General features: G+C 61.7%; 49 protein-coding genes (1 of these 49 running past the window's edge). 23 read left to right on the forward strand and 26 right to left on the reverse strand.

Annotated features, from left to right (window positions below):
* Positions 1–17 precede the first annotated feature (17 nt).
* Positions 18–1,253 (forward strand): IS701 family transposase, encoded by a 1,236-nt coding sequence (locus tag AS156_RS09585; RefSeq protein WP_066503483.1) that lies wholly within the window; start codon positions 18–20, stop codon positions 1,251–1,253.
* Between the two features lie 154 nt (positions 1,254–1,407).
* On the opposite strand, the gene AS156_RS09590 is transcribed toward AS156_RS09585, so the two are convergent.
* From AS156_RS09590 to AS156_RS09600, 3 genes are all read right to left on the reverse strand, one after another.
* Positions 1,408–1,737: a hypothetical protein gene (locus AS156_RS09590; RefSeq protein WP_066503192.1), complete on the reverse strand. Its 330-nt coding sequence runs from the start codon at positions 1,735–1,737 to the stop codon at positions 1,408–1,410.
* A 177-nt stretch (positions 1,738–1,914) separates the two neighbouring features.
* Positions 1,915–2,553 carry a hypothetical protein gene (locus tag AS156_RS09595; RefSeq protein ID WP_066503193.1) on the reverse strand — a complete coding sequence of 213 codons (639 nt, stop codon included), beginning with the start codon at positions 2,551–2,553 and terminating at the stop codon, positions 1,915–1,917.
* 96 nt (positions 2,554–2,649) lie between these two features.
* Complete coding sequence (locus AS156_RS09600; protein ID WP_136626109.1) at positions 2,650–3,504, reverse strand: hypothetical protein; 855 nt, start codon at positions 3,502–3,504, stop codon at positions 2,650–2,652.
* 142 nt (positions 3,505–3,646) lie between these two features.
* Here AS156_RS09600 and AS156_RS41885 point away from each other — a divergent pair, with 142 nt between their 5' ends.
* Positions 3,647–3,961, forward strand: a complete 315-nt coding sequence (locus AS156_RS41885) for a hypothetical protein (RefSeq protein ID WP_136626110.1) — start codon at positions 3,647–3,649, stop codon at positions 3,959–3,961.
* 193 nt (positions 3,962–4,154) lie between these two features.
* On the opposite strand, the gene AS156_RS09605 is transcribed toward AS156_RS41885, so the two are convergent.
* On the reverse strand, positions 4,155–4,514 hold the full coding sequence (locus AS156_RS09605; RefSeq protein ID WP_136626111.1) for a hypothetical protein: 360 nt from the start codon (positions 4,512–4,514) through the stop codon (positions 4,155–4,157).
* A 928-nt stretch (positions 4,515–5,442) separates the two neighbouring features.
* On the opposite strand from AS156_RS09605, the gene AS156_RS09610 reads away from it, so the two are divergent.
* Complete coding sequence (locus tag AS156_RS09610) at positions 5,443–6,501, forward strand: polysaccharide biosynthesis/export family protein (protein WP_245312672.1); 1,059 nt, start codon at positions 5,443–5,445, stop codon at positions 6,499–6,501.
* A 478-nt stretch (positions 6,502–6,979) separates the two neighbouring features.
* Here the strand turns inward: AS156_RS09610 and AS156_RS09615 are convergent, their stop codons facing one another.
* The 9 genes from AS156_RS09615 to AS156_RS09650 all read right to left on the reverse strand — a co-directional run bounded on the left by AS156_RS09615 (position 6,980) and on the right by AS156_RS09650 (position 16,633).
* Positions 6,980–9,391: a polysaccharide biosynthesis tyrosine autokinase gene (locus tag AS156_RS09615; RefSeq protein ID WP_066503199.1), complete on the reverse strand. Its 2,412-nt coding sequence runs from the start codon at positions 9,389–9,391 to the stop codon at positions 6,980–6,982.
* 188 nt (positions 9,392–9,579) lie between these two features.
* Complete coding sequence (locus tag AS156_RS41890) at positions 9,580–9,771, reverse strand: hypothetical protein (protein ID WP_136626112.1); 192 nt, start codon at positions 9,769–9,771, stop codon at positions 9,580–9,582.
* Between the two features lie 173 nt (positions 9,772–9,944).
* Positions 9,945–10,928: an NAD-dependent epimerase/dehydratase family protein gene (locus tag AS156_RS09620; protein ID WP_066503201.1), complete on the reverse strand. Its 984-nt coding sequence runs from the start codon at positions 10,926–10,928 to the stop codon at positions 9,945–9,947.
* Positions 10,929–11,066: 138 nt separating this feature from the next.
* Positions 11,067–11,528: a hypothetical protein gene (locus AS156_RS09625; RefSeq protein ID WP_066503203.1), complete on the reverse strand. Its 462-nt coding sequence runs from the start codon at positions 11,526–11,528 to the stop codon at positions 11,067–11,069.
* Positions 11,525–11,986, reverse strand: coding sequence for a VOC family protein (locus AS156_RS09630; protein WP_066503204.1), 462 nt, complete (start codon positions 11,984–11,986; stop codon positions 11,525–11,527). The genes AS156_RS09625 and AS156_RS09630 overlap by 4 nt, the downstream gene beginning before the upstream one ends.
* A 6-nt stretch (positions 11,987–11,992) precedes the next feature.
* The gene (locus AS156_RS09635) at positions 11,993–12,232 is read right to left on the reverse strand and encodes an acyl carrier protein (protein ID WP_066503205.1); all 240 of its coding nucleotides are present in this window, start codon (positions 12,230–12,232) and stop codon (positions 11,993–11,995) included.
* Between the two features lie 57 nt (positions 12,233–12,289).
* Positions 12,290–13,444, reverse strand: a complete 1,155-nt coding sequence (locus tag AS156_RS09640; protein ID WP_066503206.1) for a hypothetical protein — start codon at positions 13,442–13,444, stop codon at positions 12,290–12,292.
* A gap of 2 nt (positions 13,445–13,446) precedes the next feature.
* Complete coding sequence (locus AS156_RS09645) at positions 13,447–14,883, reverse strand: MBOAT family O-acyltransferase (RefSeq protein WP_066503210.1); 1,437 nt, start codon at positions 14,881–14,883, stop codon at positions 13,447–13,449.
* A 58-nt stretch (positions 14,884–14,941) separates the two neighbouring features.
* Positions 14,942–16,633, reverse strand: coding sequence for an HAD-IIIC family phosphatase (locus AS156_RS09650; RefSeq protein WP_245312673.1), 1,692 nt, complete (start codon positions 16,631–16,633; stop codon positions 14,942–14,944).
* A gap of 486 nt (positions 16,634–17,119) precedes the next feature.
* On the opposite strand from AS156_RS09650, the gene AS156_RS09655 reads away from it, so the two are divergent.
* The gene (locus AS156_RS09655) at positions 17,120–18,193 is read left to right on the forward strand and encodes a glycosyltransferase family 2 protein (RefSeq protein ID WP_066503213.1); all 1,074 of its coding nucleotides are present in this window, start codon (positions 17,120–17,122) and stop codon (positions 18,191–18,193) included.
* 35 nt (positions 18,194–18,228) lie between these two features.
* Here AS156_RS09655 and AS156_RS09660 read toward each other — a convergent pair whose 3' ends face one another.
* The 4 genes from AS156_RS09660 to AS156_RS09675 form a co-directional block, all read right to left on the reverse strand.
* Positions 18,229–19,236 carry an acyltransferase family protein gene (locus AS156_RS09660; RefSeq protein WP_066503214.1) on the reverse strand — a complete coding sequence of 336 codons (1,008 nt, stop codon included), beginning with the start codon at positions 19,234–19,236 and terminating at the stop codon, positions 18,229–18,231.
* Between the two features lie 300 nt (positions 19,237–19,536).
* On the reverse strand, positions 19,537–20,778 hold the full coding sequence (locus AS156_RS09665; RefSeq protein ID WP_066503215.1) for a hypothetical protein: 1,242 nt from the start codon (positions 20,776–20,778) through the stop codon (positions 19,537–19,539).
* Between the two features lie 94 nt (positions 20,779–20,872).
* Complete coding sequence (locus tag AS156_RS09670) at positions 20,873–22,063, reverse strand: glycosyltransferase (RefSeq protein ID WP_066503217.1); 1,191 nt, start codon at positions 22,061–22,063, stop codon at positions 20,873–20,875.
* Positions 22,064–22,130: 67 nt separating this feature from the next.
* Positions 22,131–22,928, reverse strand: coding sequence for a glycosyltransferase family 25 protein (locus AS156_RS09675; RefSeq protein WP_066503219.1), 798 nt, complete (start codon positions 22,926–22,928; stop codon positions 22,131–22,133).
* 296 nt (positions 22,929–23,224) lie between these two features.
* Here AS156_RS09675 and AS156_RS09680 point away from each other — a divergent pair, with 296 nt between their 5' ends.
* Positions 23,225–24,595 carry a glycoside hydrolase family 16 protein gene (locus AS156_RS09680; protein ID WP_082747404.1) on the forward strand — a complete coding sequence of 457 codons (1,371 nt, stop codon included), beginning with the start codon at positions 23,225–23,227 and terminating at the stop codon, positions 24,593–24,595.
* Positions 24,596–24,666: 71 nt separating this feature from the next.
* Here the strand turns inward: AS156_RS09680 and AS156_RS09685 are convergent, their stop codons facing one another.
* Positions 24,667–25,473: a galactosyl transferase gene (locus AS156_RS09685; RefSeq protein ID WP_066503223.1), complete on the reverse strand. Its 807-nt coding sequence runs from the start codon at positions 25,471–25,473 to the stop codon at positions 24,667–24,669.
* Positions 25,474–25,750: 277 nt separating this feature from the next.
* Between AS156_RS09685 and AS156_RS09690 the strand changes: the two genes are divergently transcribed.
* The 5 genes from AS156_RS09690 (at position 25,751) to AS156_RS09710 (ending at position 31,893) form a co-directional block, all read left to right on the forward strand.
* Positions 25,751–26,884, forward strand: a complete 1,134-nt coding sequence (locus AS156_RS09690) for an acyltransferase family protein (protein ID WP_066503224.1) — start codon at positions 25,751–25,753, stop codon at positions 26,882–26,884.
* Between the two features lie 327 nt (positions 26,885–27,211).
* Positions 27,212–28,117 (forward strand): beta-1,6-N-acetylglucosaminyltransferase, encoded by a 906-nt coding sequence (locus AS156_RS09695; RefSeq protein WP_066503228.1) that lies wholly within the window; start codon positions 27,212–27,214, stop codon positions 28,115–28,117.
* Positions 28,118–28,549: 432 nt separating this feature from the next.
* A complete protein-coding gene (locus AS156_RS09700) occupies positions 28,550–30,055 on the forward strand; it encodes a lipopolysaccharide biosynthesis protein (RefSeq protein ID WP_066503230.1) in 1,506 nt (501 codons plus the stop codon).
* 102 nt (positions 30,056–30,157) lie between these two features.
* Positions 30,158–31,015 (forward strand): glycosyltransferase family 2 protein, encoded by an 858-nt coding sequence (locus tag AS156_RS09705; protein ID WP_082747406.1) that lies wholly within the window; start codon positions 30,158–30,160, stop codon positions 31,013–31,015.
* Complete coding sequence (locus tag AS156_RS09710; RefSeq protein ID WP_066503233.1) at positions 31,012–31,893, forward strand: polysaccharide pyruvyl transferase family protein; 882 nt, start codon at positions 31,012–31,014, stop codon at positions 31,891–31,893. Before AS156_RS09705 ends, AS156_RS09710 begins: the two co-directional genes overlap by 4 nt.
* A gap of 35 nt (positions 31,894–31,928) precedes the next feature.
* Here the strand turns inward: AS156_RS09710 and AS156_RS09715 are convergent, their stop codons facing one another.
* The 4 genes from AS156_RS09715 to AS156_RS09730 form a co-directional block, all read right to left on the reverse strand.
* The gene (locus AS156_RS09715) at positions 31,929–33,260 is read right to left on the reverse strand and encodes a glycoside hydrolase family 16 protein (RefSeq protein ID WP_066503234.1); all 1,332 of its coding nucleotides are present in this window, start codon (positions 33,258–33,260) and stop codon (positions 31,929–31,931) included.
* A gap of 8 nt (positions 33,261–33,268) precedes the next feature.
* Entirely contained in the window at positions 33,269–34,246 is a 978-nt protein-coding gene (locus AS156_RS09720; RefSeq protein WP_066503235.1) for a glycosyltransferase family 2 protein, read from the reverse strand.
* Between the two features lie 218 nt (positions 34,247–34,464).
* On the reverse strand, positions 34,465–35,457 hold the full coding sequence (locus tag AS156_RS09725; RefSeq protein ID WP_245312674.1) for an NAD-dependent epimerase/dehydratase family protein: 993 nt from the start codon (positions 35,455–35,457) through the stop codon (positions 34,465–34,467).
* Positions 35,457–36,659, reverse strand: a complete 1,203-nt coding sequence (locus AS156_RS09730; protein ID WP_201456018.1) for a glycosyltransferase family 4 protein — start codon at positions 36,657–36,659, stop codon at positions 35,457–35,459. Before AS156_RS09730 ends, AS156_RS09725 begins: the two co-directional genes overlap by 1 nt.
* A 580-nt stretch (positions 36,660–37,239) precedes the next feature.
* Here AS156_RS09730 and AS156_RS09735 point away from each other — a divergent pair.
* The 6 genes from AS156_RS09735 to AS156_RS09760 all read left to right on the forward strand — a co-directional run bounded on the left by AS156_RS09735 (position 37,240) and on the right by AS156_RS09760 (position 46,123).
* Positions 37,240–37,563: a hypothetical protein gene (locus AS156_RS09735; protein ID WP_066503238.1), complete on the forward strand. Its 324-nt coding sequence runs from the start codon at positions 37,240–37,242 to the stop codon at positions 37,561–37,563.
* 650 nt (positions 37,564–38,213) lie between these two features.
* On the forward strand, positions 38,214–39,177 hold a 964-nt coding region (gene galE / locus AS156_RS09740), incomplete at its 3' end, for a UDP-glucose 4-epimerase GalE (RefSeq protein ID WP_245312675.1).
* Between the two features lie 31 nt (positions 39,178–39,208).
* Complete coding sequence (locus tag AS156_RS09745; RefSeq protein ID WP_201456019.1) at positions 39,209–40,369, forward strand: glycosyltransferase family 2 protein; 1,161 nt, start codon at positions 39,209–39,211, stop codon at positions 40,367–40,369.
* Positions 40,363–43,302: a trifunctional glycosyltransferase/class I SAM-dependent methyltransferase/polysaccharide deacetylase gene (locus AS156_RS09750; protein WP_082747408.1), complete on the forward strand. Its 2,940-nt coding sequence runs from the start codon at positions 40,363–40,365 to the stop codon at positions 43,300–43,302. Before AS156_RS09745 ends, AS156_RS09750 begins: the two co-directional genes overlap by 7 nt.
* Positions 43,299–44,306, forward strand: coding sequence for a glycosyltransferase family 2 protein (locus tag AS156_RS09755; RefSeq protein ID WP_066503243.1), 1,008 nt, complete (start codon positions 43,299–43,301; stop codon positions 44,304–44,306). Before AS156_RS09750 ends, AS156_RS09755 begins: the two co-directional genes overlap by 4 nt.
* 5 nt (positions 44,307–44,311) lie before the next feature.
* Complete coding sequence (locus AS156_RS09760; protein ID WP_245312676.1) at positions 44,312–46,123, forward strand: ABC transporter ATP-binding protein; 1,812 nt, start codon at positions 44,312–44,314, stop codon at positions 46,121–46,123.
* A gap of 44 nt (positions 46,124–46,167) precedes the next feature.
* Here the strand turns inward: AS156_RS09760 and AS156_RS09765 are convergent, their stop codons facing one another.
* Positions 46,168–47,322, reverse strand: a complete 1,155-nt coding sequence (locus tag AS156_RS09765; RefSeq protein WP_245312677.1) for a hypothetical protein — start codon at positions 47,320–47,322, stop codon at positions 46,168–46,170.
* A gap of 136 nt (positions 47,323–47,458) precedes the next feature.
* Here AS156_RS09765 and AS156_RS40450 point away from each other — a divergent pair, with 136 nt between their 5' ends.
* Positions 47,459–47,740, forward strand: coding sequence for a hypothetical protein (locus AS156_RS40450; protein ID WP_245312678.1), 282 nt, complete (start codon positions 47,459–47,461; stop codon positions 47,738–47,740).
* 109 nt (positions 47,741–47,849) lie between these two features.
* Here AS156_RS40450 and galE (AS156_RS09770) read toward each other — a convergent pair whose 3' ends face one another.
* On the reverse strand, positions 47,850–48,854 hold the full coding sequence (gene galE, locus AS156_RS09770; RefSeq protein ID WP_066503245.1) for a UDP-glucose 4-epimerase GalE: 1,005 nt from the start codon (positions 48,852–48,854) through the stop codon (positions 47,850–47,852).
* Between the two features lie 441 nt (positions 48,855–49,295).
* On the opposite strand from galE (AS156_RS09770), the gene AS156_RS09775 reads away from it, so the two are divergent.
* Entirely contained in the window at positions 49,296–50,708 is a 1,413-nt protein-coding gene (locus tag AS156_RS09775; protein ID WP_066503246.1) for a mannose-1-phosphate guanylyltransferase/mannose-6-phosphate isomerase, read from the forward strand.
* Between the two features lie 106 nt (positions 50,709–50,814).
* Here the strand turns inward: AS156_RS09775 and AS156_RS09780 are convergent, their stop codons facing one another.
* Positions 50,815–51,270, reverse strand: a complete 456-nt coding sequence (locus tag AS156_RS09780) for a VanZ family protein (protein ID WP_245312679.1) — start codon at positions 51,268–51,270, stop codon at positions 50,815–50,817.
* 12 nt (positions 51,271–51,282) lie between these two features.
* The gene (locus AS156_RS09785) at positions 51,283–51,660 is read right to left on the reverse strand and encodes a VanZ family protein (RefSeq protein WP_066503248.1); all 378 of its coding nucleotides are present in this window, start codon (positions 51,658–51,660) and stop codon (positions 51,283–51,285) included.
* A 258-nt stretch (positions 51,661–51,918) separates the two neighbouring features.
* On the opposite strand from AS156_RS09785, the gene AS156_RS09790 reads away from it, so the two are divergent.
* The 5 genes from AS156_RS09790 to ccmI all read left to right on the forward strand — a co-directional run.
* A complete protein-coding gene (locus AS156_RS09790) occupies positions 51,919–52,590 on the forward strand; it encodes a response regulator transcription factor (RefSeq protein ID WP_066503250.1) in 672 nt (223 codons plus the stop codon).
* Between the two features lie 88 nt (positions 52,591–52,678).
* Entirely contained in the window at positions 52,679–54,055 is a 1,377-nt protein-coding gene (locus AS156_RS09795) for a sensor histidine kinase (protein WP_066503255.1), read from the forward strand.
* A gap of 136 nt (positions 54,056–54,191) precedes the next feature.
* Positions 54,192–55,589, forward strand: a complete 1,398-nt coding sequence (locus AS156_RS09800) for a serine/threonine-protein kinase (protein WP_066503257.1) — start codon at positions 54,192–54,194, stop codon at positions 55,587–55,589.
* Between the two features lie 145 nt (positions 55,590–55,734).
* Positions 55,735–56,778 carry an alpha/beta fold hydrolase gene (locus AS156_RS09805; protein WP_066503258.1) on the forward strand — a complete coding sequence of 348 codons (1,044 nt, stop codon included), beginning with the start codon at positions 55,735–55,737 and terminating at the stop codon, positions 56,776–56,778.
* 230 nt (positions 56,779–57,008) lie between these two features.
* On the forward strand, positions 57,009–57,671 hold the 5' portion of the coding sequence (ccmI, locus tag AS156_RS09810; protein WP_066503260.1) for a c-type cytochrome biogenesis protein CcmI. 444 nt of this gene lie beyond the right edge of the window; 663 of the gene's 1,107 nt are visible here — the first part of the coding sequence; the start codon lies at positions 57,009–57,011; its stop codon lies beyond the right edge, outside the window.

The raw sequence follows: 57,671 nt of genomic DNA on the forward strand, positions 1-57,671 counted from the left end.
TGAATCCATGGGCAACCATGATTCGAAGATTGTGGGCGCAGGCAGCGTCAGTTGAAGAGACGCTTGCGTTGTGGGCTGCGTCGCTTCGGGAGGTTAAGAAGCGGATACGTCCGCTGTTCGGGCAAGAACGTGTTGCGAGGAACGCGGGCCTGTTTCTGGAAGGTCTGCTCGGTGATGAGCAACGCAAGACCGGTTGGATGCGCGCGGAGGCCGCTGGCGATCCTGGTCCTTGGCGGCAACAGGCGATCTTGGGTCGCAGCGATTGGGATGCCGATGCCTTGCGCGATATTGTCCGCGACTATGTGATGGAGCATTTGGCAGACGACGATGCGGTCCTCGTCATCGACGAGACCGGCTTTCTCAAACAGGGGAAGGCGTCGTGCGGCGTGGCGCGGCAATACACCGGTTCGGCAGGCAAGATTACGAACTGCCAGATCGGCGTGTTCGCTACCTACGTTTCGCGTCATGGCCATGCGTTCATCGATCGCGCATTATATCTTCCGAAGGAATGGACCGACGATCCAGATCGCCTGGAAGCCACATACGTGCCTGCCGACGTCGGTTTTGCGACCAAGCCAAAGCTTGCGACGAGAATGATCGCACGGGCGATAGCGGCGTCTGTCCCATTCAACTGGGTTGCCGGCGATACCGTTTACGGTGTTGGCGACCTCGAACAGCAATTGCGTCGGGCCGGCAAGGGCTACGTGCTTGGGGTCAACAGCGCTCATGTATTCCGATCCTGGGGCAAGCGACCGCCGGTCGCCGGGACGGCTGCGGAACTCGCCCGGACGCGACGCCCATCCGACTGGAAGCGCCTGTCGGCCGGTGCCGGAACCAAAGGACCGCGGCTGCACGATTGGTGTTATCTCGAACTAGCCGATCTCGATGCCGAAGAATTCAACAGCGTCGATCAAGGTCTTTGGACACGCGGTCTGCTGATCCGGCGTCGTATCGCTGATGATGACCTCGCCTTCTTCTCGACCTGGTGCCCGGCAGGAACATCAATTGAAACGCTGGTCGCGGTCGAAGGCCATCGATGGGCGATCGAAGACAGCTTTGAAACTGCGAAAAACGAATTCGGGCTCGATCACAACGAGAGCAGATCCTGGCATGGCTGGCATCGTCACGTGTCCTTGGTGATGCTCGCATTCGCCATGATGGCCGCAATCCGGCATCGCGCCAATCCGACGCCGCCCAAAAAAACGAAACGGCGCCACGCGGCAAAAGCCAAAACAAAACCGCCCCCAAACTGATCCGCTGGTCACTCCAGGAAATCCGCCGCATTGCCATCAGACTTCATCGCACGCGGATCGAACCCGCGCTCATCATCGCTTGGTCCTTCTGGCGCAGAGCCCACCAGGCGGCAGCTCAACGGGCGCACCTCAAAGCAAAAAGACAACTGTAATGCTAGTACTGAAACACCAGATCTGGATTGCGCGGACTGATGTAGCGAACGTAGGTCCGGTTACGCCCATAGTAATAGCGCGGCTCGTCCCTGGTGCGCGGATCGAACGAGTAGGAGTAGGACCGCTCGAGCGAGCGGTGCCGAACAACAATCGCATCGGCGCAGCCGCATCGCGGCCCGCAATAGGGGTTCGGTCCGCGGTCGATTTGCAGGACGGATGCCGCGGAGCGAGCGTGCCGTGGATGGACGGCATAGTCGGCGGCGCTGGCTGGCGCGGCCGAAATGATCACCGTCGAGGCGAGTACAACAAGACCGACATAGGATCGTGACATCGCTTCTGTTCCCCTGATCGCGACTAGACATTATGTGCTCGCGCCGGGACGAGCAACCGGAAGGATATTGCCGACCGAAAATTGGATGAAGTGTGGCCAAGATGGGTCAGCAGGCTCGTCTGCGCCCTGGTGTTGCCGGCCTGCTTGCCGAATTCACGATGGTCTGGTGCCGATTGTTTAGCCACGCAGGCTCGGGACGAATGTCGGATCAATCGACTGAACGGCGTCTTGCAGGGCAGCCTTGCCCCGGTCTGATGCCCGTCGAAAGGCCGAGACGATCGCGGGCTTTAGCTCCGGCCGGCGCGTCATGATCAGCCGAACGTCGCTCCGCGCAAGGTCCTTGATATCGGGATCGGCAAGCAAATCGAAACGGCCTGCGACGTCGAGCCGCACCGGCACCAATCGCATGTCGTTCGGAGCGATGAAGTAGGTCATCTTCAGTGCCTCGAATACGACCGGGTCGTGCGGATCGCGTTGAGCTTGGAGCAGTGCCAGCGCAAGCCAGAGTTCGGGATTGTAAGGCGAGATCGACAGAGTTTGCCTCACCCTCCTGATGGCATCGGCGTACTCAGCGGATTGTACCGTCATCTGCTTTTTCCGGCTCGCCTCGAGCACCTGCAATGCGGTGATCAGGGCGTGGTTGCTTTCCAGCTCCGATGCGAAAGGCAGCAGTATCTCAGAAAAGGACGGCACGTCGCCGACCCAGGGCGAGCTGATCTTGGCGGCATCGGATGGAAACGGCACGCGCTCGAGCGCCTTCGTCCCCGCTACGGCGGAGACGAAGGCATAGGATCCGACGGTCACTGCCAGTGCCATCAGAGGGATGCGAATTCTGCTCAATGAAGCCATGTCGATGGAGAGGTCAGGCGTGGATCAACGTGAGGCCATCTTATGGTGCGCGCACGTGATCGCCTAGCGTTTGAGACCGCTCGTCCGCCCGGCAGATTGTGCAAGTCCCAGTCCGATCATGACCGCCACGATGGTCCGGGCCTCAGGGCTCGAGAGGCTTGCATCAAGGAAGCTCTCGCAGAAAACGACCAGAACGGTGGCGGCTGCGGTCGCCGCGAAGAAGGAGTCGCGCCCGCGCCGAACAGCGCCGCGAAACATGAAGATAAAAAGCTGGGTCGCGATGCCTGCCAGGATGATAAGCGCCAGGCGTCCGGACTCGATCGCGACCAGGACAGCGGTGGAAGGGGGGACTGCGGGCACGGCGGAGTCGATGTCCTGATAGGCCCGCGCCGCCACGGCAAACGTTCCGATCCCGTTTCCCAACCACGATGTGTCGGCGAGGAGACGCCCCGCCAATGCCACGGTTTCGGGAGCAAACCTGGCCAATCCAAGCAGGCTCGAACCACCGGGCTGAAAGCGCGGCACGGCGAGCGCGCCGACGATCGCGACAAGGACCGCAAACAAGACCGCTGAGGGCCACGAGCGGAATCCAAGGCGGCGGACCGCGGCGATAAAGGCGATCGCAATCAATCCAAGGCTCACCGCCGCCAGCAGCGTACCTCGCCCGAGCGCTGCGATCGCGCCGATCGCCACGATAATTCCGAACAAGCCGGAAATGACCCCGAACCAAAGCCGGATCGAAGCCAGATTGCGGATGTCCCGTCGATGCAGGTGCCGCTCGAGTGCCCGGGAAATCAATGCGGCGTTGGCGACGGTGCCGAGTGCTGCCGCTGCGGGAAACGGGCTCGTCGGGGCATCGGCAGCAGGAGTCATGGCGGCGAACCAATCCAGCCGGCCGAGCAGGACCTCGAGCGACATGAAGGTCGTCACTGCACACAACACGAACAGGATTGTTTCGGCTCTGTGACGGTCCCTGCTGATGATGACAGTCGACACCACCAACGACACATAGACGAGATAAACGAACAGGCTTCGCAGCGTAGCGCCGGGATCGAGGCTGATGCGACCCGGGAGTGACGGCTCGTTCAGCGCGATCGAGGTCGCCGACCAGATCGGGTTTGCCAACGACGAGAATGGCAATGGCAGGATTTGCACCAGCATCCAGACGACCGGAATCAGGATCGCGACTGAAAATCGCTTGAGCAGCTGCGTGGTCGATGCGAGTTCGGCGTCCGCTCCCCTGACCGCCATGGCCAGCATGACAGCGGCGACAAGCGCGATCGCCAGCTGTGCGAAAGCGCCGTTTGCGATGACCAGTGGCGGAATCGCGGCCAGCAATATGGTGAGGAGGGAAGAGGCAACCGACAAAATGTGAGACTTCGAAGTTGGGCTGGGATCGGGGCGAGAATGATTTCACTTGCGATGAGGGGCGGCCGGTCCGGACTATCGCATATGCGAATGCGCGACGCCAACACGCGCGGCCAATCATTGCTTATTGAGAGTGCAACTCGCGCTCACGATACGCGAAGCATCCTCACAAAGGGAACCGCGAAGTTCCCGCCACGAAACTATCGAGCATGGCAGTTTTGCGACAGATAGCTGAGGGCCGTCGGCAATCCGCTGATCGGTACCGCACCAAGGATCGCGTTGGGCTTGGTTGCAATTTCAACCGAGAGCTCGCTGGCGCTCTGCCAGTCGCTGGCCGCGAGCTTCGAGGCATCCGCGGGCAGCAGCAATGCCGCGCCGCCCTGGATCACGGATGCTTCGAACTCCGCGCGCCTTCCTCCCGTCGTCAAGACTACGGTCGGGCGCGCTGAGCGCGCCATGGGCTCGAGCAGGATGAGCGCAACATTGATCCCGTCACGTCCGCATTGCAGGCTCAAGCCAGCAAGGCGCGGATCCGAATTTGCGCTGTCGACGACGTGCATTGCTGAAATCGCGTCGGCACGTCCGTCCGGATCTCTGCTGCGCACCAACCGCCATCCGCCCTCGATCGGTGTCGATTGGCTGCCGGCCTCGACTTGCCTGCGAGCCTCTTCATCACATCGTTTGCGCTGCTCGGGACTGACGCCGGAGCCGCAATCCTTCATGCCGGGGAGCGAAGTGTCGGCCCGGCTGGAACTATTGAGAGCAACCAGCAGAACAGCGCACAGCAATAGTAGACGTGTCATCATCAATGATCTGGGAACCTTTATTGGAGTGGGGCGGGACGTTCTGGCCAACAACGCCGCAGCAGTACCAAAAGACGATCGGTCGCATCGCTCAATTTTGTTGCATGCGACGGGCAATGTCGCGGCGTCAGAGCAGTCTCTCTGCCGATCGAAGATGTGCTCTTGATCTGCCGGGATTTTTCTCAAACTTTCGAAGTGAGGTTAACCGTGGCAGTAAAGTGTCAGGTGATGCATTCCACGACTGCACGAGATTGGAACATCTGAGGACGTCGTTCGTAATGGAACCGCGCGCGTGGAACCGCCGGAAGATACGCGGAACTGCCGTAAGGGATAGCGGATTCGTGCACAACTTACCTGGAACTCGCGCATCGACCCGACGAATATTGGGCAGCATTGCTGTATTTGACAATATTCCTGACAAGTCAGAATCGCGGGTACCTGTAACCGCGCTGCAACAACATCTCCTTATTCTCACCATGTCCTGCGGCTTCGTTGACGCATCTTGGGGAATTAGACGAAGTTTAGCCTGGAGTAAGGGGGACGCGTTGTGAGGCGTAGCGTTTTCGTGTGGGGAGTTTTGCTCAGCATCCTGCTGTTGTCCGCAGGGTGTTCGATCATGCCATCGTCCGGTCCGGAAGATCACGTCATCAAGAGCGAGATAACAAGGTCTGGGCCGGATTACGTATTGATCAAGCTCACGCCGACCGTGGTCGACATCCTGAAAGAGTATGGCCCTGGCGCTATCGCGGGGTCATTTCCTGATCATCGGCCGCCGGCGGGCATCAGATTCGGCATCGGCGATACGGTGGCCGTGTCGATCTTCGAAGCCGCCGCGGGCGGCTTGTTTATCCCGGCGGAGGCCGGCGTGAGGCCTGGTAACTTCGTGGCCTTGCCAAACCAGAACGTTGACTTGAACGGGAACATTACGGTTCCCTATGCGGGACAGGTGAAGGCCAATGGCCGCACCCCGGTCGAGATCCAGCGCGACATCGTGAAGGCAATCGGAAACCGCGCCATCGAGCCCCAGGTGGTGGTGTCCCTGATCACGCAAAACACGTCGCTGATCAGCGTGCTGGGCGAAGTAAAAAATCCGGCCCGTTTGACGGCCAATGCGGCCGGCGAGCGGATTCTTGACTTGATCGCGCGCGCCGGCGGCCTGACGGGGCCGGGCTGGGAGACCTGGGTGACGCTGGAGCGCGGCGGCAAGCGCGCCACGGTTCCGTTCGGAGCCTTGATGTACGGTTCGGCGAACAACGTCTGGATCCATCCCGGCGACACGATCTATGTCTACCGCGAGCCGCAGGTCTTCCTCGCCTTTGGCGCGTTCACGATCGGAGGAAACTTCGGCGGGCAGGCCCAGTTCCCATTCGATATGTGGAAGATCACTATGGCGCAGGCGATGGCCAAGGCTGGCGGTCTGATTGACGCGCAGGCTGAGCCCGCGGGCGTCTATGTCTATCGGCGCGAGCCGCGCGAGCTGGCGGAACGGTTGGGCGCTGATTGCTCCAAGTTCTCCGGCCCGCTAGTCCCCGTGATCTACAATGCTGACTTCCGCGATCCGTCGGGCTTCTTCCTTGCCAGCAAGTTTGAGATGCGGGACAAGGACGTGCTGTTCGCCGCGAACGCCGCCACCGTGGACACGAACAAGTTCCTGCTGTTCGTCCAGAACGTGGTCGGCACCGCCAACAGCACGATTGTCGCGGCGAACAACGCGCAGATCCTGCGGATCAACTCGCGGCAGTGACGCTTGAGCAAGAGGTTGGGCCGGTATCGTCGGCCCAACCTCTGAGTTCAGCCTGATCGACGCCGGGGATCTACGCCATCAGGTCCTCGGCGTCGTCGTGTTGATTTAGCTAAAGTCGCTTCGCGAATGGGCGTGGCCGCCCTGCGTACCGGCCGGGGGCGCCTTCGGATTCAAATGGATGGGCGGCCATGGCGCGGGACGCAGCCGAGCGACCCGCGCCATTTTCATTGCCTGGCCGGATCATCGCGTCCGTTGTTTTCGACGGATCGGGTGTCAGTCGATGCATCGTATCTCTTGCATCCCCGTATCTCTTGCATCCCCGAACCGAGGTCTGACGCAGCACGTGAGCGAGGTCGCCTGTGTGCAGGCGTGCCAGGACGCAAGAGTGGGGCAGTTCACGGCGCCAGACGACCGCCGGGCAACCTCCGACGACGCTGTCACTGGCCGACCGGACGATCGCGTCCTCTTCGATCATGATCTAATCGACGTATCCGTATCGCTTGTAGTACCGATTGCGATAGTAGCCGGCGCTGTAGATGTCGTAGCGACTCATCACCGCCATGTTCACCTTGTTGAGGACTGCGCCAAGCATCCGTTCGCGGACGACCGGGGCTTCGCTCAGCACGCGCTCGAGAATATCGACCTTGGCCTTGGCCCATTCGACCACCAGGATGTACGAATCCGCCAGCGCGCCGGTGGCACGAACGTCGATCACTGGTGCGAGCGGGCTAAGGTCGAGGATGATGCGATCGTAGTGCTCCCGCAGGTGCTGGAACAGCCGCTCCATTTGCGGCGAGGCAAGCACATCGCTCGAATTGGAGAAGCGTGAGGTCACGACGCAAGGCATGAAATGCAGATTGGTCTGGGGATCGATCCACACCGCATCCGTCCAATCGACCCGGCCCACGACAACATCGATCAAGCCGGCCTGAGCGGAGGGCGCCAGCCGCGCGGTGAGGCTCGGATTGCGGATATCACCGTCGATCAGGAGCGTGCGCGAACCGCTTTGCGCAACGGTCTGGGCAAGCGCCTCGCTGACTGTGGATTTGCCTTCATTGGGAAGTCCGGAGGTGATGCCTACCACCTTGTTGGCCGATCCGTAGCTGCTGAGATCGCATGCAAGCTTGATCGAACGGAAGCCCTCGGCAAAGCGCGAGAAGGGCGAGTTGATCACGTACCTGCCGACGCTCTGGTCGGCGGTCAGGAGACGATCGCCATGCGGTTGCGGGTGCTTTGACCTGACCTCGGATTTGTCCATCGGCAAGCCCGAGGCTGCCGCGGGAACCGGCTTTGGTGCCGCCGGCTGCGGTTTCTTCCGCTTGTTGAACAACTGTCCTGCCTTGGTGAGCAGAGCGTGCCCGGCCAGACGGACGTTCTGCTCGCTGCCGATCGCCGGGATCGAAGCAAGACAGCTGGTGTGGAGGAACTGCTCGACCTGAGACACTGTTCTGAACACTCGGTCCATCATGTCGAGCAGGATGGCAACGCCGCCCGCGAGGATCGCGCCGCCGATCAGGGTTGCCAGCAGAATGAGGGTCGTCTTGGGCGACGTCTTGTTGGGGGCATTGGACGCCTGCGTGATCACACGTGCTTCGGTGATCGGGAACGACTGCTGCTGAACCGAGACCATGTAGAGCTGCAGGAAGTTGTCCGACAGTGCGCGGGCGCTCTGGGCATTGCTCTCCAGATCGCGCAAGGCGATCTGTGCCTGGTTGGTGCCGTTGGACAGCGCGATTGTATCGTTCAGGCTCTTCTGACTGGATTCCTCGCGCGCCTTCGCAATCGCGAGGTCGCTCTTGTAGACCTCGGCGGTGCGCCGCAGCTCGTCGGTGATCGAATGCCTGATCTCGCGCATCTGGTTGCGCAGGTTGACGACCGCAAGGTGGGTCGGTCCGTACCGATTGGACCAGTCGGCCTCTCGCGCCGCGTAATCGAGATAGGTCTGCCGCAGCTTGGTGATCACCGGATTATTCATGGTGTCGGTCACGGTCGCCAGATCATTCAGGATGACCTTGGAGTCGCCGTCGTCCGAATTCAGAATGGCCGTGATCCGCTCAAGCTTGGCCTGCGCTTCGGCGCGCTGCGAGCGAGCCTGCGTCAGCGAACTATTGATCTCCGCGAGCTGCTGCTCGGTCAGCAGGCGCCCGCCGGCATCGACGATGTTGTTCTTTGCCTTGAAGTCGGCGACCGCGCGCTCGGCGGTCGATGCTTCCGTGCGCAGTTCCTTCAGTCGATCCTGTAGCCAAACCGCCGCGCGCCGCGACGCCTGATATTTCGATTCCAGCGAATCGTTGATGTAGCCGTCAGCCACTGCATTGGCGATGCGCGCGGCTTCGTCGGGCGAGCGCGACTGATAAGAGATCTCGATGACATAGCTCAGGCCGACGCGCTTGATGGAGAGGTTGCCGGTCAGCTTGCCGATCGCCATGCGCATCAATGCGGCTTCGGACGGAGGCTGTTCCGGAAACATCCAGGAAAACAGATTCGAGACGCTGCCGAGCAGCCCAGGCTCGTCGCTGGTGAATTCAGGCGAATCGAGCAGGTGCAGCTGCTTGATGACGTTGGTTGCAATGGTCTCCGACTTGAGCACTTCGACCTGGCTGTCGACCATGGCCGAGTCGATCGAGGTGTCGGCGCCCGTCGGCTGCTGCGTCTGCAGGCCCTGCATCTTGCGGCTGTCGATCAGAAGCACGGCGGTGCCGGTGAAGCGCTTCGGGGCGGTCATCAAATAGACGCCGGCCAGACCGATGCACAGACACATCACGAAGATCATCACGGGGTACTGGCGGCCAATCAGCGCGATCGCAGAAGAAACCGTCTGCTCCAGCGAAGCCGACTCTTGCGTGGGAGATTCGATCTCGCGAGGGGGTGTGATTCGAGTTTGGAGCATCCGGCTCGTCTACCTGGCTTGAGTTCCTAGATTGTGCCGTGTCGATGTGGGCCAACGCAGCCCACGCTGAACGCATCAGCCCCCCGAACGTGCCAAACAAATGTGTCAGCAAGAGTGCGGTGCATCATACAATTCCGAAACTCGTCTCAGCTCTCGGGACGCCATCGCTGGTGGACCGTGGTTCCGCGTCAGAGCGCAGCAATTCCCGTGCCGGTTGCCGGTAGATCGCCGCCGCACATGTGCGGCAACAAATCGACAAGAAGATGGAAAACGGTGAACGAGCAATAAAAAGATAATGCAACCAGAATGACGTCCATCGAATGGCTGGAGCCGTGAGGGGCGGGATCCCCGCGAGAGATCCGGGTTCCATTGGCCGACATGAGGCACTTCGCATGGCCCGGCAGGGCAGGACCTACCGCTCGCCGAGGCGGGGGTCGGCGACGCGACGTTCTGCCGCTCACGCTACCAGACTCCCTGCGAGCCTGTCGTCGGACGAGGCCATCCCTCGGAACGCCCGTCTCGTGAGAGACCAGTTGGACGGTGAGTGCGGCGATCAATCGAAATCGGCGACGCCGGAGTCGTGCTTCCATTCGCGCAGCGAGCTCGTGACGTCGTAGTCGAACTTGAATCCGCTGGCCACCAACCGCTTCGGCAGGATGTTCGTCGAGAACCACAATTTCCGGATGCGTTCGCGGTTGATCCCGGTCTTGATGCCAGCCTTGTGCAGCACCTCGAACGGAAGGACCGCGAGATTCATGAACCAGATCGGAATGGTCAGGGTTGGCTTCTTGTAGCCGGCGGCCTGGGAGAACGCCGCGCAGACGTCGCTGATCGTGTAGCGGTGCTCGTAGCAGAAGTTGTAGACCGACACGCCATCGTTGCGTTCGGCCATGAACAGCATCGACGACACCAGGTCCTTCACGTAACCGCACGACTTGATGGTGTCGGTTCGGCCAGGATAGACGAAAGCCCGTCGCTCCAGCAGCCGCGACAGCCGCGTGAAGTTTCCTCCCTCATAGAGACCATAGATGACGGCAGGGCGAACGATCGTAAGTCGTCTTGCCGCGTCCTCCGACTGCCAAAGGCGATGGATGGCTTCGGCCGACAGCTTTGAGCGCCCATAGGCGCTGACCGGCGCGGGCTGCGAGTCTTCGTCGAGCGGCGCTTCGCTCGGACCGTAAATGGATATCGAGCTCGTGAAGGTGATATTCCGGCTGCCGGTTTCCTTGGCAAACCGGCACACGTTCACCGCGCCCAGCACATTGGTGTAGTAGTATTCGCCGTCCGGGTGGCCTGGCGTTGTGTGGATGGCCGCCAGATTGAAGATGTCGGCAGGTGCGCCGCTCGCAAGCTTGAGGTCGATCGGCTCCCGGACATCGTGATGGACATATTCGACGCCGACAACCAGGGTCCTCGGCTTGCCGATGTCGACGGCAACGACCCGCTCGTATTGTCCCGACGCGACCAGCCGGTTCATCAGATGCGTTCCGATGAAGCCGGCACCTCCGAACACGATTGCCTGAGTGGAATTCGACATGCGTTCAAGGCCCTGTTCGAGTGGGGATGCTGAATACGGCGTGATGGATCTCCGTCAGGACGTCATGATCGGGTGCACGCATTGGCAAGCCAGCGGCATGCGACCCGACAAGGACTGCGGTTGGCGTTGGGTGTATCATCAATAGAGCTCGCGGTACTCGTAGCCGAATGCGGTCGAACCGCCCGAGATACCGAGGATCCGTTGCAGCTTCTGGTAGCCGGTCAGTGCAACCTTGATGCAATCCGAACTGCCGGTATAGCAGACCTGAACGGTGATGGATTGGCCGCAGCTGTTGTTCACGGTCACGATCTGATCGATGATCTTCGGATTGATGACTTGCGGATGCGTCGATGGATGCACCGATATGCAGGCCGTCCCGTCCGGCGCCTTATGGGGCGGCGCATATGTGCCTTTCATCGGCGGGAACGGATTCGCGGGCGCCGGCGACACGCCGGTTCCCCCGTACATTGGCGCCGTCGATCGTCCGAAGCCGACTATCTGGGCCTGTGCTGACGGTGCGACAAGCAGGGCAGCCGTCGCCACGCCGCACGCAGTGCGGATGACGCGACCGACGCTGCGTGACAGGTAGTCGCTGTTCATGCGCTCGCCCCGGGTTCGGTCCCGGTTTCGAGAAGCTCAATGAGGCCGAAACCGGAAATGTGGTGGAACGAGACCTTCTGGCCGCCAAACAAGATGGCCGGTGCGGGCGCGCTGACCGGCACGATCTCGATCCCCGACGCCGCCAGCACGTCGAGCGTCTGTTCGGCATTGGAGCACGCGTAGCACAAATGGTAGATCATGGTGCCGGTCCGCTTGATCATCTTGTCGATGGGTGAGGGGCCGTCGCCGGGCCAGATCACTTCGACGTCAGGCATCACCGGGTGATGCCGCATGGCGAGATTGACCCGCTGTATTGGGTCATAGACGGTGTTTCCCGCGATGTAACCGAGTGACGCCAGGTAACGAAAGGCCTCTTCCGGGGAGGCGACCGCAAGCCCGAAGTGATGGAAGGCCAGTGCGGCCGTTGCTGATGCGATGCCGTTCGCTCGCTGGTCCACGCGCCGTTACGCTTTCTTCTCGATCAGGTCGGCGAACTCGCCGACATTCTTCAGGTTGCCGATCTCGGATGCGGAGAATTTCACGCCGAAGGCCTTCGAGACGGCCAGCACGAGGCGGATATGCGACAGGCTGTCCCAACCATCGACGTCGTCAGCGGTCGTCTGCGGCGTCAGCGCCAGGTCGTCCTCGTCAAACACGTCCTGAAAAACCGTGGTGAGCTTGCTGTAGACTTCGGCCTTCTGCATTGCGTCTTCCTTTGTCGATCGAGTTGCGGTGGTGCCGGCGTGCGGATGGCGTGCCGGTCAGTTGTCGGGCGTGGCGGTCACCTGCGGAGCGGCCGTCACCTGCTCCGATGAGCGTAGGGTGGTGACCCGCGGTGCGTTGCCGGGATTCTGCTGGCAGACGAACGAATCCAGTGTCGTCGCCAGTCTGGCCGACCAGACATTGGCCAGATGCTGCTTCGCATGCACCTCGTCCGAATAGTCGAGGTCATTGTCGAGGTCGTCCATGCTCAGCGAGACGAAGTTCGGCCGGTCGCCGAATTCCCGAAGCAGGCCCTTCAGGGCCAACCGGTAGCTCGGTTCGTACGGACTTGCATCACGATGCCAGGCGGGGATCGGCAGGTCGACGAGCACGACCTTCTCTCCGGAATCCAGCAGCGTCCGAATGGTTTGTTTCAGGACTTCGACCTGGGCAGGCGAAATGTCGTTCGTGCGCCCCATGGTCTCCTTCCAGTATTCCAACGCCTTTTGCTTGTCCGCGTCGGACATCACGACGCTTTCGCGTTCCTGGTCGGTGCGCTGGGCGCTGGTGCGGCCGGTCATGACGAGATTGACGCCGGCCCTGGCCTCGCGCGCGGCCTTCTCGAGCAGCAGGAACGGCCGGATCGCCATGACACCCGCGTCCAGCCATTGCGGTGGCAACACCGCAACCGGACCATTCGGCGTGCGACGATAGAACCCGTACCGGTAGCGTTCGATATCGATATCGGTCTCGCCGCGATGGCGATCGCCATCGGCAAACTTCACATCCGAATCGATGAACATGCCGAACCAGATGCCCATGACGAAGGTGTTCTGCCGCCGCTCCTGATCAGTCTGCACCTCGTGCACGAGATCGATCACCTGCTGGACCTCGGAGATGTTGGCGCCCCCCATCGCGAGGTTGCTGACCTTGGCGCAACCGAGCTTCGACTGCACCTGCTTCTGCCGGAACCCGACTCCGGTATTCGATGCTCCCACCAGAATGATCTTCTGGTCCGGGTTGGCCAGCACGCTGCGGCCGAGGAAGACGTATTTGGGAACTGTCATGTAGAGCGTTTGTTCCGCGGCCTGGAAGTCTCGCGGACCGGCGCTCGACGGATCCGGAAAGACGAGGAACGACGCGCCGGCGAGCAGCACGTAAAGAAAGGCGAACGACAACAAGGTCAACGCCGACTGTCTCAGGATATATTTCAATTTCAGAACGCCTTGTAGACGAAGTCCGGAGCCTTATGCAGCAGGGTCGCGACGGCGACGATTGCCATCATCTTGCCTGCCAGGTTCAGATTTCTGGTGATCTCGCCGCCCTGGATAGCCGCCAGGGTGGGGATGCGAAGACGAGTCTGGACGAAATCCAGGATGAGTGCCGCGATCCCGAACACCACCGCCACCACTGCGAAGGCACCGACAACGCCGGCGAAGCCGAGCCGCGCCACCAGAGCGGTGAATTGAGGCAGTTCAGGGACCCAGAGGCAGGTCAGTGCGAGCACGAAATAGGCGACTGTGAGGCCACGCGCGGAATAGATGTAGGCGGTGGACTCGGTCAGCGCGCGGTAGCGCTTCTTGCCGAAGCGTTCGGTGCAAGCCACCTGCCAGAGCTTGTTGATGCTTGCTCCAGCACCCATCAGCAGGCCGTAGATGACGAAGACCGCGGTGGTGCCGTGCCAGACGCCCATCACGCCGAACGTGATGAAGAACGCGAGCACTCCCAGATAAGACGTGAGCGCCGGCGAGGGCAGCCAGGTCATCAGGAACATCAGGAGCGGGTTGAACAGGTAGAACTTGAACCACTGCGACAGCGTCATGTGCCAGCGCTGCCAGAACTCAAGAAAGCTGCGCGCCGAGAACGGCTTGTCGAAGTTCTCCGGCAACGTCTGCCCAAGCAGGGTTCCGATGCCGATCACGATGTCCATGTATCCCGAGAAATTGAAATACAGATAGACCGTATAAAGCGATGCGACCGTCGCATAGACGGCGCATAGCTTTAGGAACGAAAGGCCGGCCGGCTGCAGCAGCTGCGGACTGAGGAACGTAAAGGCATAGTTGGCGGTCGCGGCGATGATGACGAATTTCACGTAGCCGGTCGCGATTCTGGAGAACGCGGCGTAGACCGCCGCGGCGTCAAGCTGGACTGCGGCCTTTCCGTCCATCGCACTGAAATCCTGATAGCGCTGGATCGGCCCGGAGACGAAGCACAGGAAGTTGCAGGTGAAGCGAAAGAATGCCAGCGGGCCAATTCGCTCCGTAAGATCTCCGGATCGCACGTCCACCATGATGTGCAGGATCCGGAACAGGATGTAGGAAAGCCCGATGGTCAGATACGGGAACGGAAGCTGACCCAATCCTTCGAAGAAGGAGAAACGCTTGAGGAAAACGTAGCAGCACAGGATCGCGACGACCCCTAGCGCCAGCGCAAGAGCCGACTGGCGAAGGTAAAGCGCGGATACGCAGAGATAGCCGAGCGCGAGGAAAGCGAGCAGCGGCAGCACCTGCGTGACGTCGTTCAGATAGCTTGCGATGAAGATCGCGTTCGCGGCCCCGAGCACGAATCGCCGGTAGATGACCGATTCACTGATGTGAAAGGCGGTAACGACCGCCGCAAGAAACGCAAAGAACAGGGGCGATGTCAGACTCATGTCCGTGGGCTCGGGGCTTTCAGAAGTTCTCGTTCAAGTTTTCGGCGATCTGATCCGATCAAGCCGGCTCAAACTGCTTCTCGTCGCGGTGAACCGTCATCGGCAGAGCATCGAGTTCAACGTCGGTCCGGAGTGACCAGCGGCTGCCTCCATCGGCGCCGTCGTCGAGGCGTGTGAAGCCGAGCTTGCCGTAGTGGTCACGGACCATCTCGTTCCGGTCAGTCGGAAGATAGATGCCTTCCAGGTTCGCGATGCCGGCGGCGCGCGCCTGCAAGATGATCTCGGCCAGCACAGCCTGCTCGACGCATCGTCCGAGCACCCGGCAGCTCATCAGCCAGCTGTCGATCGTCCAGGTGTCGCGGGCAGTGGCGCGACAGATGATCACGCAGATGATGCCGTTGTCGCCGAACTTGTCGATCAACCGCGCGTGCAGCGTCATGACGCTGTCATCGCCTTCGAGCTGCTCGACCTGGGACTCGGTGTAGCGGCGCGTTGTCAGATTGAACTGGTTGCTCTTGTTGATGAGCTGGGTGACGCGGGCGCGCGTCGTCCGATCGAAGGGGCCGAACACGATGCGCATTTCGAGCGACTGCAGGTAGGACTTCAGATCGGTCGCCTGGCCCTGCAGGCTGAGCCGTCGCGCGTTGGCTTGGTACATTTCGGCGCGTGCGCGGTCTTCCCCGGAGAAATTGATCGCCTCGAAATAGCCGGCCGCGGCCAGCGCGCGGGCGTAGCTTGCGGGATCGGCATCGAGCTCGGGCACCGCCACTTCCGGAAGCTCCTGCCGGATCAAGCCGCGTTCGACCGGATTGTCGTCGAGGAAGACGAAGGAGTCGAGGCCGAGCGCGAGCTCCTTCGCGATGGCGCGGATGTTGGTCGCCTTGTCGTTCCAGTTGGCCTGGAACACCGCGATATGTTCTTCCTTCAACAGCATGTCCGGGTGTTCCTTGAACGGCCGCCGCGCCACACTGTCAGTGTTCTTTGAGCTCACCGCGAGCACGATACCGCGCGCCCGCAACGCCAGCGCGAGTTGCTGCACGGCAAGGTGCGCCTCGCCGGTGGCGTCGCCCTGCGCGATCTGGATCCCCTCCATGCCGTCGTCGCCGATCACGCCGCCCCAGACGGTGTTGTCGAGATCGAGCACGAGAACGCGGCGGCTCTTGCCGCGAAGCGCGCCGATGATGCGCATGACATGGTCGGCATAAAGCGGCACCAGGGCATCCGCGAACGGCAACTTGGCGAGATTCCACTGCGCCGGAGAATGCCAGTCGGCCAGGCCGACCGTCTCGGCGATGCCGGCGACGTCGAGCATCATGTCGGTCGACTGCAGCACGGCGCTGGAGATCTTCTGATTGACGCGATCGACCAGATTGCGTGCCGTGCCGACCAGGGCGCGATCGAAGGATCCGAACAGTCCTTCGGGGGGTGGGGCGAGCGTTTGCAGGATGCACGGCGCGCCGCTGTTGCGCGCCACGCCGGCACGGATCGACTCGAGAAGTCCGACTGCCGCATCAACGGCTTCGGTGGCGAGCTGCTCGTTGCCCGGGCACGGCTGCAGCGACAATCCCCGATGATCGAGCGCGACCAGGACCGCGTCGGGCTTCACCTTGTTGAGCAGGGAGTCCGGCTGCAGCGCGTCCTGCAGATATTGATCGTAGGCGCCGGTGACGCATTCAAGCGCGAAACCATGGCGAGCCGCCGTTGCAACCAGAACGGGAATAACCAGATCGAGCGTTCCGTTTCCGATCAAGCCGAGTCGAAACGGCACGAGCGGTGCGAGCGAGCTGCCACCAAGTTGCAACGATCGAATCGCTCGTCCGAGGCGCGACAGCTGCTGCTCATCGAGCGCGTAGGTCGCAAGCGATCTGATTTTCTTTCCGAGGGATTCGCCGGAACTGTTTTGCAGTTCCTTGCAGCGGGTCGAGAAATCGGATGGAGATTTTGGAAGCCAGGCGAGATCTCGATACAGCTCTGCGGACACGGCCGTTCCCTTTATGTGGTGGCAACACGGTTATTGCCCGACTTGCTTGCGTTCCCCTCGCTGTTGTTAGCCACAATCTTTATCCATAATTCGACAGTTTCATGGCGAGCGAAGGCGCGGGCACATATGCGGATGCGATGACACAGTTTCGACCCGATCAAGAATGCAACGCATGCGCGTGCTGCGATAATCTGTTGTCACGCCGCACAAATACGAACTAAGACCTCGGCTTCGATTGCGCGTGAGGAACCCGAAGTGACGAATGAACTCACCCTGTCGGTCGTAATTCCCAATCACAATTACGCCGATTACGTAGGCATCGCGATCAAGAGCGCGCTCGATATTCGCTGGCCGAGTGTCGAAGTGATCGTCGTCGATGATGGATCGACGGATAACTCGCTGGAGGTGATCAAGGCCTATGCCGACAAGATCACCATCATCAGCCAGGCCAATGCCGGCCAGATGCCCTCTTGTGTCAACGGGTTCCGCCGCTGCACGGGCGACGTCGTGATATTTCTCGATTCAGACGATGCCCTTCATCCGGACATCATGACTGAAATTGCGGCAGCCTGGTCTGATGCGGCGAGCAAATTTCAGTTTCAGATGCGAACCGTCGACGCCAAGGGAAATCCGACGGGCAGCATCCTGCCGCAATATTACGCACATCCGACACCCCAGGACATCCACACCTGGGTGACGACGACCGGTGTCTATCCGACGCCTCCGGGATCGGGCAGCGCCTATCCACGGTCGGTGGTCGAGCGAATCTTCGGATTTGAATCAGATTTCGTCGATCGCGCGCCCGATAGTTACCTGATCGCGGCGGCCCCGGTGTACGGCGACGTCATCACGATTCCCAAGCCGCTGGTCGACTATCGCGTTCACGGGTTAAACCATGGCGCGCATCTGCATCTGGACGACAGCCGCTTCGCGCGGGAGGTTGACCTCACGCGCCGGCGTCACAAATTTTTCACGGAAGTGGCGAGCAGCGCGGGCATGTCGGTGGATACGGGCGCGCTCAACAGAAACTTGCTGTACCTGTGCCTGCGCGCAGCGTCGTATTCCCTGCGGCCGGACATCCATCCCATTGCGGGCGATAGTGCGAAGCAGATCGCATCTGCCACCTTCCGTGCATTGGCGTTTCCGCAGGGCTTCTCACAAGCGCAGCGGACGTCGCTGTTGGTGTGGATGTTCCTTGCGCTGTTCGGCCCGCGCGCCCTGCGGCGTTCGGTGGTGAGCTGGCGCTATGTGCCGACGGCGCGGCCGCAATGGATGAAGCAGGCGCTCAGCCTGCTCCGTGTGGTGAAGAAAGCGCCAGCGGCTGCCTGATACGAGACCAGATATCGTTCACTACCAGATATCGTTCATTCGGCGAAATGCGGTTGCCGCACCCCGGGACGCGGCTTCAGAAACTCCGCGAACGGGCGCTCGGCCAGCCGCCATGCCGCAACGCCGATCAAGCCCGACAGCATCAGGCTGGCGATGAAGAACGTCGTCGGATTGAAGTGCGCCTTGAACTTTCCGATCGCGGAAATCGTAAGCGTATGCGTCAGATAGATCGAGTATGAGGCATCGCCGAGCAGGGCGACAGCCGGAACGAGCGGGACGCTGCGGTTCTTTTCGATGATGACGGCGCCGGCCACGATCAGAAATGCCGGGATGCCCCACACCACCACGCGCGGCGAGGTCACCTCGAGCCAGGCTGACGCGGCAAACAGCAGCAGGCCGACCGCCAGCGAGACATAACCCCAGCCGATCTGCGGCAGGCGCTTCTGCTCAAAGGCGCGGCCCAGCAGAATCCCGGCCGGGAACTCGAGCATGATCGGATCGGTGTAGAACGTGATCGACGGATTGTCGCCGGTGTAGAGGCGACCCACCAGGATCAGAACGAAGAACGTCACGCCCAGGAAGACCAGTCGCCTGCTGCTGTCGAGGAAGAGTGCCAGGGCGAAAATGGCGTAGAAGAACATCTCGCAATTCAGGGTCCATCCCGGCACCACGACCGGCCAGATCTCGCCGTTGCTCGGCGATCGCATCGGAATAAAGAAGAGGGACGCGAGCGTGTGCGTTGCGCTGACGACCAGCCGCGGAAACAGCGCTGGAAAGACAATTGCGGCGGTAACGAACAACAGCGTCACGAGCCAGTACATCGGGACGATCCGGACGATGCGGTTCACCATGAACGCCGCCGGCGTCTGCGGTCGGTACGTGGACACGGTCCACATGACGAACCCGCTGACGACAAAGAATATGTCCACGCCGGCGCTGCCGATGACGAGCGCCTTGCCATAGGTGAGGCCCTGCGCGTGGAAAATGACGACCCCGAAGGCCGCGAACGCTCTCAAATATTGGATGGAGAGAAGCCTGGGCAACGCTGTCTCCCGTAGTGATCACCGCTGCCTAAAGGGCGTCCCTGACGAATCCGCGCAACGTCCATGCACGGCCATCAGTCCATCGCATTTCGGGCGTCGGCGGTACGAAGCACGTCCGCCGGTTCTCATGGCGTCCGCTGCTTCCACGATTCCGGCGGACTTCGGTGTTCGTGAGGACGCTATGCGTCGTTTTTGCGGCGCGGTTGAACCCGCGCGACGATCAGGCGCGCATTCGATTGTGACGGTGATGTGAAGAGCGTGCAACCGACGCTGCACAAGGCTGGTCGAGAGGCAGTCCGCTCACGATTTTACGCGTCCGGCTGGTCGCTGCGCCGAGACCAGTGTCAGCAGCCAGACGATCAGCGCAAAGCTCGGCTTGAGCACGACGCCGATGCTGATCCAGCTGAACAGCAGAAAGTTGCAGATCTCGACGCGCAGCCGGCTCGAATACAATCGTTGCAGGAGAATCGCAAAGATCAGGACAAACCCGAATATGCCGTATTCATAGATGAGCTTTGCCCAGGTCGGGTCATTGACCTCATAGTCCATATGGTAGAGCTGGACATCCCTGAGATAGCTGCCTGCGCCGTTGCCGAACCAGGTGGCGAGGGGGCCGTTGTCGAAGCTGTGTCCGATCATTTGCATCGGCGCGACGAAGCGCGCATAGGCGCTGGTATTCGGCGTCGAAAACTCGGAGAGGCGGTCGAACCACAGGTCCAGGCCGGGAATGTCGAGGCTGTAGAGCAGGTACAGCGCCAGGACCAGGCCGACCAGATAGACAATGAAGAGTGGGATGCGAAGCACTGATCGCGGCAGCAAGAATCCCGCGGTGATCGCGAGCAGGCCGGAGCCGGACAGCGAGCAAAGCAGTCCTGCGGCAAGAATGCCCATGGTGCGCAGCCTCGCTTTCGACCCGAACTCGATGATCAGGGCCAGCGCCACGATAAGCGAAAGATCTGCCGACTCGCGGAGGAAGAAGCCGTTTGGCTTGATGATGCCGCCGCCCTCGCGAAGAAAGGTATAGTGTCCGGCACCGCGAATGGCTTCGGGCAGGTTGAAATAGATGTTGGTCAGCATCGTCGACTTGGTAGCGTTGACGAGCACGATCTGCACGAGCGCAATGCAGGCGATGACGGTTGCTGCTGAGACGTAGGCGGACAGGATGTATTCGTGGACCTCCTCCGGCGCACCCTTCAGCCGAATGGAAAACGGCGCATAGAGAACGAAAAGCAGCATCAGCGACGTCCACGACGTCGACGACGTCGCAGTGACCGTTCCGAAGCAGGCGAACACCAGCGCGACGAAGAACAGCGCCAGCGATACGAACTCGATCGAAGCGAAGCCGCTGATCAGCAAATACGCCGTCACCGCGGCATAGCAGAGGAGGTCGGTCGAAGCCGGGAAGGTGTTGATGTTGTAGGCGATCTGCGACAGGAACAGAACGGAGATGATCGACGCCCATACGGCCCGTCGGCCCGACTTGCTGAGTTCGGTGCCCGATGATGCCGGCTGTGAACGCACGGCCGCAGCCGGCGCCGCCATGGGAATCTCATAAGTCATCGTGACGTTTGCCTGGGTGGATCGAGGTCACGCTTAGCACAATTCGGCAATTTGTATCGACCGAACTCGGTTCCAGTCATGCCGCCGCGTCAGCCTTCTCGACCAGGATATCATGCAGGCGCTTGGTTCCCTGCTCGAGCCCGAAGCGGTTCGACATCAGTTCGAACAGCTTGGCCTGGTTCCGGTTGAGGCCAGCCAGGTCGTCGATCCCGCCGATGATGGCTTTTGCGAGGCCATCCATGGTGTCGGCGAGGTACATCGCCGATTGTTCCTCGGCGGTGGTGCCGTCGACCGCCGCGCGAAGCCCGAATATGGGGAGTCGCGCGAAGGCGTAGTCCAACAGCTTCAGCTTGAACCCTCCGCCGAGCGTCTCCGCAACGAGCCCGCCGCGCGATCGCGCAAGCACGCTCGAGAGATCGGCCACCGGACCATGGAACACCAAGTTCAGCCGCTCATGGGCGTAACGCGCCTTGATGTCCTCGGGAACGTTTCCGACCACATCCAGGGTAATGCCTTGGCTCTTCAGAGCCGGCAGTATTGTGCTGACGATGTGCTCGAGATTGCGTTGCTTTGCGACCCATTCGAACGAGCCAAGCAGCAGGATGGACTTCGGCCGGGTTGGCTCGATCTGATCGCTCGGCGTGGCCGCTCCGAGATAGATCGGCGGCACCACGAAGGTGGTCTTGCCGGGTCGCGCGAAATAGGCCGCGTCGGCATCGGTGATGCAGATAACGCTGTCGGCGGCGTCGACGATGCGTTGCTCCAGTCGCCGGTACTTTTCAGCATCCCAGCGCATCAGAGAGCGGCGCACGGGGTTGGCGAAGTCCTGCGCGATCGCAGGTCTGATCTTGCCCTCGGCGTTATGCGCCAGATAGCAGATCGAGGCCTGCTTCCGTTTCTGCAAAACCATCGGCAGCAGCGCGGCGGAGCGCGCGTGATCGAACACGATCCAGTCCCAGCGCTGGTCCAGGAGCTCAGCGAGTGTCGTGCCGATCGAGGGCGGTGCGAGGCTGTAGGCGTCTCTCGGCAACGATGTCAGCAAGCTCAGAACGCCGAGCCGCCGCGGCCATGGTGCCTCGGGAAAGACAGTATGCGGCAGTCGGAGCAGACGGTCTTCGACCGGCGGGTTCTCGCGCCGCGAGCCCACCACCGTGACGTCGGTTTGTCCGGTTCTCGACAGCGCAGTGAGTATCCCCGCGGAATAGAGTGCATCGCCGCTGAAGAGCGGCGAGGGGATGCGGCCGACGATCCATAGAATCTTCTTCATCGCTCGATCTCGAAAGGAAGCTCAGAACGGAATGGCGATGCCGACGCTGCGCAACGGCGGCTCGTGATCACGCCGCAGAGGGAGATTTCGCGCCGAGCAGGCGCCGCTTGACCAGTAGTCTTGCGACATAGGCGATCCGCTTCGCGCCACGACCGACTGAGGCAACCCCACGACGAAGCCGTTCCGCGGGCTGCAGCGGAGGTGCGTCGAGATTACGCAGCTCGATGCTGCTTTCGTAGGCCGCCTGGCTGACGAGGAACGGCAGTGTCTCGGCAAAATCGATTCCGTGCCGGTCGTAATAGACCAGCTTGTGGTCCAACGGCCGGTCGGTGACCGATAGCGCCTTGATCAGCCCTATGGCGCCCTTCCGGGTGACGGCGTAGGCGGCAGATCCGAGCGCCGGCTTCAAGGGCACGACGAGTTGGGCCGCTTCGCCCTTGATCAGCGAAACGCCCGATTTGGACGTGTGTGCATAGTGAATACCTTCGAACTTCACGATGTCGCTCTTCGTCAGAAAGCGCGCCAGGTCGTGCTTGTAGAATTGCGGAAACCGTTCGTCGAAAGCCGCATCGTCCTCGAAGATGATCGCCATCGGCAGATTCTTGCGCACGATGCGTTTCAGCGCGGCGACATGCGAGAGGTAGCAGCCGATTTCGCCGGCCTTCATCGGGCGATCGGCCGGCGCAAAGTGGAAATCGCGACGGATCACCCGGCGAATGAGCGTCATCCGGTTCTTGGCGTTGATCGCGGGGATTCGTTCGTAGGGGACTCCGAGCCGCGTCAGCGCACTCGAGATATCCTGCCATCGCTCGATGTCGCGATCGAGATTGATGACGAAGGCCGGTATGTTAGCGTCGGTTCCCACGAACCCTCTCACGGTTGATTTGCCGCCTGCATATCACGAGTGACGTTGCCGCAAATTTCGTCATCCTTCGGACACAAATTCGGCAGCCCGATCACATCATCGACAAGCCTGATGTATTTTATCCCAGGTCACGTCTTCGTCCAATTCGTCGATGTGAATGTCGATCGTTGGTAACCTTGGAGTGCAAGGCTAACCTGTCTTACCGATGCAGGGCTGTCAACTTGGCCGCCGCTCGTCGATGAAGGCGAAGGCTTTGTCATCGAAATCGCACAACGATCAGTCAGAAGGCTCGCTGAATGAACCTCACCGAGATTGCTAAACGTGCTCTCCCGATACTGGTGTTGCTGACAGCAGCCCAGACAGCGGCGCCAACGCCAGCGCACGCGGCGGGATGGGAACTGGTGTTTTCAGACGAGTTCAACGGCGACAAGCTCGATCGCAACAAATGGGCCACGCGCTATCTTTATTCAAACGAGACGATGGACCACTTCAACGATGAAAATGAGCGCTATCGCGATGGTCACGTGGTGGCGGATGGCGTGCTCAATCTGATCGCGAAGAAGATGCCGGGCTCGCCCAGCCTGTACGAATCCGCGATGATCCGCAGTCATCGAACATTCTACTACGGCTATTATGAAGCGCGTGTGTTCCTGCCCAACGCAAAGGGAATCTGGCCGGCGTTCTGGCTCGAGGCCGACTACGACGTCGACGGCAAGACCTGGCATCCGCCGGAGATCGACATCTTCGAATATGTCATCAACGGCGTCGAGGATAAGGCGAATTCGTTGCATTCGAATGTGGTGGGGCCTTTTGACCCGCGGCAATACACCTATGTCGACCGCTCCTTCGAGCTCAAGTTCCAGAACATGTATGCAAGCGAGGACCTCAATCAGGGCTGGCACACCGCCGGCTTTGTGTGGGCGCCCGACAAGATTTCGATGTTCTGGGATGGCAAGCTGATTTATACGCGCAACTACCAATGGTTGCGCAGCGACGGGAAACTTGGACCGCCCGCGCATGTCGATCTTAACTTCGCCGTCGGCGGCAGCAAATGGGCAGGACGGCACGGCATCGATGAGGCGGCGTTTCCGCAGACCTTCAAGGTCGATTATGTTCGCGTGTGTCAGTACACGACCTCCGATCGCGGCGGCCGGCAATGCGGGCCGAGCCAACAGACGCCGGATCCGAAGCAATTCGGCTACTCTGCTCCACTTAATGACATGGCGAAGCCGGCGTTCCTTGCCGTCAACAAAGTGGTCGCGGGCAAGCAGCCCAATGCGGGCGTCCTGGCGCTAAGCACCAGCGACAAGCTCAACGTCGAAATTCCGCTCAAGGTCCCGGCCGACTATCCGTCGAACCGGACGCTTCAGGTGACGGTCTACGACAAGTCGAATGGGTCTATCGTGTCGTCGGCCGACGCCAAGCTGCAGGTCGAGTCCGACAAGAAACGGGCCGACGGTTCCACCATTGCGGTGGCCTCCCTGCCCGCCATCCAGCGCCCCGGAAACTACATTCTGTTCGGCCGACTGTCCGCTCAGGTGCCCAACGGCAAGGGTGCACAAGAGACGTTGTCCAGCCCGGTGACATGCAGCACGGATGTCGTCCAGCCCGCGAAGGCGACAGTGTGCAAGCTGCTAAACCTGGATGTGCAGGCGCAAGCGCACTGAAGCTGTGAGGCGGCCTCAGGCTCACCGTGCTTTCATCCATGCCGCCGGCAAGCGGCGGCATGGCCTGTTTGCTAGGCGCGCTCGGCTCCGAAAAACTCGCGTCGCAGCTTCGGTGTCAGGAGCCTGAGCGACAGTGCGGTCTTGAGGAAACGGAGCGGATTGGCGAGCGTCGCCTTCTTGAAGAAGGTCGCGATCAGCCCCGAGGAATTGCTGTGGGCTCCCGGATGTCCGACCCGGTAGATCGCGCCGAAGAAAGGGAGCGCTTTGAGCGGGCTTCCCGCCGCGGCAAGCTCCTGAGCGACGGCGATATGGCTGCCGAGCATGCGCTTCAGGTAGTCGTCCGCGTCGTTCCTCTTGAGCCTCTCGATATCGTAGAGCCGGGCATTGATGATGTGGGATGTGCCGCAGAGCATGAAGAATTTTGAAATGGCTCCCAGCAGCAAATTGCCTTCGCTCCACATGTAGCCGCGGTCGATATACCAGCCGTTTTCGTCGGGATGCCGGGCCACGTAATCGGCCAGCCGGGAACTGACGAAATCGTCATCGTCGACAATCATGAAGAAAGTCGCGTTCTGTGCAGCCAGCATCCCCGCGCGCACGCGACGTCCCTTGTCGATGCGGAAGAAGTCGCGGAAAAGCTCGACATCGTCGGTCACGCCGCGCTCATGTTTCGGGTTTGGCTCAAAATCGACGCGTTCGACAGAGAAGCCTTTCGGCAGCGCTGGCAGATCTGCGCCATCATTCGCCACAATGATGGCTTGCCAGCGGTCACTATTCTGACCCGAGATCGATGTTATGGTTTGCGCGAGCCGCGCCTTGAGAGCGTCCCAGTTCTTGGAGTTTGCCGGATGACGAACCGGTATGATGAAGGTCAACATGAATTGTCTCGCATGGACGTCGTGGGCTCTGATGCTGCGCAGCGCGCGATTGTCTCGCCAACGTAGCATGTCCCGTTGGCCTGGTAGATGCATAGCAGCAAGTTCAGATGAACTCTCAGCGAGAGGTTTGTGGCAAAGCTGTGAAGCGAAGTGCCTCTTGCGTGTGCAAGGGGGAGCGGTGCCGTCGTGACGCTCCCTGAATCACGTTCGGAACAATCCGCTATCTGCTGATCGGCTCAGCACAATTTCTTCTCCCTCTTTTTTGATGTGACGGCAGATGACTCCTGGAACGGCGCTGGACCAAAAATCCTCCAAGCAGCTATTGACCATCCAGTATCTGCGCGGCGTGGCGTCTGTGATGGTGGTCCTGCACCACATCAGAAATCCGTGGCCGAATCTCTACAACCCGCTCGAACACTTCGATATGGGCGAGGCCGGAGTTGATATCTTTTTCATCATCAGTGGCGTGGTGATGTACGTTTCGTCGCGGGTTGAAACGCCGGCAGTCTTCGCCGGATTGCGGGTCATTCGGGTCGCGCCGCTTTATTGGATCCTGACGCTCTGTGCGGCGACCCTGCTTCTGCTGTCCGGAGGAGCCAAGCCGGGCTTCGCGCTCGTGAACGACGTGATGCTTTCCGCAATGTTCGTTCCGCACCACAGCTCGGTCTTTCCCGGCACCATCTGGCCGGTGCTCAATCCGGGCTGGACCCTTTATTTTGAGATGTTCTTCTATCTGATCTTTGCGATTGGCCTTTTCTTTCGCAAACCGCTGCTGATCTCGTTGTGCCTGATCTCATTTCTTGTTGGCTTGGGGCTCTTTGTCTCGACCGATGAATCGATCTTTCACGCCTACTCGCACCCGCTCTTGATGTATACGCACCCCCTGATGCTGGAGTTCGCGGCCGGCATCGTGCTGGGATGGTTGTTCCTGAACGGGAAGAATCCGAACGTCTGGCTGCTCTTGCCGATAGGGTTTCTGGCGCTGATCGCGGCGCATATCGTGCGGCTTCCGTATTTGTTCCTGCAGAACGGGTTGTGCGCAGCACTGATCATGCTGGGTGCGGTCGCGGCCGAACGATCATTCAGGATTCGCGACATAGGCTGGCTGCGGCTGCTCGGGGATGCGAGCTATTCGATCTATCTCACGCATGCGCTGACGCTCTTCGTCGTTCGCCGCCTGTTTCTTCGATTGCCCCTGGAAGGCATGGTGCAGTTTGCGTCATTCGCAGTTCTTGCTGCGACGATCTCGCTGCTGGTGGGATTTGCTGTCTACTTCAAGGTGGAGCGGCCGTTGACGCGTTGGCTGCGTTCGCAGTTTCTCACGGTGTTCGCGGCCGCGCGGAGAGGTGCGGGTCGGCCGTTGCGGGAGGCACCTTCGCCGGTCTCCGTGGCTCAGTCGGCGGGTGAATAGGTCGCGAAGCGGTCTTGTCTGCTTCTTGAGCAAATTGTTCCAGAGTCTGCTTTTTCCTTCCGCGGAACCGACCGCGTCACACATGCGCTTGGTGCAGGGCGCCCTGCAGTCGATGGCCCTCAATAGGGACTGCGGGATCCCCGTCGACGTTGCGGCGTTATGCGTGAGCTTCGTTTGAAGCAGTGAACTGCCTATTGCGAGATCAGGTTGCGGAACTAGCAACACTCATTGCGATTTTTCGGGCTCGGCCCACCAACGTTCTGACTTCGTCACTGAACCCACAGCGCTCGGCACGCGATCGCGTGACCATATCGGGACGATCAAGAGATGAATGTTGCATATCTCATTCTAGCCCACAGGCAGCCGGAGCAGCTTGCCCGGCTGGTTGGTGAACTCCAATCTCCGTCCACGGAGGTGTTTGTGCATATCGATGCACATTCGGACCTCGGTCCGTTCCGGCGTGCCGTCGGTTCCCGCGCACATTTCGTGGCCAACCGAATTCCGATTCATTGGGGCGACTATTCGTTGATCAGGGCGGCCCTCGTGCTCATGGACGCGGCGTTGGCCGCGCCGAGCCGTTACGAGTATCTGGTGTTGATCAGCGGAGCGGATTATCCGTTACGTTCGGTCGACGAGATCGAGAATTTCTTTCGTGAAAACAACGGCATTGAATTCATCGATTCGGTCGCGATGCCGTCGGCGGCCGCCGCGAAGCCGTTGTCACGCCTGACACGCTACAAGGGCCGCCCCGGACCGGTTGGCTGGTGGGTCGCCAAGGGCCGCAGGCTGCTCGGCGGGCTCGGCCTCATGCCGATGACGCGCGATTACAGGAAGTGCTTTGGCGAGCTGGTCCCCCATGCCGGTAACCAATGGTGGGCACTGACGCGTGACGCCTGTGTCTACATCCAGAAATTCACCGCGGATCATCCGAAGTTCATGAGGTTTTACGAGAACACCCATGTGCCGGATGAGATGGTGTTTCAGACCATCCTTGCGAATTCGCCGTTTCGCTCGAACATGCGGCGCAGCATCACCTATTCCGACTGGAGCGGGGGCGGCGCAAATCCGTCGGAGATCGGCGAGCGTCACATCACGATGTTCCGCGCCAATCCATATTTGAGGATTGATGGTATCTACGGCTCGGGCGAACTGCTGTTTTGTCGCAAGGTCACCGACGCAGCGGTCGCCGATCAGCTTGCAGTCATGATCCGGCAACGGAACGCGCGTATGTGACACGCTCTCGTCGCATTGCTGCTTTTGATGGCCGGGAAACCGCGCGCAATTGTGACCCGCGGGAAGCAGATCGTGTCGCACGCGGCATGTTCGGCTACAATTTGGTCGCATTTCGGAGCTGGTTGAGGGCCGATACTTGATCCGCACCGTGATCGCGAAGGGCAGGCGTACCTCTTGCATGTGCAGGTCTGATAGCTTGCCAGTGGTCTCCTCGGCTGATTGGCGGTGGACGGGTCACGCCGCCCGGGCCGGACGCGCGTCCGGCTGATCTCCTTTCCGGGACCATCTGATGGCAATCGAGTTGCATGGACATCGGAAGCTGCCCGCAGGGCGATCGGTCGCATGCGGGAAAGTCGCTGCACGGTTCCATACATTCACCGCGGCCGTCGGCTATTGCGTCGGAAGCATCACGAGCTGGGAAGAGCACTGCACATGGTAGGCACCGAGCCTGGCAATCGTACACACGCCGTTCGCGCGATCCGGGGCGTGTTCTGGTCGAGCGTCAATTCGGTCATACCATCGCTCGCAGGCTTCCTCGTATTCCTGGTGACGTCGCGCTATCTCGGCCCCGCCGAGTTTGGCGTCGTCGCGCTTGCCGGCAGTCTGGTCGCATTGCTCGCGGTGCTGTTGCCGACGGGTTTTGCCGAGGCGATCGTTCAGAGGTCGTCGATCGACGATATCCATCTTGATTCCACGTTCTGGGCGGCATCGATCTGCGCGCTCGTCGCGTATGCCGTGCTTGCGATCTGCAGCGGGCCGTTCAGCCGAATGCTCGGCTCGGATTGGGTTGCCGTGCTGCTGCCCGTCGCAGGGCTCAGGTTGTTCGCGGATGCCGCCGGCATCGTTCCGCAGGCCATCATCACGCGAAAAATGTCTTTTGAATTGATCGCCGGCCGGACATTGCTCGCCACGTTGGTCTCGGCCGCGTTGACTGTGCTCCTGCTCGTCGCCGGCTACGGTGTGTGGGCGCTCCTCATCGCGCAGCTGTCATCATCCGTCACTGCGGCCGTCGCCGCGATGTGGGGGGCAGGCTGGCGGCCGAAGTTCCGGATCAGCTTGGACGCGCTCAAATCGCTCGCGCGTTACGGCGCGTTCTCATCGGGAACGCGCGCCATGCAGGCCCTGACGACACAGGCGGATCCGGCAATCGTCGGTCTCTATTTGGGGCCGCATCAGACGGGCATCTATGCTTTTTCCCGGAACCTGTTCCAAATGATCCTCAACGTCCTTGCGACGCCGATCGGAGCAGTGGCCCATCCGTTGTTTTCATCCATCCAGGAGAATGTGGATCGGGTCAGGAAGGGGTTCCTGGTTGCGACATTTCTGTCATCGGCGTTGTCATTTCCGGTCTTCATCGGCTTTGCGATGGTGGCGGACCTCGCGGTTCCCGTCGTATTCGGACCTCGCTGGATCGATACGGTCGATCCGATCCGGCTGTATTGCGGCCTGGGCTTGATGGCCTGCATCGGTGTGATCCAGGGCAGCCTCATCAACAGCCGCGGGCACGCGCATTGGTGGTTTTATTACCAGCTTGCCGCCGGAATAGTCACGCTGGGCATCCTTGTGCTGATGTCGAGGTTCGGTGTGACCATGCTGCTGGCGACCGTCCTGATCGCAACCATCGCCCGATGGCCGGTTGCCGTGGTCAAGACCTCTCGGCTCTTGTCGGAACCGGTGTCGGAATATCTGCGGGTCTTCGTCGGGCCGGCGGGCTCCAGCGTGGTCATGGTCGCGGTCATTGCCGCCACCCGACATGTTCTTCCCGAACTTCCGCCGATTGCTGCGCTGAGTATCAGCATTGCTGTCGGAGCGGTGTCATACGTCGCGACGATGCTGGTGATCGCCAGGGATCAGACCATGGATGTCGTGAGGTTGCTCGCCGGATCGATCGGATCGAAGGCGCGGGGGCCTCGCGGAGTGGAATCTACGCCTGGTTGAATACATTGATTGCACCACTTGGCTCGGTGGCCATAATGTTGCCTGACATTCACTGCGTCAGATGTCCCGTTCTCGAACCTGACCAAGGCTTGAGCGAATAGAATGCATGAAGTTGCAATAACGTTGGTCCTGTGCTCTCGAAATGGAATGAGGACCGTCGGAAAATGTCTGGACCATATCCGGTCGATGGACGGCGCTGATGCCGTCGAGGTTGTGCTGGTCGACAACGGCTCAACGGATGGCACTTTCGGGGTCATGCAGGAGTTCTGCAGGTCCAACCCAACGCTGTGGCGTGCCATCCTGGAGACCAAGCCGGGCAATTCGGCCGGTCGAAATACCGGGATTACGGCGTCATCAGGCGAGATCATCCTCTTCATCGACGATGATTGCTACCCTGATCGCGAATTTGCATCCGCCTGGAGAACGGTATTCGCGCAGGATCCCCGGTTGGGCTTCGGCTCGGGGCGAATCCTGCCGTATGACGCACGGCAATCTCCGCTTGGTTGCAACACCAGCACCACGACACAAATTCTGGCATCGTCCACTTTTGTGCAGCGAGGATTCGTGCAGGGGTCCAACATGGCATTCAGGCGTCAGTGCTTGACCGATGCCGGGATGTTCGACGACCGTTTTGGGGCCGGCACGCCGTTTGCCGGCGAGGAATGGGAAGTCGCCGTCAGGGCATCATACGCCGGCTGGACCGGCGGGTATTTCCCGGGCCCAACCGTGGCCCACGATCACGGCCGCTTTGATGACGCGGCGTTCGTTCGCGGGCACTATTACGATATCGGCGCCGGCGCGGTGTACGCCAAGCATCTCTTGACGGCGCATGCCCCTGCGACCGTCGTAGAGATCGCGCGGGATATCCGCAGACAGATCAGGAAGCGTGCCGCCGTGGGTCCGTTGTTTGGAGGAGCCGTGCAATATTATTCGACCATGATGCGTCAGGCGCGATCATGAAGCTCTACTACTATCAGAGCACCGCGCCGAATTTCGGTGACGATCTGAACAATGTGCTCATGCCGAAGGTCTTCCCGCGCTTCTTCGACGAAGACGAGCTGACCCTGTTCCTTGCGATTGGGTCCGTGCTGTTCGACCATCATCCTCAGCAGTCGCTGAAAGTGGTGTTCGGATCGGGATTCGGGCAGTACACCGCGGCGCCCCAGCTCGACGAGCGATGGAAGTTCTATTGCGTGCGTGGACCGCTGACCGCGCAAGCACTTGGACTCGACGAGCGGCTGGTCGCGGCCGATGCCGCCGTGCTGGTCAATCGTCACTTCCGGAAACAGGTCCCCAAGCGCTTCAAGTTCAGCTACATCCCGCATTGGCAGAGCCTGTTGAACGGCAACTGGCCCAGGGCCTGTGAATTGGCCGACATCGAACTGATCGATCCGCGTTGGCCGGTCGATCGGGTCCTCGAGATGATTCTTGCCTCGAACACGGTCATCACCGAGGCGATGCACGGCGCCATCGTGGCCGATGCGCTACGGGTGCCGTGGGTGCCGGTTCTGCCATTCCACCGATCTCATCGATTCAAATGGTCGGACTGGGCCGGCGCTCTCAAGATCAATCTCAGGCCTTACCCGACCTTTCCTGCGACGTTGCACGACCTCTGGGTTTCCAAGACGGGCAGGGACGGCAACTGGATGTCGAGCAAGAACCGGCTGGTTCAACTGGCTGTCGGAGCGGCCAATGACACGCTGCCCTATGCTGCCGCGCGCGGCTTGCGGCGGCTGAGCGAGATGGAGCCGGTGCTCAGCTCCGACATCGCGCTGGCGAGAGCCGTCGCGAAGCTGGAGGAATCGGCTGACCAGATTCGCCGGGATTTCGATCGTTGATCGCCTGATGCATCGCGTCTTGATCTCGACAACCTTCAGAACTGGATGACCTTGACGCCGGCGATATGCATTCTGGCGGGAAAAGCAGCGGGATCACTCGGCTCGTCCGCCGGGCCACCGACGGCAACATCCATCAGCATGTACCAGGGCCCGGCGCCGACCAGGTTCGGCATGGCGCAATAGGGCTTGTCGTTGAGGTAGTAGACGATCTGTTGCTTCCCGATCAGGCAGCCGAAGCGGTTGAACCGGGAGAAAAGGTCGGCGCCTTCTTCCACCAGGCCGAGCGGCACCGCCGCGCCGCGGGCGTCGGGGCCCCTCTCGCCCTTCCAGTGGATGCTCGAGAAGATGACGTCGTCCCGATACTGCGGCGATGCAGTGATGTAGGCCTCGATGACGTCGATCTCGGGCGGCCAGCCGGGTTCGACAGGCAACAGCCATAGCCCGGGCCAGCTACCTGGGATCCTCGCCAATCTGACATTGAACTCGACGTAGCTGTTGAAGGTGATGCGGTTGAACAGTGTTCGCGACGTCAACAACGCAGATGAAAATCGGAACGGCGTTTCTTTCCGCCAGCCCGGCATCAGCTTGCCGCCCTGACCATCCGATAGCCCGTTCTCGTGATGCTCGGCCTGGATGAAGCGGCAGCCCGTCGCCGGATCTATTCCCCACACCGTCGTTTCCGGATTGAGCGCCGGGTCGGCGTAATAGCCCAACTCCTTGTTGCCGTCCTGGCGGCGTCCGGTGGCAAGACGACTCTGCCAGCACGGCGCGCCGTTGGGCGAAAATCCGCTGTCGCTGGCGAAATCGCGATCGAGCAGGCGATCGGAAAATACCTCGGAGCCGTGCGAAGGCAGCGGCGGCAGCGGGATGTCGTCATTGGCATAGGAGGCCGTGATCGAAGGTTGCTCGCTCGATCGCACCTCGCCGGCGGTGTGCGCAAGACCGAACAGCGGATATCCGAAGTCCGATATCTGGACGACAATTGACTTGCCCGCCTCAAGCGGCCGCACAAGGCGGATCTTCACCAGTTTGACCTGCTCGCCAGGCTGAAAGATCAGGAAGCCACGAGCCAGGACGAAGTCTGCACCGGCCGCCGCTGCGCCCGGCACCGCCCCGATCGTTCCGTTGCCGTTGAGCGTCTCGTATTCCAGCACGATCGTGCAGGCGGTCGGCGCGTTGAGCTTGACCGGCACTTCCGCCCAGAGCTCGGTGGATCGGATCGTCGTATCCACCACGCTGATGATGGCGTCGCCGAATGACAAGGCGCCATTAGCTGCGGCCGCAGTGTCGACGACGGTGAGCGGACCGATGGTCGTCAATGCGAGTCCGACCGAGCCCTTGAGCAGCGTCCTTCGCGTTGCGCGCATCCTCGGCGTCACCGGCTCTTTGTTTCCCAAAGGCGACGTCCGGACGAGAAGCCAAAGGAGACGAGGGACTGTACGGCCAGCGCGGCAAGGCCCAGCGGGACGGCCAGCACGAGCGCGCCAAACCTGCGTTTCGCGATCGCGTATTGGCCCGCCGTGCACAACTCGGTCCGCAGCGTGCGAAGTCCCTGCCAGTCGCGCCGGCGCCAGGTCGAGCTGAGCCAGCGCAGGATGAAGGTCGTGCGAGTATCGGACCGCAGGATGTACTTGGCGTAAAAGCTGCCGCGGCCGCGATCATATGAGCTGAGCAGCGCGGGCACGTCCGCATCGACGCGGCCGTGATCGTGCGCCACGGTCGGGCGAGGGTCGAAGCAGGCGTCGAAGCCCGCCCACAGTACCGCGGTCACCGCATCAATGTCCTCGCAAGGAAAGCGCGTGCCCGCGCCGAGATCGGGATCGATACCGCCGATCGCCTGCAGAGCCTCGCGCCGAAACGCGAGATTGGCGCCTTGCAGCGTGCCGGCCCTGACAAAGGTCCGCTTCGGGTAGACACGCGGTGCTTCGCTTTCCTCGATCGTGATCCTGGCGTGGTCCGGATTGTGGAGAAGGATGCGGCCTCCGACCACGCCCGCTCCGGGATGGTCGGTAAAGGCAGCGAAGATCGCGTCGACATAGTCGGGCGAAGGATAGCAGTCGTCGTCAGTGAAGGCGACGATCCTGCCGCGCGCGTTTTCCCAGCCGAGATTGCGGGCAGCACCGAGACCGATCCGCTCGCCGAGAACGTATCTCGAAACCGGGTCGTCGGTGAATGCACGCCGCAGTACGGCGGCCGTATCGTCGGTCGACGCGTTGTCGACCCAGATCACCTCGTAAGCGTGATCGGTGTGCAACGCCCGCAACGCGCCCAGCGTCCCCGACAGGCGGCCCGCACGATTGCGCGTGCAGATCACGATCGATACGTCGATCTCTCTGGTTGGATCAGCATCCACAATCAGGTCCTGCGTACGTCGCCGGGCGGGGAGGGGTGACCGCGATATCGTCGGGGTCGTCTACAGGCCGGCATCGCTGTCCGGCTCTGCCCTCGTTAATGGCGGAGAGGCCGGAGTCCGAATTCTCGTATTCCCTCGATGATCCGCGACGCGCCGGCCGCGACTTCGCGACCGGCAGTGTTGCAAGAGTTCCGGGTTGGCCTTGACCGGGCCGTCCGTCAGGCCGCTGCCCTGGTGTTGCTGCGGATCTGGCGATCGATCCATTCATAGGTCTTCTCGAGACCGGAGCGCAGCGTCGCGGACGGTTTCCAGCCGAGCTTCTGCCCGATCAGGCGGTTGTCCGAGTTACGGCCGCGGACGCCGAGCGGACCGGGAATGTGTTTCTTGATCACCTTCTTGCCGGCGATGTCGGATACGAGATCGACAAGCTGGTTGATCGTGACCATCTCCTCCGACCCGACATTGACCGGACCTTCGAATTCCGACCGGGTCAGGCGTATGGTGCCTTCCAGGCACTCGTCGATATAGAGGAACGAGCGGGTCTGCGTGCCGTCGCCCCAGATCTCGACCTCGCCATGGTTGGAGGCCTGGGCGACCTTGCGGCACACCGCGGCGGGCGCCTTCTCCTTGCCTCCCTCCCAGGTGCCCTCGGGCCCGAAGATGTTGTGATAGCGCGCGACGCGGTTCCGCATTCCGTGGTTGCGGTTGTAGGCGAGATATAATCTCTCCGAAAACAGCTTCTCCCAGCCATATTCGCTGTCGGGCGCCGCCGGATAGGCCGAATCTTCCGCGCAGTTCGGATTGTCGGGATCCTTCTGGTTATGCTCCGGATACATGCAGGCCGACGACGAATAGAACATGCCGCGCACGTTCCGCTTCTGGCAGGCATCGAGCATGTTGAGGTTGATGGTCGCCGAATTGTGCATCACGTCGGCATCATGTTCGCCCGTGAAGATATAGCCTGCGCCGCCCATGTCGGCGGCGAGCTGATACACCTCGTCGAACTTGCGATCGGTGATCTGTCTGCAGAAATTCTGGTCGCGAAGATCGCCAACCACGAAATCATCAGCCTCGGTTTCCGCAAACGGTGGAAATTTCAGGTCGACACCGCGGACCCAGAAGCCCTCGCGCTTGAGCCGCTTGACCAGGTGTCCGCCAATGAAGCCACCCGCGCCGCAGACGAGGGCGGTAGGCATGTTCTTCGTCGCCATTAGATTTTCCTTTCCGCAGTTTTCGAACCGATTGCATAGTCAAATACTGTCTCAAATCGGTCCGTTACCGATTTGATGTCGTAGTTTTCGAGTGCAAATGACCTCGCTTTGGCGGCTGCATCTGCTCTCATGGCTTCGTCGTCGAGAAGCCGCAGCGCAGCCTTCAGGAAGGCCGCCTGGTCGACGGGATCAACGACCAATCCGGCGCCATTGCGGCGAACTACGTCGGAAGCGAGATTTTCCTGCGGCGCTGCAAGCAGCACGGGACGCCCGGCGCAGAAATAGGATTGCACCTTTGAGGGCACAGAGAATATTCCCGCCTCCGGTTCGATGGTCGCAACGGCGACGTCGGAGGTGGCGAGCACCATCGGGAGATCCGCAAAGGGTTGCAGCGGCAGCAGGATGAGATTGTCCAGTCCCAGCTCAGCCTTGGCCTGCTCGAGATGCGTGACGCCGACGCCCTGGCTGACGGTCACGACATTGGCGCGTCCCTTCACCATCTTGGCGAGCTGCACCAGCAGGTCCGGATTGTGCTTCAGCCCGAGCGTACCCGAATAGAGAAAGTTGAACGAGTTATTCAGTCCGTGGCGGCGGGCCCAGGCGTTGTCCTTCGGATGAGGCGCGATATCGTTCAGCGCGCCCCAGTTCTCGATCACAAAGACGTTGTCCTCAGTGCCGGTCCATTTGCTCGCGAGCGGCGAGAAAGCGTTCGTGATGACGACGACCGCATCGGAGCTCTGAAACTGGCGTCGCTCGAGAAATCGGTAATAGGCTCCGATCATGGCACCGGGCGGCCCCAGCTTCTTGCGCAATAGCTGCGATACCGCCACGCTGTAGAAGTCCTGAACCCAGAACACGAACTTCGACCCGGTCTGCTTGCAGGCGTTGACGATCGCCGACTGGGCTTCCGTTGGTGTATTTCCGGAGATTACAACGTCCGGTTTGTCCGACTGCACCAGCTTTGCAACTTCCTTGCCGTAGGCGACGTCGTCGAATCGGCGGCGCACGAAGGACGCCTTGTCGTAGGGGCGCGACAGCTTGACGCCGGTAAAGGAGAGGTGGGCGGGATCGGCAGACGATCTCTCCAGCTTGCCTTTTGGGCCGAGATCGCCGTGAAAGTAGGCGTGGCTGACTTCATGTCCGCGCAATGCCAGTTCGCGGCTGAGATCAACCTGAAACGGGTGCCCTGCGTAGTCGTGCACGAAGATCTTCACAACCGCACCGCCAATCCCGCAACCGGTACATGACCGTCACGGAAATGTTCACGAGGTGCGATCGTTCGCCGTGCGTCGATGGATCGAAGTAGTTGGTCGTCGATTTGCATTATCCTCAATTTCGAACCTTGTTGAACGCAGCGCCACTTGATGCGGCCGCAGACTTCATGTTTCGGAGGCACTCTGCTCGAATATTGGACAACAGCTGAGTGAGGCATGATCGCGGCTTCTATTCGACGAGTAAGAAAATCTTGTGTCGGTGAGAATTCAAAATCGGTGCCAAGTGGTGGCAGCGACGAGGACCATCACACGGCGCGCTCAAAAGTCGTCGAGGTGTGCGTTGTTGCCTCAAAGCGGCCACATAAGCAGTGCCTACGCGACGATGCCTTCATGCTGCGTTCGCGTCTGCACATTATCTTCTGCTGTCATCGTGCGGCCGGACAGAAGGCGACGCGTGCAGTGTGCTCTTCCAGTAGATCGATCCTTTGGGGGTCCTATGTCATCTAGGTTCGTTGCTATCGCCGTGGCTGGATGGCTTGCAGGATGCACTGCAGCTCTTGCGGATCCGATGACGCTGGATTTCTCCTGGGCGGGGGAGAAAGGCTGCGTCTCGCTCTTCCCGAATCCGGAATTTCATCTTGAGAATGTTCCCGCAGGCGCGAAAAGCGTGTCGCTGACGCTGACTCAAGGCGTCAGGGAAATGGGCGGAGAGGAACTCCCGCTGCCCCGGAACGGCATTTTACCTGCTGGAACCTTCCGAACTTTCGCTCCGTGCAATCCGGGCGTGTACCAGTGGACGGCGCAGGCAAAATCGGCGACCGGAGAAGTTTTGTCCGAGGCACGCAAGGCGCGCTACTATCCCTCTGACGAGGTTGCGGAACACAAGCCTTAATCTCCCGTGACGAACGGATGACGTCACCATTGGCTGGAACCGCACGAGCGCGTGCCGACCGTCGTTTGGCTTACACGTTGATTTGACGGAACCCATGGCGCGTACGCGGCCACATTGTCGCCGCTTGGCTGAACTTCGCGTCGCGATCACGTCTGCCGCAACCGCGGGCGTTGTGCTCACCGAGGAGCATATCTATGTTCTGCGATGCGGCAGGTAGCGCTGGCGGTTATCGTAACAATCCAATGGAACTTTGGTGGACGTGCCGACGACGTTGCCCGCAGCCTGCATAATCTGCGCGTCATAGATCCACGATAGTGGAACCGGTGTGTCCGCAGTGCACGGTAGCGTGCGCTGCTAGTATCTCATCGCGAAGAAGCCGTATTCTGAATCGATACCTTTGTACGTACCTGGAAATACTGCCCAGTCACTTTGAAAGAGAGAATTGCGCGAGGAGTGAGGCCAATCCTGTTTCGGCGACAAATCAGACTATCGAGTTTCACCGCGCTCCCAGTTTCCGAAGGCCATGCCGTCGTCATGGACGAGCACGAAGGCCTGTCGAGGTCGCAGTGCGCGCAGTCGCGTCAACGCCTCACGGGGCCGATCAGCTGTTGCATCGGCAAGCTCGCCGGTTGCGGCGCCGGAGTGGCCGCATGACCCGGACGGTACTTGTCACCGGTGGCGCGGGATATGTCGGCTCTCACTGCTGCAAGGCGTTCGCCAGAGCCGGCTGGAACGTCGTGGTGCTCGACAACCTGTCGCGCGGATGGCGCGACGCGGTGCGTTGGGGACCGCTGGTGGAGTGCGACGTTCGCGATTCACTCGCCGTGCGGAGCGCGATCGAGACGTATGAGCCGGATCTGGTCGCACATTTCGCAGCGTTCGCCTACGTCGGCGAGTCGGTTGAGAACCCGGCGATCTACTACGAGAACAACACTGCCGGCACGCTTGCGCTGCTGAACGGGATGCGCGCAACGGGGTGCCGCAACATCCTGTTCTCCAGCACCTGTGCCAGCTACGGCGTCCCGCAGCACATCCCGATCGATGAGAGCCATCCGCAAGCGCCGATCAATCCCTATGGCTGGTCGAAAGTGATCATCGAGCGAATGCTGGAGGATTTCGGCGCGGCCTATGGAATGGCGTCGGTGTCCTTGCGCTATTTCAACGCCGCCGGCGCCGATCCCAACGGGGAAATCGGCGAGCGACATGATCCCGAAACGCACGCCATCCCGCTTGCGATCGAGGCCGCACGCCGAACCGATCGGCCATTTACAATCCTCGGCACGGATTTTCCGACGGCGGACGGCAGTGCCATCAGGGATTACATCCACGTCAACGATCTGGCGCGCGCTCACGTTCTCGCAGGCGAAATGCTGGTCGAGCGGGGAGGCACACATGTGTTCAACCTGGGGACCGGCGTCGGCACCAGCGTGCTCGAATTGATCGAGGCGGTGAAACGGGTCGCCGGAAGCGAGCCGGTCGTGCGCCATGGCGCGCGCCGGGCCGGCGATCCGGCCAGGCTCGTCGCATCGTTCGCGAAGGCCGAGCGAGAGCTCGGCTGGCGGCCGCAGCAATCCAATATCGACTTCATTATCGAAACTGCACTTGAGTGGCGGGNCCGCCGGTCTGACCCAGCAGCGAAACGGCCATGCTCCCTTCTTTCGCAGACCTGCCGCCAGGCGAGGGGGTCACGCACGTAGCGGTGATGTCGCCCGCGGACATCGCCGGAACGGGATTGGGCGAGGGCATGACCGTGTTCTGGCTGGGCGACCGTCCGATCGGCCACATCCTGATGCGTGAGGGACTGCAGATCGGCTCGCGGATTGATCACATCGATGCCGACTTTCTCACCTCTATCGGGGACGAGTCGCAAAGGCAGGTCCAACCGACTGTCTCGGCGAGCGTGGTCATCTGTACGCGGGACCGGCCGGAAGAGCTCGCCGCATGCCTTGCGTCATTGCCGCGACAAACCTTTCGGCCGCGTGAGATCATCGTGGTCGATAACGCATCACGCGACCAGCGCACGCGCGATGTCGCGCTGGCCGCGGGAGTGGTCTACGTACGCGAAGATCGGCCCGGGCTCGATATCGCCCGCAATACCGGCGTGCTTCGCGCAACCGGCGACATCGTGGCCTTCACCGACGACGACGTCGTGCTTCACCCCCGTTGGCTGGAGCACCTGGTGGCCGCATTCGATCAGCCGCAGGTGGCGGCCGTGACCGGGCTTGTCCTTCCGGCCGAACTCGCAACCGAGGCGCAGCGGCACTTTGAAACCTATTGGGGGTTTGGCAAGGGTTACCGGGAGCGGGACTTCGACAGTTCAAGCTTCAAGTCACATCGCAGGGATGCATTCCCGGCGTGGGAAATCGGTGCCGGGGCCAGCATGGCATTCCGTCGCGACGTGTTTGAACGGATCGGCTTGTTCGACGAACGTCTCGATGTCGGTCAGGCGGGATGCTCCGGTGATTCGGAATATTGGTACCGCCTGCTCGCAAGTGGCTACACGTGCCGCTACGCGCCTTCCTCGGTGGCGTTCCATTCGCACCGGCGGACGATGGAAGGGCTCGCGAGCCAGATCTACTACTACATGCGGGGCCACGTCGCGGCGCTCCTGGTCCAGTATGAGCGCACGGCGCTCCAGGGGAACCGGGTGCGCGCTTACTTGTACCTTCCGACATGGTACTCCTACCGGCTGCTTCGCAGGGCCATCGGACGCAAGCGCATTGACGACCGCTTTCTCAAGGAGGAGATCGCCGGCTGCGTGTCAGGATTCCGCTTCTACCACAGCAAGGGGAAGTGCGAATGGTGACCGGTTCACGCAGCTCGATCGTCATCCCCGCGCGCGATGCCGAGAAGACCATCGCCAGGACGCTCGAAAGCGTGTTGGCGCAGACCGATCCGGGATGGGAAGCGCTGATCGTTGATGACGGATCCGTCGACGCAACGCCAGCGATCGTTGCCGGATACGTCGCGCGGGACACGCGCTTCGTTCTGCTCAAGTCAGACGGGCGAGGTGTATCGACGGCGCGCAATGTCGGCCTGTCCAGCGCAAGCGGTGAGCGGCTTCTGTTCCTCGACAGCGACGACTGGATCGACGCGCAATTCCTGGAGAAGATGAACGCGGCGTTGGATGAAAATCCTTCAGCGATCGCCGCCTGCTGCGATCATTGCCGCGTGATGCCTGACGGCGGCCAAAGGCCTCGCTATCGCAACGCAGTGGTTGCGGCCAATCCCTTCGAAGCGTTCGCGCGCAGTTGTCCCGTCGCGGTTCACGGCGTTCTGGTCAAAAGAAGCGCAGTCGTGGGGGTTGGTGGCTTTGACGCCAATCTTCGCACCTGCGAGGAATGGGATCTCTGGCAGCGTATCGCGCGAACTGGCGGCAACTGGATTCATGTCGACGAGTTGCTCGCCTATTATTGGTCGAGCGAACATTCCCTGTCCGGGGATGTCAGGCAAATGCTGTCCGACGGGACGGCGGTTATCGCTCGTGGATTTTCTGTCGATGAACGGGTCGCGAATCCGGCGGAAGAGCATCGGAACGGCGCATGCGTCGCTTTCGACAGGTCACAGGCGTCGGCGCATTCCTATTTTGCGTTGTGGTGCCGCGGCATCGATTGTGCTCGCGGCAACGAGAACCGCCTTTCCCGGGACGTGCTTGGCGACATACCGCAATTGGTCACCGCTGCGGATCAGATCGCGTTTTGCCTGCTGGACTCGATCTCGGTGGGGGCCCGCGCAACGCCCGCGAGATTGGCCCGTCGCTGGCAGGAGTTCGGCGCGCATGTGACCGAGCTGATCACTGCAATCGGACAAGCCTGGAATGATCCGGCAGAGGCCCGAAGGATCCAGTATCGGTTCGAGCGCACGCTGCTCGACTACGACGACCTCTCGGCGCCGCGGCAGCTTGCCCTGACAATGGGCCTCCGTGTCGATCTTCGGCAGCTGCCCGCGTTCTGTCCGCCCCAAGATGTGGACCGGCTCTACGTCTATGTCTGCGATGGACCGCAGGTGCTGGCCTTGCTCGATGTCGGATTGCTCGGAGCGGTGGATCGCGAATTCTGGGTGACGCTGGTCCGCGGGCATCTCGCTCACCTGCCTATTCCGGCGGGCTGGAATTGGCGACTCCGAGACCTCGGCTGGCCCACCAAGTTGATCAAGCGAGTTGGTCAACTCGTGCGGAGCGGGCCGGACAGCCACGAGCATCGACTGCGGGTGCTGCAAGAGCGCATGTCGAACGAAGTCGCATCGCGGCCTGCATTGAGCGAGCCGGTGCCGGGCATCGGCCACAGTCACGCTCTTGAAGAAGGCCCGCGCGACCTTGGACGGGCGTTGTTCTGGGACAGGTTCTTCGAAACAGAAGACCCTTGGAACTACGGCTCGCCCTATGAGCAGGAGAAGTACCGTCGGCAACTGGACTTGTTGCCTGCTGCGCGGCCGGAACGTGCGATCGAGTTGGCCTGCGCAGAAGGGCATTTCAGCCGGCAACTGGCGTCCAGGGTTGGTCACCTCCTGGCGTCCGATATTTCATCGACCGCGCTCGATCGGGCTCGCTTGCGATGCAGCGACATCCGGAATGTGGATTTCGTCAAGCTTGATCTGTCGGCTGACCGGCTCCCCGATGCTATGGATCTCGTCTGTTGCTCCGAGGTGCTTTACTACCTGGATGACCAAACCGAACTGCAGCGTGTTGCGCGAGGAATCGCGCGGGCCTTGCGCCCCGGTGGCCATCTCATCACGGCGCACAGTTACGTCTTGCAGGACGATACGTCTCGCACCGGGTTCGATTGGGAAAGCCCGTACGGGGCCGAGACGATTGCGCGGGTGATGGCAGAGTTGCCAGAGCTTGCGCTAGAGGCGTCGATACAGACCGAACTCTATCGCCTCGATCGCTACAGACGCCTAGCACCTGGCGAGGTCAAGCCTGATCCGCAGGTGAGGGCTGCGCAAATTGATGCGCCGATCGAACGGGAGGTTGCGCGATTTGTCGTGAGGAACGGCGCCGTCAAGCGGCGATCGGACGTCCGGCAATCGGAGCGACGCTCGCACGTTCCGGTCTTGATGTACCATCGCATTGCAGCCGATGGACCGGAGCAGCTTGCGCGCTATCGCGTCAATCCGGATGACTTTGCGGAGCAGATGTTGTGGTTGCGAAGAAATGGCTACCACACGATCAACTCGGAGCAGTTGGCCTGGTTTGTCGCCAACAACCACCCCTTTGAGGGCAGGCCGCTGCTGATCACCTTCGACGACGGGTATCTGGATTTTGCCGAGCAGGCCTGGCCGGTGCTGAAATCCAACGATCTCTCCGCGGAAGTGTTCATCGTCACCGATCTGGTTGGTGCGCGGGCTGAGTGGGATGCGTCATTCGGAACGCCGGCGCCGCTGATGGATGCCGACAGGATCATCGCGCTTGCCGGCGAAGGCGCGATGTTCGGCAGCCATCTTGCGCGCCATCCTCGAACCGACAGGCTTTCAAGTGCAGAGCTTGCCGAGGAACTGCTGCGGTCCCGCATCCAGCTCGAGACCTGGCTGGAGCGGCCCACCTCGTCGCTTGCCGCTCCATTTGGATGCACCGATCAGCGGTTTCGAATCCTCGCCGCGGAGTGCGGCTATAAGGCTGTATTCAACACGGTCGAGCGGGCCGCCGGCTTGCAGGACGATTTGCTCGACCTTCCGCGCATCGAGGTGAGGGGCGACCATAGTCTGGACGCATTCGTGCACTGCTTGGAGCAGTATCAATGAGTACAAGTACGTGCCTGGTCAGTGTCGTTATTCCAGCGTTCAACGCTGAGGCCACCATCGACGAGACGCTTCGCAGCGTCAGGTCGCAGTCGCATGAGCAGCTCGAGATCATCGTGGTGGACGATGGTTCCACCGACGACACGCTCGTGGTGGCGCAGCGGCATGCGGATCGTGATCCGCGCATTGCGATCATCAAGCAGGACAACGCCGGTGTGGCGGCCGCTCGCAATGCCGGATGGCAGGCTGCGCACGCTGAATTCATCGCATTCATCGACGCCGATGATCTGTGGGCGCCCGGCAAGATCGAACGGCAGCTCCAGGCGATGATTGACGGAGGAGAGCGGACCGGCCTCGTCTACAGCTGGTATGCCTGGATCGATGCCAAGAGCCGCGTCAGCGTGAAATGCGATCCGGTGTTTCACGCCGGCGAGGTGCTTGACTATCTGTTCGAGGGCAACTTCATCGGCAACGGAAGCGCGGCAATGGTCCGGAGGGAAGCCCTGATTGCGGCGCGCGGATTCGAAAGTGGTCTCCGCGCATCCGGTGCGCAGGGCTGCGAGGATCTGCTGTTCTATTGCCGCGTTGCTGAGACCTACCACTTCGCGGTGGTTCCTGCATATGAGATCGGCTACCGCTATTTGCCGAACAACATGTCCAGCGACATGACGCGGATGTTCCGCTCCTGGATGTTGGTTGCCGACGAGATGGCGGCTCGGCATCCCGATCGGATCGCCTTGCTCGATCGTGGAATCAGCAACTACGCAAGGTGGCTGCTCCGCAGAGCGCTGACGGGCGGCCATTTGCGGTATTTTGCATCGGTCCTCTCGCTGCTGTTCCAGCGGAATCCCGTGTTGGCCGTCAAGGTCGCTACGCTTAGCCTGCCGCGGGACATCCTCTCTGCAACGTGGTGGACGTTCCGGAATCTGCGACAGCGAGAGTTCCGACGGCCATTGCCGTCATTCCTGATCGGCGACCCCAGTCAATCCCGATGGCAGAAAGCATAGACGACATGAAGAGGCCGAAAGCGGCGCGGCGCGCGGCATTGGCCGAACTGTGGCGGCTCCTCAAGGTGGCTCCGCTGCCGCGTTGGGCGACGCCGCTGCTGATCGTGCTTGGCGTGGCTTCATCGCTGGCGGAGACGGTCGGGATCACGCTCGTGCTGCTCTTCTTCTATCTCGCCATGGGACAGGTGGAACTTGCCACGTCCACTAGCGGCTTTTTAGGCGATGCGCTCCGGCATGCGACCAGCTGGTTTCACAGCACGACCGAGACCGCGCTGGTGGTGCTTCTTCTGATCATCGTGCGCGGCGCGCTGGCCTTCGCCAATACGTTGATCAGCGCGCATGTCGGCGAGCAGATCAATGAAGTCGCGCGCAACCGCGTCCATCTGCAGTATCTGTCGACGTCATTTTCATTTTTCCAGCGTCATGACGAAGCCTACCTGATGGAGGTCCTCGGGACCGAGACGTGGTTGATCTCGGGAGCCTACAGCAGCCTTACCCGCATCATCGTCAGCTCCTGCTCGATCTTCCTGTTTCTGTCATTTCTCCTGGCGCTCTCGGTGAAGATTACGGTGATGGCTGTGGCAGCCTCGCTGGTCGTCTCTGCCGGGATGCGTCATCTTTCCCGGCCGATACAGGAGCTCGGTAGCGGTGTGAAGCTCGTTCATCAGCGGCTGGGAGAGCACATGCTGATGACCCTTCAGGGCATGCGGACGATCCGTGCGTATGGCCAGGAGAAGGTGCATCAGGAGCGCTTCGAGGGCGCGTCGGCGGAAGCGCGCCGGGTTGCGCTGGGACTCGCGCGTCTCTCCGCGCTGGTGTCTCCGCTCACCGAGGTCGGATATCTCGTGGTGCTGTGCCTCGTCATCGCGTCTGCCAACATGTGGGGAATCGGGTTCGCAACCAGCCTGACGGCGGTTGCCTTGCTCTATCGGTTGCAGCCGCATATGCGCGAGCTGGAGACCAGCCTGCTCTATATGGCGCAGATTGAGCCGCAGCTGCGCTCGATCCGGCTCATGCTGGCGAAGGACGACAAGGAATATCCGAAGCCCGGGCATCTCGCGATCGACCGGCTGGGCGACGGGATCTCGTTCCACAACGTGACCTTCCGTTACGACGCGGGGGCCGATCCGGCGCTGCGCGACGTCTCCTTTGACATTCCGGCGGGCAAGATCACCGCGCTCGTCGGCGCGAGCGGAGCGGGCAAGACCACGATCGTGAACCTGCTGCTCGGCCTTTATTCAGCGACGGAGGGATGCATTCGGGTCGATGGTCGTCCCATCGATGATATCCGCCGAACGGACTGGCTTGGTCTGCTCGCGATTGCCGGCCAGGACGTCGACCTCGTCGAGGGCACCGTGATCGACAATGTGCGCATGTCCAAGAGCGACGCGTCGGAGGCGGAGATTCTGCACGCGCTACGTGTCGCGGGTATTTCGGAGATGGTCGAGGCGCTGCCCGACAAGTACGACTCCTGGATCGGGCAGCACGGCACGCGCTTTTCGGGCGGACAGCGCCAGCGCCTTGGCCTGGCCCGCGCGATCGTGCGCAAGCCCGAGTTCCTGATCCTTGACGAGGCCATGAGTGCGCTCGATCGCTCGCTGGAGGAAAGCGTCAAGCGCGCCATCCAGCAGCAGCTCAACGGCCGCACCTTGCTCCTCATCACCCACCGTCTGGAGTCAGTGCTCGACGCGGATCACGTGGTGTGCCTCGAGGCCGGCCGGGTTAGCGCGGAGGGACCGCCTGCAAAGTTGCTTGCGGACTCGAGCAATGTGTTTTCCCGGAATCTTCGCGTCGGAGCCGTTCGGGCCGGCCATTGAAATTGCCAACGCGCGACAATTCAGCGTCTCCTCCCCGGAGAGGGTCAAGGCTTCCTGCAGTCGGAGTAGAAGGTACCGTTGGTCGCAACGATGCGCTCGATGCAGTGCTTGGGATCGACGACTGCGCCGTCGACCGTGAAATCGTAGGCCTGGTTCTTGATGATCAGCGCGTAACGGCCGGGCGTCAGCTCCAGCGCGGGATCTTCGCTGTGCAGCTCGTACATTTCCGGATTGTCGGGCAGCGGCGACACGCGGAACGGGAATGTGACGTTTCGGATCACCCAGCTGTCGCCATCCTCGGGTCGTTTGCCAGCGACCTCGGCGGAGAACTCTCGCGCGACCTTGGCGATCACGCGCACCTCCGCGCGGTCGGGCGCCGCATCGTGGCGGAATACGATGAACTTGGGACGTCCACTCGAGAGCATTGTGTGGCTCGGCGTTCGTAGCGCAGCCGACACCGCGACGCGGATATCGGGGGGACGGCCAGGCAGTAGCTCCATCTCGGCCAGGGACTCGCCTTCGATCGCATAGACGCCGTAATCCGTTGGTCGCAACGGATTGGGCTTCGGCGGCGGGACTGGAGCAGCCGCAGCCACCGCTGCGACCGGTGCGCGCTGTTGGACGGGGACCGTAGCCTGCTCCTGCAGGGGCGACCCGTGTTGCACCCAGGATGCCAGCCGGTGCCTCTGCTGGATGACGATCGCGGCTGCGCCGACGACGAGCAACACCGCAACGGTTCGCATCGCGAGTGGTGACAGCGGATGGAGGAACCTGCTGCGTGCTGCCGCAGTCGGATCGATCGAGGTGGCCGGCCGTCGTCGGCGGCCCGATCTGTCGAGGTCGGCGGCGGACAGGCTGCGCGCCGCGCCGGAGCCGTCTTGCAGCCTAGGGACTTGCGGTGGTGCCAGGGCGAATTGCTGCCTCGAAAAATCCTCGACGCCGCGAATGGCGGCTTCGAGGGCGAGCTGGGTCCGCTTGATGTCCTCTTCATCCGTGGACGTGAACTGTTCCCGTAGCTTGTAGCGGGCGAGATCGTAGACCGCTTGGCGCAGGTGCTCGGGGCTGTGCTCGACCGTGTCGATCATACGGGCGATGACAAGCGCGAACTGGACCTCGTTGGAACCTTGATCCAACGGGCCGTCATCGTTCGGCAACAAGCCGTCCGAACCCACCGGGTCCTGCGGAGTCGCTTTCTGCATGGTTACAGATTTAACCAGCTTCGATCACCGTTGTGTGAGCTTTTCGCTTAAACCAAATCGCGGCATTCTGACTAGAATATGTGCCAACGATGGCGGCGCCTTGTCGGCGCGGCCCGGCAGGTGAGAAGAGGGTTCCATGTTCCCCAGCTTGAAGTTCGGACGCGCGATGCCGGTGCTGGTCGGCGTGGCACTGAGCCTGGTTCCCAATTTCGCTTCGGCGATTACGGCTGAAGTGGCCCGAAAGTGCCATACGCTGACCGCGGCACAATTTCCGCCGCGCTTGCCCGGGAACCCGGCGGCTGGAAGTGCCAAAGGATCGGGGCGCGAGCAAACCGACTTTTACAACAAATGCGTAGCGAATGGCGGCAAGCCGGACGACAGCGCCGCTCCCCCCAACAGTGCCACTCCTGCCAAATGACCAGTTGAACCTTACCGATCAGGACGCCGCGGCGCCCGGCGTTCGCCGCCCGCGCTTGGTCAGCTGCGCGAGCGCGACGCAAGAGGAAGCATTCCGCCGCGAGGCGACGTCAGGCATATCCGTTCGGATTGGAGCTCTGCCAGCGCCAGTGATCGGCACACATGGCTTCAAGTGATCGAGTTGCCTTCCAGCCCAACAGCTCGGTGGCGTAGTCGGTTGCGGCGTAATAGGCGGCAAGATCGCCGGCGCGGCGCGGCTTGATCTCGTAGGGAATCTGCTTTCCGCTCGCCGCTTCAAATGCGCGGATCACCTCGAGAACGCTGCTTCCCGCGCCCGTGCCCAAATTGACGGCAAAGCACTGCGGGCTGCTCAGCAACGAGAGCGCGGAGACATGGCCATCGGCCAAATCCATCACATGGATATAATCCCGGACGCCGGTGCCGTCAGGCGTATCGTAATCGCCGCCCCAGACATTGAGCTGGTCGCGTCGCCCGATCGCGACCTGTGCCACGAATGGCACCAGGTTGTTGGGAACGCCCTTCGGGTCTTCCCCGATCAAGCCGCTCTCATGGGCACCGACCGGATTGAAGTAGCGCAGGATCGCCACGGCCCAGGTCGGATCGCTCACATATTGATCGCGGAGGATGTCCTCGATCATGAGCTTGGTGCGTCCATAGGGATTGATTGCGTTGAGCGGATGGTCCTCGGTGTAGGGCAGGAATTTCGGCGTGCCGTAGACGGTCGCGGATGAAGAGAACACGATCTTCTTCACGCCGGTTTTCTGCATGGCCTGGAATAGCCGGTGCGAGCCGATGACGTTCTGGTCGTAATATTCGAGTGGTTGAGCGACCGAATCCTGCACTGATTTCAGGCCGGCAAAATGCATCACCGCCGTGCACTTGTGTTGCGTCAGGACTTTTTCGATCGCGTCCTGGTCGCGGATATCGGCTTCGACCACCGTGAGCCGCTTGCCGCTGATCTGCTGAACCCGCTCCAGCGCCAGCGGGCTGCTGTTGCAGAAATTGTCCAGGACGACGACCTCTTCACCCGCCGACAGCAGGGCAACACAAGCGTGTGAGCCGATATAGCCGGCGCCTCCAGTTACCAGGATCATTCAGCGTCTCTGCGTTGTTGGATTGGATGTGCTGGCGGCATATGCGCCTATGGCAGGTCGGGGTCGGATAACCGTCATCATCGCACGGGAACGTTCTTTCTAAAAGTGTAACCAAGTCGAGGGCGAACGTCCTCATCGGCGCTGAGGATACAACGGCGATGGAACGGGTGGAATGGGCAAGCCACAACCGCGTTGGCTTTGCTCGCCTGAGAGGAGTGGAGGCGGAAAGGCGAACGTCAGAGACCAATTAGAGGAGACAAAAATATGACACTGCAAAATGTGGCGTGATGGTCGTTGTTCGGCCAACTTTCAAAGGGATGAGGTGGTGTCGTCTTTTGCAGCAAAGCTCGGACGCTTGAATCAGCAGAACGCATGTTGCTGCTGGGTGGCACCGTTCTTGCTCAGCCATAACGGGATCTTGTCAGAACTTGAGGCATATCGATGGAACGACGAATTATCCCCCTGATCATGTGCGGCGGCGCGGGCACGCGACTGTGGCCGGCTTCACGCCAGGTTCGTCCCAAGCAGTTCTTGTCGCTGTTCGGAGAACGCTCGACCTTTCAGGAGACGCTGCTGCGTGTATCGGATGCGACGCTGTTCGCGCGGCCGATCGTGATCACCAACGAAGCCTATCGCTTCATGGTGCAGGAGCAACTCGTCGAGATCGGCCGCGAGGCCGACGTGCTGCTCGAGCCGATGCGGCGCGACTCCGGTCCGGCGATTGCAGTGGGCGCGGTGTTCGCGAATGCGCGCGAGACGGACGCGATCGTGCTGGCGCTCGCCGCCGATCATCTGGTTCACGACACCAATGCTTTCGTCGCCGCATGCCGCGAGGGGCTGGTGGCGGCGGAGCAGGGCCGCGTCGTGACCTTCGGCGTCAGGCCGGAACGGCCCGCGACCGAATACGGCTATATCAGCCCGGGCGAGGTGGTCGCCGGCGAGGTGAGGGCGGTCGCGAAGTTCGTCGAGAAGCCGGACGAAGCGACTGCGGCCGGCTACATCGATGCGGGCTATCTCTGGAACAGCGGCAACTTCATGTTCCGCGCCGCTGTCCTGCTCGATGAATATCGCAATGTCGATGCGGACAGCGTCTCCACCGTCGAGCAGTCGGTTGCCGAGGCCGCGCGCGATCTCGGCTTCGTCAAGCTCGACCCGTCGGCGTTCGGTGCGGCCAAGGCGATTTCGATCGACTATGCGGTGATGGAGAAGACCGCGCATGCGGCCGTGGTGCCGGTGGCCTGCGGCTGGTCCGACATCGGCTCGTGGCGTCAGGTCTGGGAGCTCTCCGACAAGGACAGCCAGGGCAACGCGGCACGCGGCACGGCGGTGTTCGAGGATTCCCGCAACTGCAACGTCACGACCGACCGCGCGCTGGTGGCGCTCGAAGGCGTCGACGACCTCGTCGTGGTCGCGACCCAGGACGCCGTGCTGGTATCGCGCCAGCAGGACGCCAACGGGCTGAAGCGGCTGGTCGCGAAGCTGAAGGTCACGGCACCCGAGGTCACCGAGAGTCACGTCAAGGTGCATCGCCCCTGGGGCTCCTACCAGTCGGTCGACAATGGCGACCGCCATCAGGTCAAGCGCATCATCGTCAGGCCGGGCGGACGGCTCAGCCTGCAGAAGCACCATCACCGCTCCGAGCACTGGATCGTGGTGCGCGGCACCGCGCAGGTGACGGTCAACGAGTTGATCAAGACGGTGCACGAGAACGAATCGATCTACATCCCGATCGGCGCCGTGCATCGGCTGGAGAACCCCGGCAAGATCCAGCTCGAGTTGATCGAGGTGCAGACCGGCAGCTATTTCGGCGAGGACGACATCGTCCGCATCGAGGATGACTATCAGCGCGTGTGAGACTGTTCGCACGCGTCATTTGCCCTGAGTAAGCCGCAAGTGACTCGCCGTTCGTCATGATGCGGTGACAGAGAGTTTAAGCGGCAAGCTCAAGTTCTGAGCCGCGTCATCTCTGGCGTAGCAGCTGATACCATCGTGAAACGAGCACGCCGGCAATCCCGCCGGCGGCCTTTTCAAGTGCATCCATCACGGCTGGATCGCGGTCCGGTCGCAGTCCCTGCAACAGTTCGAGCGAGATCGCGATACCGACGACGATTGCGCACGTCAGAATCATACGGCCGGGGAAAAGCCAGGACAGGAGAAAGCCAAGAATCATGTAGGCGACGAAGCGCTCGAACACGACGACCTTGAGACTCTCGTGCCGGCCCAGCAGCATCGGCCGGCCGGAGAGCGATGTCAGGGTCGCGTAGCCGATCAACAGCAGGCAAATGACCGTCGCGGCAATAATGAAGATCCTACGCATCCTGCGCTTGTCCGTCTGAGTCCGCTTATGCGGTGCCAGGCGAGCTTGCCACACCGCCAGAGCTAAGCAAGGATCGGCCGGCGTCGCTTGGCCATGCACGTCGCCGCATCGCTAACCGGCGGATTGTCCGCGCAACTTCCTGAAGCGGTCGATCTGATCCTGGAGAGCAGCTAGCACCAGCCGGCCAGCGCCGATTCCACAGAGCCCGCCGACAGCCTTCACCAGCGCGTCGAGCACGCGACCGTGGCGATCGGGTGTCAGCAATTGCATTGCCTCCAGCATGTATGCGCTTCCGATGACGATCAGAACGATCGGCAGCATGCGCCGCGGATAGCCCAGCATCAGTGCCAGGCCCAGAATTGCGAAGGCTGCAAAATGCTCGAGTTGCGGATTGCCTATCGACGGCCGGTCATAGATTGGCGACAGCGTCACGAACGCAATGAAGGCGAGAGCCAGCCACCCCGCAATGCGGGAGATTGTTTGGGTCATAATGGACATAGGGGGTAGGCGGAGGCTGACCCGGCGGCAACCCGCAAGTCCGTAACATGGACGTTTTGTCGCGCCGATCGCCGATTATCGTTAATTCCGGGGCGCCGCTATCCGGCGTGTCCGGCCGTCCCAAATCTGCTATCAGACGGGCAAATGACCAAAAAGTAACATTCCACCTGTTGACCCGTTCATAGCCCATTCACCGCCGAAAGCCTCATTTGATGCAGGAAATGGCAATACCCACTCTCGGAGGCCAACGTGCGTCTGCTCGTCGTTGAGGATGACCCGGATCTGAACCGCCAGCTTACCGCGGCGCTCACCGATGCCGGTTATGTGGTCGATCGTGCGTTCGACGGAGAGGAGGGGCATTTCCTCGGTGACAGTGAGCCCTATGACGCGGTCGTGCTGGATATCGGCCTGCCGAAGATGGACGGCATTTCGGTGCTGGAGGCCTGGCGGCGGAACAAGCGGGTGATGCCGGTGCTGATTCTCACCGCGCGCGATCGCTGGAGCGACAAGGTCCAGGGCTTCGACGCCGGCGCCGACGACTATGTCGCAAAACCGTTCCACCTCGAGGAGGTGCTGGCGCGGATCCGTGCGCTGCTGCGCCGCGCGACCGGGCACGCCCAGGTCGAACTGGTCTGCGGGCCGGTCATATTGAACACCCGCACCAAGCGGGTCACGGTCAACGGCAATCCGATCAAGCTGACCTCGCACGAGTACAACCTCCTCGATTACCTGATGCACCATACCGGACGGGTGGTGTCGCGCACCGAGCTGGTCGAGCACCTCTACGACCAGGACTTCGACCGCGACTCCAACACGATCGAGGTGTTCGTCGGCCGCATCCGCAAGAAGCTGGAGGTCGATATCATCCAGACCGTGCGGGGCCTGGGCTACATGCTGGCGCAGCCGCCGTCAGCCGCTTGATCGGCGTGCGGGCATCGGCATGATCTGCGCCGAGGACTGGATTCGCCATGTCGAAGCCCGCTGACCAGATTTTCGAGACCGTGCTCTGATGCGCGGAAGCTCGCTTGCCACCCGCCTGTTCGTCTCGGCGACCGCCTGGGTCGTCGTGATCCTGGCGATCACCGGCGTCATCCTGTCGTCGGTCTATCGCGACGCGACCGAGCGAGCCTTCGATCGGCGGCTCAATCTCTATTTGCGAACGCTGATCGCCGAGGTGGCGACGCCGGACGAGCCGGCAGACCGCCAGTTCCAGTCACTGGGCGAGCCGCTGTTCGACCTGCCGCTGTCGGGCTGGTACTGGCAGATCACCCGCACCGACACCGAGAAGGGCGAGACCCGCGCCTCGCGCTCGCTGTGGGACAAGAAGCTGCCGAAGCTCGAGGAGCACGGCGCGGATCTGACCGCTGCCGGCGTTCGCCTCGGCTATGTCGACGGACCCGAGGGCCAGAGCCTGCGCATGGTGGAGCGCCCGGTCGACCTCGGCGCGGACGGCAAATTCCTGGTCAGCGTCGCCGGCGACGCCACCGAGATATTCGATGAGACGCGCAGCTTCGACTACTATCTCGGCGGCACCTTCGCGGCTCTCGGCATCGTGCTGCTGCTGACCACGATTTTCCAGGTCCGCTACGGCCTCGCACCGCTCAAGCGCATCTCCGAAGCGATCGCCGATATCCGCTCCGGGCGAGCCGAGCGGCTGGAGGGTCAGTTTCCGGTCGAGATCGCGCCGCTCGCACGCGAGACCAACGCGCTGATCGATGCCAACCGGGAGATCGTCGAGCGCTCGCGCACCCATGTCGGCAACCTCGCCCATGCGATCAAGACGCCGTTGTCGGTGATCGTGAACGAAGCCGGCGCCCATGCCGCCGATCCCTTCGCGAGCAAGGTACTGGAGCAGGCCGACGTGATGCGCGACCAGGTCGCGCACCACCTGGAGCGCGCGCGTCTCGCCGCCCGCATCACCATCGTCAGCACCATCACCGATGTGGCGCCGGCGATCGAGGCGCTGCGCCGGACCATGGAGAAGATCCACCGCGATCGCGCCATCTCGATCGAGGCGAAGGCCGATCCGGCGGCGCGGTTTCGCGGCGAGCGACAGGACCTGGAGGAAATGGTCGGCAATCTCGTCGACAACGCCTGCAAATGGGCGGCATCTCAAGTGCGCATCGAGGTGATGGTCGAGCATCCCAAGGAGGCGGGGGCCGGGCCCAGGCTGCGTATCTTGGTCGATGACGATGGACGCGGCCTCTCCGAAGCCGAGCGCGCCCAGGTGTCGCGGCGCGGCCAGCGGCTCGACGAATCAAAGCCCGGCTCGGGGCTCGGCCTGTCGATCGTGACCGATCTTGCGGGCCTCTACGGCGGCAACCTTGCGCTGCGGAGCGCCCCGATGGGCGGCCTGCGCGCCGAGCTCGTGCTGCCGGCGGTATAGGCGTGGCACCCGGTCCGGTCGCCGGTCTTGGCGCCGTCACTATTCCTAAACGGGTTCTTAACGCGCCCCCTCCTATGATCGGAAGCGGACACGCTTGCTGCGGTCCGCGGGGCACCAAGCATTCATTTCCGGGCGTATGAGCCAGAAATCGACCGAGCGGCTGAGGGATTATCTCGCGCAGCTTCCGCCGCAATCGCAGGCGCTGCTGATGCGGGAGCTGGAGCGCGCCGTCGAACGTGGCGAGGACGTCACGGTGGCCAATTTGGTGCTGGAGCAGCTCCGCAAGATCGTCCGTAGTGCCGAGGAAGACGAGGACATGCCGCCGCGCACCGACGATCCGGCGCGGTTGCTGTTTCGGCCGCTCGAGCCGTTCCTTGCCGAGACCAATTTCCCGACGCGACCGGGCCAGATCCGGCGCGCCTCGCTGCTGCCGATCTGGCAGTGGCTGGCCCGCGAGGGTGCGCCCCAAGCGGCCCGCGAATTCGAGACTGCGCTTGCGGCGATGCCCGAGGGCGGTCCGCTGGAGGCCGCGGCGCGCAAATTCCAGCTCGCGGCTGCGGAAGCCATCGTCAATATCTCCGCGCCGGTTCAGGGCGATGACCGCCAGCGCGCGCTGTCGCGCGTGGGTCCGACCAGCGTGGTCGAGGACCTGCTGCCGATCGGCCTGGTTTTGCAGGCCCGCGAAGCGCTGGATACGGTGGGAGGCCGGCTGCCAAGCCAGATCCGGGTGTTTGCCGATGCCCAGATCGCCTCCGTGACGGAGGCGCTCAAGGTTCCGGTGCTGCAGACGCCGCAACTGCTGCCGTTCGCATTGTCGTTGATCGCGCAGCGGTTGGTCGCGCCCTGGCAGATCATTCGCCTCGCCATCAAGGTGGCCGGCTCCGACGATGAGCTGCGGGTCGCCGCCACGCCCTACGGCATTGCCGTCACGATCGCGCTGCACGACCTGTCGTTCGTCGCGGCCTGCCTGCGGACGGATATCCGGCGCGGCCACTTCGAGTATGTCGGCGAGCAGCTCAAGACCCTGCATGACGGCGTCCGCGGCCTGCGTACGGAGCTCGATCTGCGCAACGACTCCGCTTGGGGCCGCCAGCTCACATCGGTCCGCGCCGATACATCCAATGCGCTGCAATCGGAAATCGACAGCGTGCCGGGCCGGGTCCGCCGGATCCTGCGCCAGCGCGCCGACAAGGACATCGCCGCGGGCGCCAAGATCGATATGTCCGAGGTCGAGGACGCAGCCGCGTTGATCGATTTCGTCGCGGTGTGCCGCACCTATGCCAGCGAGCTTGCGATCAACGAGGTGACGCTGCGTACATTCTCCGACCTGCAGCATTATGTCGAGCAGTCGACCGAGGGGTTGGTGCAATCGCTGCGCGGCGGCGATGCGCGGGTCCGTGCCTTCCGCCAGCAGCAGGTCAAGGCCGCGATCCGCTTCTGCGAGGTGCTGTTCGGTCATGACTACGCCTCCCTGATGAGCAGGGCGGCGGAGAATGCCGTGACCGGCGAGCGCAAATCGTCCCGCGCGAGCTAGCCGGCGCATTCCCGGTTCTGACTGCTGAGCCGGCAATGCATCACATGCCGATCACGAATAAATCATCGGTCGGCCGCTGGATGGTCCCTGCAAGGTCGGCTAGTCCCGGCCGCGTCGGACCGCCTCTTTTTCGGATTTCCAAGAGATGCACCTGAAACCACTGCTTGGCCTTGCGGCCCTTGCCGTTGCCGTCCTCGGCTCACCCCATGCCTACGCGCAGGCCGCCGACCAGCCCGCCTATGGATCCGAATTGCAGGGATTCGAATACCCCTATCCGGTCGCGCATTATCACTTCACGTCTCAGGGCCAGGAGCTGGATATGGCCTATCTCGACGTGAAGCCGCAATCGCCGAACGGGCAAATCGCCATGCTGCTCCATGGCAAGAATTTCTGCGCCGCCACATGGGAAGGCACTATCAAGGCGCTCAGCGAAGCCGGCTACCGGGTCATCGCGCCCGACCAGATCGGCTTCTGCAAATCCAGCAAGCCGGAACGTTACCAGTTCACATTCCAGCAGCTCGCGGGCAACAGCCGCGCTCTGCTCGCCTCGTTGGGCATTGAGCGCTCGATCGTGGTCGGCCATTCGACCGGAGGCATGCTGGCGATGCGTTATGCCCTGATGTACCCCGATGCGGTCGACCGCCTGGTCCTTGTGGACCCGATCGGCCTCGAAGACTGGAAGGCCAAGGGTGTGCCATGGCTCAGCCTCGACGGTTGGATGCAACGCGAAACGCGCGTCAGCGCGGACAGCATCCGCGCCTATGAGCGCGCCACCTACTACGCCGACACATGGGATCCGTCCTACGAGACATGGGTGCAGATGCTGGCGGGGATGTATCGCGGCCCCGGCCGCGCCGCCGTCGCCTCGAGCTCGGCGCGGCTCTACGACATGATCGCCACCCAACCGGTGTTCTACGAATTCGAGAAAATTACGCCACCGACGCTGCTCATGATCGGCGACAAGGACACCACTGCGATCGGCAAGGACACCGCACCTCCCGAGATCCGCAAGATGCTCGGCAACTATCCGGTGCTTGGCAAGGAGGCCGTGAAGCGGATTCCGCACGCGCAATTGATCGAATTTCCGGACCTCGGTCATTCGCCGCAGATCCAAGCGCCGGGTCGTTTCCACGAAGCGCTGCTCGCCTGGCTGAAGCATCCGGAGACGGGCGCTTCTCAGGTGAAATAGACGACCACCGCCGGGAGCGATTGGAACTGCGAAGGCTGGTGGCCTTGCCCAGATGCGCCACCAGCGCTTCTGGCTGATCATCTCGGGCCACCGGAACGGCCCCGCGGAGACCCTGTGGCTTACGCCTTCCGCCGGTCCAGCAATTGTCAATTGCCGGATTCGCTGCGGGTAGTGTAAAGCGATTCTGAGGTGGCGCTCCGGAAGCCGCCGTTCCACCCGGGAACCGCTTGATGACGCTGTGGTTTGTGTTCGCGCTGATGACGGTCGCCGCGATCTTTGCCGTGCTTTGGCCGCTCAGCCGCAGCCGGCCGGCGGGCACTGGCGGTAGCGAGGTCGTGGTCTACCGCGATCAGCTCGCCGAAATCGACCGCGACATGGCATCCGGCATCATCGCCGCGCCCGAAGCGGAGGCCGCCCGGATCGAGATCAGCCGGCGGCTGCTCGCGGCCGCCGACCAGAGCGAGAGTGAGGGGCCGGCGAAAGGCAATCTGAAGCTGCGGCGCATGGCCGCGACCCTGGCCCTGGTTGGGTTGCCGGCGATTGCGGCGAGCTTCTACCTCACGCTCGGCTCGCCCCGCCTCGGCGACTTCCCGCTTGCGGAGCGCAGCCGGGTCGTCGACGCCAACCAGCCGCTGGCCGATCTGGTGGCGCAGGTCGAGGCCCATCTGGAGAAGAGCCCGACCGACGGTCGCGGTTGGGCTGTGCTGGCGCCGGTGCTGTCGCGGCTCGGGCGTTACGACGATGCGGTCCGCGCCTATCGCAATGCCATCACCTATGCCGGCGACAGCGCCGATCGCCGTGCCGACCTCGGCGAAGCGCTGATGGGGACGGCCGGCGGTGTCGTCACCGCGGACGCCAAGGCGGAGTTCGAGCGCGCGGTCGCGCAAGCTGCC

It is taken from the genome of Bradyrhizobium macuxiense, assembly GCF_001542415.1.
GTDB classification, from domain to species: Bacteria; Pseudomonadota; Alphaproteobacteria; order Rhizobiales; family Xanthobacteraceae; genus Bradyrhizobium; species Bradyrhizobium macuxiense.

What these genes read in the sequence shown, in the direction of transcription:
- AS156_RS09755 (WP_066503243.1), top strand. Translation starts at nt 43,299, where the DNA reads ATGAGTACAAGTACGTGCCTGGTCAGTGTCGTTATTCCAGCGTTCAAC.
- AS156_RS09805 (WP_066503258.1), top strand. Translation starts at nt 55,735, where the DNA reads ATGCACCTGAAACCACTGCTTGGCCTTGCGGCCCTTGCCGTTGCCGTC.
- AS156_RS41885 (WP_136626110.1), top strand. Translation starts at nt 3,647, where the DNA reads ATGCGACCCGGGAGTGACGGCTCGTTCAGCGCGATCGAGGTCGCCGAC.
- AS156_RS09760 (WP_245312676.1), top strand. Translation starts at nt 44,312, where the DNA reads ATGAAGAGGCCGAAAGCGGCGCGGCGCGCGGCATTGGCCGAACTGTGG.
- AS156_RS09745 (WP_201456019.1), top strand. Translation starts at nt 39,209, where the DNA reads ATGCTCCCTTCTTTCGCAGACCTGCCGCCAGGCGAGGGGGTCACGCAC.
- AS156_RS09620 (WP_066503201.1), bottom strand. Translation starts at nt 10,928, where the DNA reads ATGTCGAATTCCACTCAGGCAATCGTGTTCGGAGGTGCCGGCTTCATC.
- AS156_RS09795 (WP_066503255.1), top strand. Translation starts at nt 52,679, where the DNA reads ATGCGCGGAAGCTCGCTTGCCACCCGCCTGTTCGTCTCGGCGACCGCC.
- AS156_RS09710 (WP_066503233.1), top strand. Translation starts at nt 31,012, where the DNA reads ATGAAGCTCTACTACTATCAGAGCACCGCGCCGAATTTCGGTGACGAT.
- AS156_RS09800 (WP_066503257.1), top strand. Translation starts at nt 54,192, where the DNA reads ATGAGCCAGAAATCGACCGAGCGGCTGAGGGATTATCTCGCGCAGCTT.
- AS156_RS09670 (WP_066503217.1), bottom strand. Translation starts at nt 22,063, where the DNA reads ATGAAGAAGATTCTATGGATCGTCGGCCGCATCCCCTCGCCGCTCTTC.
- AS156_RS09585 (WP_066503483.1), top strand. Translation starts at nt 18, where the DNA reads ATGATTCGAAGATTGTGGGCGCAGGCAGCGTCAGTTGAAGAGACGCTT.
- AS156_RS09775 (WP_066503246.1), top strand. Translation starts at nt 49,296, where the DNA reads ATGGAACGACGAATTATCCCCCTGATCATGTGCGGCGGCGCGGGCACG.
- AS156_RS09605 (WP_136626111.1), bottom strand. Translation starts at nt 4,514, where the DNA reads ATGCACGTCGTCGACAGCGCAAATTCGGATCCGCGCCTTGCTGGCTTG.
- AS156_RS09705 (WP_082747406.1), top strand. Translation starts at nt 30,158, where the DNA reads ATGCATGAAGTTGCAATAACGTTGGTCCTGTGCTCTCGAAATGGAATG.
- AS156_RS09645 (WP_066503210.1), bottom strand. Translation starts at nt 14,883, where the DNA reads ATGAGTCTGACATCGCCCCTGTTCTTTGCGTTTCTTGCGGCGGTCGTT.
- AS156_RS09695 (WP_066503228.1), top strand. Translation starts at nt 27,212, where the DNA reads ATGAATGTTGCATATCTCATTCTAGCCCACAGGCAGCCGGAGCAGCTT.
- AS156_RS09600 (WP_136626109.1), bottom strand. Translation starts at nt 3,504, where the DNA reads ATGTCGCTCGAGGTCCTGCTCGGCCGGCTGGATTGGTTCGCCGCCATG.
- AS156_RS09685 (WP_066503223.1), bottom strand. Translation starts at nt 25,473, where the DNA reads ATGTTGACCTTCATCATACCGGTTCGTCATCCGGCAAACTCCAAGAAC.
- AS156_RS09735 (WP_066503238.1), top strand. Translation starts at nt 37,240, where the DNA reads ATGACGCTGGATTTCTCCTGGGCGGGGGAGAAAGGCTGCGTCTCGCTC.
- AS156_RS09765 (WP_245312677.1), bottom strand. Translation starts at nt 47,322, where the DNA reads ATGCAGAAAGCGACTCCGCAGGACCCGGTGGGTTCGGACGGCTTGTTG.
- AS156_RS09615 (WP_066503199.1), bottom strand. Translation starts at nt 9,391, where the DNA reads ATGCTCCAAACTCGAATCACACCCCCTCGCGAGATCGAATCTCCCACG.
- AS156_RS09700 (WP_066503230.1), top strand. Translation starts at nt 28,550, where the DNA reads ATGGTAGGCACCGAGCCTGGCAATCGTACACACGCCGTTCGCGCGATC.
- AS156_RS09785 (WP_066503248.1), bottom strand. Translation starts at nt 51,660, where the DNA reads ATGACCCAAACAATCTCCCGCATTGCGGGGTGGCTGGCTCTCGCCTTC.
- AS156_RS09750 (WP_082747408.1), top strand. Translation starts at nt 40,363, where the DNA reads ATGGTGACCGGTTCACGCAGCTCGATCGTCATCCCCGCGCGCGATGCC.
- AS156_RS41890 (WP_136626112.1), bottom strand. Translation starts at nt 9,771, where the DNA reads ATGTCGGCCAATGGAACCCGGATCTCTCGCGGGGATCCCGCCCCTCAC.
- AS156_RS40450 (WP_245312678.1), top strand. Translation starts at nt 47,459, where the DNA reads ATGTTCCCCAGCTTGAAGTTCGGACGCGCGATGCCGGTGCTGGTCGGC.
- AS156_RS09635 (WP_066503205.1), bottom strand. Translation starts at nt 12,232, where the DNA reads ATGCAGAAGGCCGAAGTCTACAGCAAGCTCACCACGGTTTTTCAGGAC.
- AS156_RS09690 (WP_066503224.1), top strand. Translation starts at nt 25,751, where the DNA reads ATGACTCCTGGAACGGCGCTGGACCAAAAATCCTCCAAGCAGCTATTG.
- AS156_RS09595 (WP_066503193.1), bottom strand. Translation starts at nt 2,553, where the DNA reads ATGGCACTGGCAGTGACCGTCGGATCCTATGCCTTCGTCTCCGCCGTA.
- AS156_RS09590 (WP_066503192.1), bottom strand. Translation starts at nt 1,737, where the DNA reads ATGTCACGATCCTATGTCGGTCTTGTTGTACTCGCCTCGACGGTGATC.
- AS156_RS09715 (WP_066503234.1), bottom strand. Translation starts at nt 33,260, where the DNA reads ATGCGCGCAACGCGAAGGACGCTGCTCAAGGGCTCGGTCGGACTCGCA.
- AS156_RS09725 (WP_245312674.1), bottom strand. Translation starts at nt 35,457, where the DNA reads ATGGCGACGAAGAACATGCCTACCGCCCTCGTCTGCGGCGCGGGTGGC.
- AS156_RS09625 (WP_066503203.1), bottom strand. Translation starts at nt 11,528, where the DNA reads ATGAACAGCGACTACCTGTCACGCAGCGTCGGTCGCGTCATCCGCACT.
- AS156_RS09665 (WP_066503215.1), bottom strand. Translation starts at nt 20,778, where the DNA reads ATGGCGGCGCCGGCTGCGGCCGTGCGTTCACAGCCGGCATCATCGGGC.
- AS156_RS09680 (WP_082747404.1), top strand. Translation starts at nt 23,225, where the DNA reads ATGAACCTCACCGAGATTGCTAAACGTGCTCTCCCGATACTGGTGTTG.
- galE (WP_066503245.1), bottom strand. Translation starts at nt 48,854, where the DNA reads ATGATCCTGGTAACTGGAGGCGCCGGCTATATCGGCTCACACGCTTGT.